The organism is Nitrospira sp. KM1 (genome assembly GCF_011405515.1).
Classification (GTDB): Bacteria; Nitrospirota; Nitrospiria; order Nitrospirales; family Nitrospiraceae; genus Nitrospira_C.
The window spans coordinates 1,728,748-1,786,418 of record NZ_AP022671.1; the positions used below are offsets into that span (position 1 = coordinate 1,728,748).

46 protein-coding genes and 1 pseudogene (1 of these 47 running past the window's edge) are annotated in these 57,671 nt (G+C 53.5%); 25 read left to right on the forward strand and 22 right to left on the reverse strand.

Going from position 1 to position 57,671, the window contains the following annotated elements; all coding sequences use genetic code 11:
• The 7 genes from W02_RS07890 to W02_RS07920 form a co-directional block, all read right to left on the reverse strand.
• Positions 1–1,920 carry the 5' portion of an O-antigen ligase family protein gene (locus W02_RS07890; RefSeq protein WP_173046477.1) on the reverse strand. 96 nt of this gene lie to the left of the window's left edge, so only the first 1,920 of its 2,016 coding nucleotides appear in the window; the start codon lies at positions 1,918–1,920; the stop codon falls past the left edge of the window.
• A 262-nt stretch (positions 1,921–2,182) separates the two neighbouring features.
• Entirely contained in the window at positions 2,183–2,707 is a 525-nt protein-coding gene (locus tag W02_RS22065; protein ID WP_370467967.1) for a type IV pilin protein, read from the reverse strand.
• Between the two features lie 419 nt (positions 2,708–3,126).
• On the reverse strand, positions 3,127–4,878 hold the full coding sequence (locus W02_RS07900) for a tetratricopeptide repeat protein (RefSeq protein WP_173046479.1): 1,752 nt from the start codon (positions 4,876–4,878) through the stop codon (positions 3,127–3,129).
• A gap of 148 nt (positions 4,879–5,026) precedes the next feature.
• Positions 5,027–6,382 carry a replicative DNA helicase gene (dnaB, locus tag W02_RS07905; RefSeq protein ID WP_173046481.1) on the reverse strand — a complete coding sequence of 452 codons (1,356 nt, stop codon included), beginning with the start codon at positions 6,380–6,382 and terminating at the stop codon, positions 5,027–5,029.
• Positions 6,379–7,788 (reverse strand): ATP phosphoribosyltransferase regulatory subunit, encoded by a 1,410-nt coding sequence (gene hisZ / locus W02_RS07910; protein ID WP_173046483.1) that lies wholly within the window; start codon positions 7,786–7,788, stop codon positions 6,379–6,381. The genes dnaB and hisZ overlap by 4 nt, the downstream gene beginning before the upstream one ends.
• A 29-nt stretch (positions 7,789–7,817) precedes the next feature.
• Positions 7,818–9,401 (reverse strand): phosphoglycerate dehydrogenase, encoded by a 1,584-nt coding sequence (gene serA / locus W02_RS07915; RefSeq protein ID WP_173046485.1) that lies wholly within the window; start codon positions 9,399–9,401, stop codon positions 7,818–7,820.
• Positions 9,402–9,409: 8 nt separating this feature from the next.
• Positions 9,410–10,552: an alanine--glyoxylate aminotransferase family protein gene (locus tag W02_RS07920; protein WP_173046487.1), complete on the reverse strand. Its 1,143-nt coding sequence runs from the start codon at positions 10,550–10,552 to the stop codon at positions 9,410–9,412.
• 265 nt (positions 10,553–10,817) lie between these two features.
• On the opposite strand from W02_RS07920, the gene W02_RS07925 reads away from it, so the two are divergent.
• A complete protein-coding gene (locus W02_RS07925; RefSeq protein WP_173046489.1) occupies positions 10,818–12,194 on the forward strand; it encodes a lytic transglycosylase domain-containing protein in 1,377 nt (458 codons plus the stop codon).
• Positions 12,195–12,306: 112 nt separating this feature from the next.
• Here the strand turns inward: W02_RS07925 and W02_RS07930 are convergent, their stop codons facing one another.
• A complete protein-coding gene (locus W02_RS07930) occupies positions 12,307–13,122 on the reverse strand; it encodes a tetratricopeptide repeat protein (RefSeq protein ID WP_173046491.1) in 816 nt (271 codons plus the stop codon).
• A gap of 128 nt (positions 13,123–13,250) precedes the next feature.
• On the opposite strand from W02_RS07930, the gene bioF reads away from it, so the two are divergent.
• From bioF to W02_RS07945, 3 genes are all read left to right on the forward strand, one after another.
• A complete protein-coding gene (gene bioF, locus W02_RS07935; RefSeq protein WP_173046493.1) occupies positions 13,251–14,417 on the forward strand; it encodes an 8-amino-7-oxononanoate synthase in 1,167 nt (388 codons plus the stop codon).
• A 122-nt stretch (positions 14,418–14,539) separates the two neighbouring features.
• On the forward strand, positions 14,540–15,598 hold the full coding sequence (locus W02_RS07940; protein WP_173046494.1) for a type IV pilus twitching motility protein PilT: 1,059 nt from the start codon (positions 14,540–14,542) through the stop codon (positions 15,596–15,598).
• 33 nt (positions 15,599–15,631) lie between these two features.
• On the forward strand, positions 15,632–16,810 hold the full coding sequence (locus W02_RS07945; protein WP_173046495.1) for a PilT/PilU family type 4a pilus ATPase: 1,179 nt from the start codon (positions 15,632–15,634) through the stop codon (positions 16,808–16,810).
• 36 nt (positions 16,811–16,846) lie between these two features.
• Here the strand turns inward: W02_RS07945 and W02_RS07950 are convergent, their stop codons facing one another.
• The 4 genes from W02_RS07950 to W02_RS07965 form a co-directional block, all read right to left on the reverse strand.
• Positions 16,847–17,320, reverse strand: a complete 474-nt coding sequence (locus tag W02_RS07950) for a c-type cytochrome (RefSeq protein ID WP_173046497.1) — start codon at positions 17,318–17,320, stop codon at positions 16,847–16,849.
• A gap of 105 nt (positions 17,321–17,425) precedes the next feature.
• The gene (locus tag W02_RS07955) at positions 17,426–18,298 is read right to left on the reverse strand and encodes a formylglycine-generating enzyme family protein (protein ID WP_232068684.1); all 873 of its coding nucleotides are present in this window, start codon (positions 18,296–18,298) and stop codon (positions 17,426–17,428) included.
• Positions 18,299–18,534: 236 nt separating this feature from the next.
• Positions 18,535–19,149 (reverse strand): c-type cytochrome, encoded by a 615-nt coding sequence (locus W02_RS07960; RefSeq protein ID WP_197742177.1) that lies wholly within the window; start codon positions 19,147–19,149, stop codon positions 18,535–18,537.
• Complete coding sequence (locus W02_RS07965; RefSeq protein ID WP_173046500.1) at positions 19,146–20,408, reverse strand: sulfite oxidase; 1,263 nt, start codon at positions 20,406–20,408, stop codon at positions 19,146–19,148. The genes W02_RS07960 and W02_RS07965 overlap by 4 nt, the downstream gene beginning before the upstream one ends.
• 292 nt (positions 20,409–20,700) lie before the next feature.
• Here W02_RS07965 and W02_RS07970 point away from each other — a divergent pair, with 292 nt between their 5' ends.
• The 4 genes from W02_RS07970 to W02_RS07985 all read left to right on the forward strand — a co-directional run bounded on the left by W02_RS07970 (position 20,701) and on the right by W02_RS07985 (position 26,678).
• The gene (locus W02_RS07970) at positions 20,701–21,354 is read left to right on the forward strand and encodes a hemerythrin domain-containing protein (RefSeq protein ID WP_173046502.1); all 654 of its coding nucleotides are present in this window, start codon (positions 20,701–20,703) and stop codon (positions 21,352–21,354) included.
• A 289-nt stretch (positions 21,355–21,643) separates the two neighbouring features.
• A complete protein-coding gene (locus W02_RS07975; RefSeq protein WP_173046504.1) occupies positions 21,644–24,226 on the forward strand; it encodes a sigma 54-interacting transcriptional regulator in 2,583 nt (860 codons plus the stop codon).
• A 238-nt stretch (positions 24,227–24,464) separates the two neighbouring features.
• The gene (locus W02_RS07980; protein ID WP_173046506.1) at positions 24,465–25,169 is read left to right on the forward strand and encodes a DUF3313 domain-containing protein; all 705 of its coding nucleotides are present in this window, start codon (positions 24,465–24,467) and stop codon (positions 25,167–25,169) included.
• A 264-nt stretch (positions 25,170–25,433) separates the two neighbouring features.
• Positions 25,434–26,678: an ABC transporter substrate-binding protein gene (locus W02_RS07985; RefSeq protein ID WP_173046508.1), complete on the forward strand. Its 1,245-nt coding sequence runs from the start codon at positions 25,434–25,436 to the stop codon at positions 26,676–26,678.
• 210 nt (positions 26,679–26,888) lie between these two features.
• On the opposite strand, the gene W02_RS07990 is transcribed toward W02_RS07985, so the two are convergent.
• On the reverse strand, positions 26,889–27,434 hold the full coding sequence (locus W02_RS07990; protein WP_173046510.1) for a hypothetical protein: 546 nt from the start codon (positions 27,432–27,434) through the stop codon (positions 26,889–26,891).
• Positions 27,435–27,724: 290 nt separating this feature from the next.
• On the opposite strand from W02_RS07990, the pseudogene W02_RS22070 reads away from it, so the two are divergent.
• A pseudogene (locus W02_RS22070) lies at positions 27,725–27,889 on the forward strand (pirin-like C-terminal cupin domain-containing protein); the annotation flags it as partial.
• Positions 27,890–28,276: 387 nt separating this feature from the next.
• Here the strand turns inward: W02_RS22070 and W02_RS22075 are convergent.
• Positions 28,277–28,615: a response regulator gene (locus W02_RS22075; RefSeq protein WP_370467978.1), complete on the reverse strand. Its 339-nt coding sequence runs from the start codon at positions 28,613–28,615 to the stop codon at positions 28,277–28,279.
• Between W02_RS22075 and W02_RS21530 the strand changes: the two genes are divergently transcribed.
• From W02_RS21530 to W02_RS08035, 7 genes are all read left to right on the forward strand, one after another.
• Positions 28,532–28,741 carry a hypothetical protein gene (locus tag W02_RS21530; RefSeq protein ID WP_232068685.1) on the forward strand — a complete coding sequence of 70 codons (210 nt, stop codon included), beginning with the start codon at positions 28,532–28,534 and terminating at the stop codon, positions 28,739–28,741. The two genes, W02_RS22075 and W02_RS21530, sit on opposite strands and share 84 nt — an antisense overlap.
• A 1,209-nt stretch (positions 28,742–29,950) precedes the next feature.
• The gene (locus tag W02_RS08010; protein WP_173046514.1) at positions 29,951–30,412 is read left to right on the forward strand and encodes a response regulator; all 462 of its coding nucleotides are present in this window, start codon (positions 29,951–29,953) and stop codon (positions 30,410–30,412) included.
• Between the two features lie 74 nt (positions 30,413–30,486).
• Positions 30,487–30,954 (forward strand): hypothetical protein, encoded by a 468-nt coding sequence (locus W02_RS08015; RefSeq protein ID WP_173046516.1) that lies wholly within the window; start codon positions 30,487–30,489, stop codon positions 30,952–30,954.
• Positions 30,955–33,299: 2,345 nt separating this feature from the next.
• Complete coding sequence (locus W02_RS08020; RefSeq protein WP_173046518.1) at positions 33,300–35,846, forward strand: PAS domain S-box protein; 2,547 nt, start codon at positions 33,300–33,302, stop codon at positions 35,844–35,846.
• A 7-nt stretch (positions 35,847–35,853) separates the two neighbouring features.
• Entirely contained in the window at positions 35,854–36,504 is a 651-nt protein-coding gene (locus tag W02_RS08025) for a response regulator transcription factor (RefSeq protein ID WP_173046520.1), read from the forward strand.
• A gap of 120 nt (positions 36,505–36,624) precedes the next feature.
• Positions 36,625–36,996, forward strand: a complete 372-nt coding sequence (locus tag W02_RS08030) for a response regulator (RefSeq protein WP_173046522.1) — start codon at positions 36,625–36,627, stop codon at positions 36,994–36,996.
• The gene (locus W02_RS08035) at positions 36,993–37,418 is read left to right on the forward strand and encodes a response regulator (RefSeq protein WP_173046524.1); all 426 of its coding nucleotides are present in this window, start codon (positions 36,993–36,995) and stop codon (positions 37,416–37,418) included. The genes W02_RS08030 and W02_RS08035 overlap by 4 nt, the downstream gene beginning before the upstream one ends.
• Positions 37,419–38,034: 616 nt before the next feature.
• Here the strand turns inward: W02_RS08035 and W02_RS08040 are convergent.
• On the reverse strand, positions 38,035–41,130 hold the full coding sequence (locus tag W02_RS08040) for an efflux RND transporter permease subunit (protein ID WP_173046526.1): 3,096 nt from the start codon (positions 41,128–41,130) through the stop codon (positions 38,035–38,037).
• Positions 41,131–41,135: 5 nt separating this feature from the next.
• Entirely contained in the window at positions 41,136–42,308 is a 1,173-nt protein-coding gene (locus W02_RS08045; protein WP_255458576.1) for an efflux RND transporter periplasmic adaptor subunit, read from the reverse strand.
• A gap of 1,049 nt (positions 42,309–43,357) precedes the next feature.
• Here W02_RS08045 and W02_RS08050 point away from each other — a divergent pair.
• From W02_RS08050 to W02_RS08065, 4 genes are all read left to right on the forward strand, one after another.
• Positions 43,358–43,660 (forward strand): hypothetical protein, encoded by a 303-nt coding sequence (locus W02_RS08050; RefSeq protein WP_173046530.1) that lies wholly within the window; start codon positions 43,358–43,360, stop codon positions 43,658–43,660.
• 69 nt (positions 43,661–43,729) lie between these two features.
• Positions 43,730–43,924 carry a hypothetical protein gene (locus W02_RS08055; RefSeq protein ID WP_173046532.1) on the forward strand — a complete coding sequence of 65 codons (195 nt, stop codon included), beginning with the start codon at positions 43,730–43,732 and terminating at the stop codon, positions 43,922–43,924.
• Between the two features lie 278 nt (positions 43,925–44,202).
• On the forward strand, positions 44,203–44,709 hold the full coding sequence (locus W02_RS08060) for an orotate phosphoribosyltransferase (protein ID WP_197742180.1): 507 nt from the start codon (positions 44,203–44,205) through the stop codon (positions 44,707–44,709).
• A 72-nt stretch (positions 44,710–44,781) separates the two neighbouring features.
• A complete protein-coding gene (locus W02_RS08065) occupies positions 44,782–45,018 on the forward strand; it encodes a hypothetical protein (protein WP_173046534.1) in 237 nt (78 codons plus the stop codon).
• Positions 45,019–45,152: 134 nt separating this feature from the next.
• Here the strand turns inward: W02_RS08065 and W02_RS08070 are convergent, their stop codons facing one another.
• From W02_RS08070 to W02_RS08080, 3 genes are all read right to left on the reverse strand, one after another.
• Positions 45,153–45,641, reverse strand: a complete 489-nt coding sequence (locus tag W02_RS08070) for a GNAT family N-acetyltransferase (RefSeq protein WP_173046536.1) — start codon at positions 45,639–45,641, stop codon at positions 45,153–45,155.
• Between the two features lie 47 nt (positions 45,642–45,688).
• The gene (locus W02_RS08075; RefSeq protein WP_173046538.1) at positions 45,689–45,949 is read right to left on the reverse strand and encodes a hypothetical protein; all 261 of its coding nucleotides are present in this window, start codon (positions 45,947–45,949) and stop codon (positions 45,689–45,691) included.
• 438 nt (positions 45,950–46,387) lie between these two features.
• Complete coding sequence (locus tag W02_RS08080; protein ID WP_173046540.1) at positions 46,388–47,044, reverse strand: HAD family hydrolase; 657 nt, start codon at positions 47,042–47,044, stop codon at positions 46,388–46,390.
• A gap of 184 nt (positions 47,045–47,228) precedes the next feature.
• On the opposite strand from W02_RS08080, the gene W02_RS08085 reads away from it, so the two are divergent.
• Positions 47,229–48,395: an AGE family epimerase/isomerase gene (locus W02_RS08085; protein ID WP_173046542.1), complete on the forward strand. Its 1,167-nt coding sequence runs from the start codon at positions 47,229–47,231 to the stop codon at positions 48,393–48,395.
• 506 nt (positions 48,396–48,901) lie between these two features.
• Here the strand turns inward: W02_RS08085 and W02_RS08090 are convergent.
• Positions 48,902–49,246 (reverse strand): hypothetical protein, encoded by a 345-nt coding sequence (locus W02_RS08090; RefSeq protein WP_173046544.1) that lies wholly within the window; start codon positions 49,244–49,246, stop codon positions 48,902–48,904.
• Positions 49,247–49,966: 720 nt separating this feature from the next.
• Between W02_RS08090 and W02_RS08095 the strand changes: the two genes are divergently transcribed.
• Both W02_RS08095 and W02_RS08100 read left to right on the forward strand, forming a co-directional pair.
• Positions 49,967–50,137 (forward strand): hypothetical protein, encoded by a 171-nt coding sequence (locus tag W02_RS08095; protein ID WP_173046546.1) that lies wholly within the window; start codon positions 49,967–49,969, stop codon positions 50,135–50,137.
• A gap of 226 nt (positions 50,138–50,363) precedes the next feature.
• Positions 50,364–50,828 (forward strand): response regulator, encoded by a 465-nt coding sequence (locus W02_RS08100; protein ID WP_173046548.1) that lies wholly within the window; start codon positions 50,364–50,366, stop codon positions 50,826–50,828.
• Between the two features lie 236 nt (positions 50,829–51,064).
• Here W02_RS08100 and W02_RS08105 read toward each other — a convergent pair whose 3' ends face one another.
• Positions 51,065–51,631 (reverse strand): hypothetical protein, encoded by a 567-nt coding sequence (locus tag W02_RS08105; RefSeq protein ID WP_173046550.1) that lies wholly within the window; start codon positions 51,629–51,631, stop codon positions 51,065–51,067.
• 874 nt (positions 51,632–52,505) lie between these two features.
• The gene (locus W02_RS22080; protein WP_173046552.1) at positions 52,506–53,057 is read right to left on the reverse strand and encodes a GNAT family N-acetyltransferase; all 552 of its coding nucleotides are present in this window, start codon (positions 53,055–53,057) and stop codon (positions 52,506–52,508) included.
• Positions 53,058–53,522: 465 nt separating this feature from the next.
• On the opposite strand from W02_RS22080, the gene W02_RS08115 reads away from it, so the two are divergent.
• Both W02_RS08115 and W02_RS08120 read left to right on the forward strand, forming a co-directional pair.
• Positions 53,523–55,265 carry a PAS domain-containing sensor histidine kinase gene (locus W02_RS08115; protein ID WP_173046554.1) on the forward strand — a complete coding sequence of 581 codons (1,743 nt, stop codon included), beginning with the start codon at positions 53,523–53,525 and terminating at the stop codon, positions 55,263–55,265.
• A gap of 6 nt (positions 55,266–55,271) precedes the next feature.
• Positions 55,272–56,675: a sigma-54 dependent transcriptional regulator gene (locus W02_RS08120; RefSeq protein ID WP_173046556.1), complete on the forward strand. Its 1,404-nt coding sequence runs from the start codon at positions 55,272–55,274 to the stop codon at positions 56,673–56,675.
• Positions 56,676–57,671: the final 996 nt, after the last annotated feature.

Below are 57,671 nucleotides of genomic sequence, written 5' to 3' on the forward strand. Positions count from 1 at the left end.
CTGCCGTTTAATCGAGAGAATTCTTTCGTAGTGTAATCTCGCGTCTTGTTGGTCTCCGGATTCCAGAGAGAGCTCGGTCAACAGCACTCTCGCGGGCAGGAAATTAGGTTCCATCATGATGCCCTTTTCAAGCCATTGTCTGCCTTCCTGAATCCTTCCTTGCGCAACACGGATTCGTCCAAGCTCCAGGCAATTGAAGGGTGAAAATGGATCTGCCAGTGCTGCCTGTTCGAAACTCTCTTCCGCTTGCCTCCGCAAGGCTACCCGATGCTGTTCGTAAGTCCTCTGGGCCGCGAGCAGCATATATATGGTGCCTAGTCGATAGGGGAACCGTCCGTCTAGAGGATTGAGGGCGCTTGCCACAATTTCCTCATCCATTGCCTTGAGTAGCCACTGAGGGTCGTTCGATTGACGAAACAACTGCGTTGACGTGCGGGCAATGGCGTCGTGATAGGCCGTCGTCCCGGGATCGATGAGTGAGGCACGCTCAAACCATTTCAACGCATCCTCGTCGTTTCCCGAGGCAGCAACCTGCTCTCCTTTGCCATGTAAATAGAATCCTGTCACCGGCTGGAATACTAGAATAGCCAAGACGACTGCACACACGGTCAGTCCGGCAACATGCAGGCGGTTAGGCACGAGGGTGATCTGCCAGCGCGACTCCAACTCTTCATTCTTCCTCATGCATGGGAGGAGTGCGATTCCTCCGCAGACCACAAGGATGACAACCAGCGCAGGCTCGTGAAACACGGAATCCACAAGACCATGCACAAGAATGGCTATAACCGACCCAGATGCTCCGAGGAAAAGCGCCCGCTCATTTGCAGTCAAACAATCCCGAATGTTACGTCGAACGGCTTGCCACCAGGACCAGAGCCCTACCAGAAATAGGCCGAGACCAATGATCCCCAGTTCAACTCCGATCTGAAGGTATTCATTGTGGGCGGACTCAGCTCTCTTTTCGTACCATACAATGTTTTGTTCTATCGGGAACCGATATTGAAACGACGTATATTTGAACATCCCTAAGCCATATCCGAACGGCTGATCAATCAGACGCTCGATTGAACTTTTCCAGATGTCCACCCGGCTATAGGCATACGGGTCAGAGCTTGCCGCCGAGATGAATCTTTCCTTGAGAGGATTTGGAAATAGGACTAGCCCGAGAAGAAGTACGGCCAACGGAACCAGACTGACTCTTCCGAACCTGGCGAATCCAATATAGACAGCGACGGCGATAAATGCCGCGAGGACCCCGCGCGATTGAGCCGCCATGAACGCACCGCACGTAACCACGACGACGGACCAAAGCAAAACGCGTTTCCACCAATGCATTTCGTCGGCAGGGCGAAATAATACTTGAACGAGCGCCCATGCAAAGATGGCGACTTCATAGCTCGCAAAGAAGTTCGGATTGAAGAATGTTCCCTTGGCTCTCACTTCATCCAACCACATATATTGCGCCAAGCCCAAAACACCTTCCCAGAGACCCATAGCCATCAACAGCATGATGAGAAACTGAGCTTGGCGAATATCCTGAACCCCCTCGAGGACTGCTCCCAGGAGCACCATGTACATCAGCAGGGTGAGAAGTCCCTGTGTTCCGGCGTTCTTATAAGGAGCCCACCACAGGGAAAGAGCAGCCCATAGAAAATATAGGGCGCTGAACACATAGAGCCTGTGACGCCGCAGACCGACAGTTCCCGTTTTGATTTGACGAAAGAGCCAAATAAGCAGGCTTCCGAATAGGACCATTCGCATCACACAATTCGGCGCATGCGTCGTCCCGCCATCGATCAATGGCGAGAAGACAATGAGGCCTCCAAGAAGCACTCCTGAGGCATCCCAGGACAGCAGATACCGCTTCAAAGTCGTGACTGCACCAGCATGTGACAAAAAACGCGAAGGTGTCGCTGTCATGTCAATCTTGACAGCATCAGGTCTTTCCGAGTGCTGGATCATCGATATTCCGGTTCAAACCAATTCGGTGTGACTAGAGCGTGTTGAGACAGCTCGATTGTTAATTAAATAAGTCTGGAGGCCAAGAAGTACCGTAAAAGTTGCCCTGTATCCTCAAGGCATTCCGTTCGTCCACTGCAGAAACGGCAAGAGGGAGGCGAATCTTTTTAGATTCCCTCCCTCTCACTACAGCGGTGCTGTTCACCGCCTTAGCCCATCGTATTTAGGTCGTTGCTGAGACGTCGTTCTTGTCGTTGGTCAACGCCCTCTGGTCGTTCATGTGCCACTCGTCACAGGCCACGTCACCATCGACGTTCCCGATCGCTCCGGCCGTAAACCCAGTTGGGCTTGCCGCAACAGTCGCACCCGTAGCTGGAGCACTACCTGTGTTACACGAACCAGCCACTACAGCAGGCGCTCCAGGGAATGGCGTTGGGGTTCCAGGACCAGGGCCACCAGTAGTTAGGTCAACTGCATACCAGAAAGAGTAACGAGGATTCCCTGATGGTGTGTACCCGATCATCCCGATGGCAGGAGGGGCATAGGTTTGCGGAGCCGTTTCAGCCTGATAAGCCACGGCTGAAGTAAAAATCGCCCCGAGCGCGACCTTTGCCTCTGCCTGCTTCGATTTCGCCTGGTAGGCAATAAAGTTCGGGATGGCGATCGCCGCCAAGATGCCGATGATCGCCACGACGATCATCAACTCGATCAGGGTAAAACCCTTTTGACCTTTCAACTGCTTACACATTGCTGCTCCTCCTTGTTGATGGTTCACTGACTGACACATTGTTTTCGTGCACACAGCGCTTTCACGGGTGCCGATTTCGTCTTGCCAGGCGAGGTAATAGCAGGTTCGATGCCTGGATCAGTGAACGGATCACGAATATCATAAAGTCTCCTATTACAATCACTTATGAAGTCGAATGGATGCAGGCCGGTTAGTCTTACTCTTCTAATCGATTCCAACTTTCGCCAAGACTTGCCAATATTTGTCTCAGCAACTCGGCGGTTCCCGCTGATGTCAACGGCGCGGGGCAATCAGTGGAATTGAAGGTCTACGGTAATGATTAGGACGGCTTGCACGGGGATGACGAGGTGCAGAGGGCGTGGGCGGAATTTCAAACTATTTGGAAGCGGCCTGCTATGAATGGAGTGGAGGAAGAGAACCTACTGAGACTGATGTTGTATCTGGCCCGATACGCGACGCTTAGCTTGTTGGATACGGTCTTCACTCACTGGATCACTCATCCCTTGTTCGCGAAAGCGATCCATCAGTTTAGTATTGGCTGGATCGAGCTCAAGCGCATGCAACCATGCCTCACGGGCATCATGGAACTTCTGTTGCTTGGCATATATATCGCCGAGATGTTCATAGATGACTGGATCATCACCGACAAGCGCAACAGCCCGCTTGATCTCCGTTAATGCTTCACTGAGCAAACCGGATTTGAAAAAAGCCCACCCGAGGCTATCCACGTAATAGCCATTTTCAGGCTTCAGGGCAACCGCCTGCTTGGTCAGCGAAATCGCCTGGTCAATTTTCACACCGCGCTCCGCATAGCTATATCCAAGGTAATTCAGCGCATCAGCATGGTGAGGGTCGAGCTTGATCGCCGCTTCCATCGAACGAACGACATCGTCAAACCGATTCAGCTTGTCGTACGCTGTCCCCAAATTGAAATGTAAATCGGCGCTCTTGGGATTATTTTTTATGCCCTCTTCAAATGCCTCGGCTGATTTTTCGTACTGTTCCTTTTGCAGATAGGTCAATCCCAAGACTATATGCGACTCCGGCTGTTTTGGATTCAAGGCAATCGCACGATTCAGATGCTCGATGGCCTCTGGAAACTGCTTGAGCCGGTAATACAGCACTCCAAGATGAATATGGCCATCCACAAAAGTCGGTTCGAGTTGCACGTTGAATGTATACGTTTCAATGGCCTTCTTTGTATCTTTTGACTCCTCATACAGGTAACCGAGATAGTCTCGAATCTTAAGTTCTGCCGGGCGAACCTTCAGGATTTGCTGGAGCCGGTCAATGGCTTTGGGATACTCCTTCTGCTCGCCATAAATCAACGCCACCCGAAGCTGCGCATCGAGATCGGATGGATCATCGGCCAATATGGCATCCAGCTCGGTCATTGCTCCGTTATAGTCCTTGCTTTCGACATAGAGACGGATGAGATGGTGCCTGATATCTCGGTTCTGCGGATTGATGGTCTGCAGATACTTCTTTAACACCGTGATGGCCCGGTCGCGTTCCTGTCTGGATTCGTAGACTGAAACGAGGGCCAGATATCCTGGTTCAAATGATGGATTCACGACAATGGATCGCTCGAAGCTTGCCATGGCCTCTTCCTGCTTCGATGCCTCGAGCAAAACTCGCCCAAAGTGATAGTGTCCGATGGCCGAATCCGGAGCTCTTTCAAGACCTGCTCGCATCGCGTCTTCCGCTTCGGGAATGCGTTTGAGATTCAGGAGGAGGAGTCCTTTCGCAAAGTACGCATCTGCCGTCGCCGGATCCTGTTCAATCGCTTTGTTCAGCAGAGCGATGGCTCGATCCCCCTGTCCGGCCCCAGAGAAGATTCCGGCCATTTGGATGAGAGAAGTCGTATCCTGCCCCATCCCCTCAGAGGCTTCTTCAGCAAAGCGCAGCGCGTTCGACATGTCCCCCAACGAAAAATAGAGTCCGGCGAGTCGAGCCTTGACCGATTGAGACGTGGGATCGGTTTTCAGCGCCGCCTGATATTCTTTCAAGGCTCGGTCCGTATCCTGAGCCAACTCAGCCTGATATCCCATCATGAAATGATAGGCAGCCGCCGCATCGAGCGGGCGCTGTGCCGGCGACGCTTTCTGAGCAGGTGCCACAGCGGCCGGAGTCGAGGGTTTGGGTGACGTGCCGCAGGCACCGAGTAGCATTGGGACCAGGAAAGGGATGACGGCAAAGGGGGCAGGCCTGTATCGCCGCGGACGATGCGCCTGCGTGTCCGGGAGAATCGAACAGGACGAAGTATAAGGAAGGCGGTACGGTGACACTCAGAGATTATACGGGGCGATACGGGCAGGGTCAAACGACTTCGCGATCGGCCAGGCTCTCAAATTTCGCAAATCGGTCATGGAAAAATAGCTCTTTCTTTCCAATCGGACCGTTACGATGTTTGCTGACGAGAATATCGGCAATGCCTTTGCGTTCTGAATTTTGATCGTATACCTCCTCTCGATAGATAAACATCACGACGTCAGCGTCTTGCTCGATGGCTCCGCTTTCTCGGAGATCCGCCAGCATTGGAATAGGCGGCTTCCGCGCTTCGACGGCTCTACTTAACTGTGAGAGCGCCACGACCGGGACATTCAGTTCCTTCGCCAGCGCCTTGAGTGAACGCGAAATATCGGAAATTTCTTGCTGGCGTGATTCAGCATCGCTGCGCCCCTGCATCAATTGGAGATAATCGACGATCAACAGATCCAACCCTCGCTCGGCTTTCAGCCGACGCGCTTTTCCCCGCATCTGCTGGACCGTAATCCCGCCTGTATCATCTATATAAATAGGAGCCTGCTCCAGCCGGCCGGCCGCTTCAGCCAGACGCCACCAGTCCTCTTTTTGCAACTTCCCGGTTCGAAGTGCGTGCGAGTCTACGCGCGCCTCTGAACTCAGCATGCGGAGCACAATCTGAGGTTTCGACATTTCCAGGCTGAAGATACCGACGGACGTGCCCGCATGCAGGGCGGCGTGAGCGGCCATGCCTAATACGAGGCTGGTTTTGCCCATGCTTGGGCGACCGGCAATGACCACGAGATCGGAGGGTTGCAGCCCGGCCGTAATGTCATCGAGATCGTAGAATCCAGTCGGCACACCGGTGACGTGCTCCTTCCGCTTTGAAAGCTTGTCAACCAGATCGAGACTTTCCTTGATGATGTGATTGATCGGGCTGAAGGATCGATCGAGCTTTCCCTGCGCGATGCTGAAGACGGAACGCTCGGCATAGTCCAACAGCTCATCGATCGGAGCCGTTCCCTCATAGCCGCGCGTGAGAACCTCCGTCGAGGTGTGGATCAATTCGCGGAGCAGTGCTTTATCCCGTACGATCTTGCTGTGATAGCGGATATTGGCGGAGCTCGGAACGATCTGGACAAGTTCGGCCAAATACGCCGCCCCGCCGACCACTTCCAATTCTCCCAGTGATTTGAGCCGCTCGGTCAACGTGATCTGATCGATCACCTCCCCGGATTCCGACAGCTCGACCATAGCATGATAAATTTTCTTGTGCGCCGTGCGGTAAAAGTTTTCCTCGGAAATCAACTCCATGGCCTTGGCCATGGCCTGATTATCGAGCAAGACGGCGCCCAATACCGATTGCTCGGCTTCCAGATTTTGTGGCGGCAGTTTCGGCTGGGACAAATCGACGTTCGGCATCGACTTCATGACCCGTTCCGTCGAAAATGGGACGATCGATCTGCGGCTGCCTTTATCAGCTCCGTCAATGCCATCCTCTTCACATCAGGCGAGTGTGTCGACCTCCGTCGCGTGGAAGAGCGGACCGGCGATAGGTGCAGGGTCACAACACTATCCTGATCCACCCCCGGAACTCCTGTCACGACTACAGTTCCCGCACGCTGGGTCAATCCCGCCGAACGGGCTTGTTCAATGAATGTGCGCCGGTTCCCTGAAATCATGTGCACGACCACCCGATGCTGATGATTCCGCAACCGATCCGCGATGTCATGGATGCGGCCTGAGAACTGGGACGGCCCTGCCACCAAGTACTCGACGCGAGCACATTCCTCCGCTTCCAAAGGAAATTTCAATGCCCGAAAGAGTCTATCGACATCCAGCGCGAAGCCGGTGGACGGCAGCGGCCTGCCGAAGCGACCAATGAGATGATCGTAACGGCCTCCGCCGCCTAATTCGGCTCCAATGCCTGCGGTGAAAATGTCGAAGACAATCCCATCGTAGTAGTCGAACCCGCGAAATTCGCCGAGGTCCAGGAGCAAGAACTCGCGATGACCAACCGCGCACAACGATTCATGGACTTCAGCCAGACGATCCAACGAGAGCAGTAATTCCCGATCGCCGCCGGACAGCACTCTGCCCCGTTGAAGGACCTCTTTGAGTCCGGTGAGTTCCGGCGCTTCTCGAATCGCCCTCGCAACTGACCGGCCAATCCGTTCGCCGGCAAGAATTTCCTCCAAACGAGGAAGGTCCTTTCTTGCCGCAGCCTGCTCCGCCGCCTTTTGACCGCGCAGCGACAGTCCTGATTTCATGAGCAGCCGCTTGAGAAAACCGACATGTCCCAGGGAGATCGTAAAGTCGGAAAGACCAATGGTCTTGAGACATTCAATCAAAAGACTGATCACTTCGTGATCGCCGGCGACATCCGAAATTCCAACCAGCTCCGCCCCGATCTGAAAAATTTCTCTTCCTCTGCCGGCATGTTCCGGTTCATAGCGAAAGACGGAGGTACGGTAAGAGAGCCGCTGCGGGAGAGTCGTCCCCGTCAACCCCATCGCCATCGTTCGAGCGACCTGCGCCGTAGCATCCGGCCGCAAGAGCAGCGTTCTACCTGTGGTGCGGTCAACGAACTGGTAGCAGGTCTCCAGGAGTTCGGCCTCTAAACCCGGAGCCAAGACATCGAGATATTCAAATGTCGGAAGAATGATCTCATCGTATCCCCATCGCGCGATCTGGTCGATCAACCGTGTTTCTAAGCGACGCACCTGTTGCGCCGCATGGGGAAGGATCGTGGCGACTCCGACGGGAACAAGGGATCGCTCACGAAATGAGGCAGAGTGCCCCGACAAGGGGCCGGACTTCGAAGGAGCAGGCACCATAGACAACCGACGACTGGAGGACGATTGAATCAGGATAAGGCTGCGACTTTTACAGAGAGAATGTCCTTGCTCGACGTGATGGCGTTGAGAACGGCGCTCGGAAACGATTGATCCGATCCGATGATCAAGAGCGCGTTTCCTCCTCGCTTTTCCAGTGCGCATTGCATCCGAACAATGTTGATGTTGTTGTCGCCCAGAACTTTTCCGACCATGCCGATGACGCCCGGACGATCGATATTGTGAATGAACAGCATATGGCCTTCAGGGACGACTTCCACCTTGAAGCGGTCGATTTCAACGACACGCGGATCTTTCTTATGGTAGAGGGTCCCAGCCACTTGATGCGACTGTTTCCCGGCATCGACCCGTACCCGGATCAGGCTCATGAAATCGCCGGCATCGGAGCTTCGCACCTCTTTGACCTCGATTCCACGTTCTTTGGCGACGATTGGAGCATTCACATAATTGACAGGCGCTTCCATGATGGGTGTCAGGAGTCCCTTGAGTACGGCAATGGTCAAAGGAGAGACTGACAACGCTGCCACCTCTCCGCTGTATTCGACCGTCAGGTGTTCGATGCCGCCTTCGCATAGTTGAGCCTGCAGCTTTCCGAGTTGTTCGGCCAGGGAAAGATACGGCTGAAGTCGTGGCAGCAACTCAGGGGGCACGGACGGAATATTCACGGCCCCACGGGCGATCCCTTTCGTAAAATAATCGACGATCTGCTCGGCAATGCCCACAGCGACATTTTCCTGCGCTTCGGTGGTCTGCGCGCCGATGTGAGGGGTGCAAATAAAATTGTCGAGCGTCAACAATGGATTGTCGGCTTTGACGGGTTCTTCTTCAAAGACATCGAATGCCGCCGCTCCGACATGTTTGGTTTTCAATGCTTCAAACAAGTCCCCTTCATGAATAATTCCCCCACGGGCACAGTTGACGATCATCACCCCTGATTTCATCGACGCGATGGTTTTCGCATTGATGATGCCCTTCGTCTCCGGGGTCAATGGCGTGTGAACCGAAATGATGTCGGCCCGGCGAAACAATTCGGCCAACTCCGTCATTTCGACTCCCATTTTTTCAGCCCGATCCGTCGCGAGATACGGATCATAGGCAATCACCTTCATCCCGATCCCCTGGGCCAACTTCGTCAGATGACTACCGATCTGACCCACCCCGACGATGCCGAGCACTTTGTTGTAGAGCTCGACGCCCATAAACTTGTCTTTTTCCCATTTTCCGGCTCTCACGGAGGCGGTGGCTTGGGGAATACGACGACTCATGGCGCAGATCATGGACATCGTATGTTCGGCGGTTGTCACCGTATTGCCGCCAGGGGTGTTCATCACCACAATCCCCCGGCGTGTAGCGGCCGGTGTATCGACATTGTCCAGTCCCGACCCAGCGCGTCCAACCACTTTTAGCTTGGGTGCGGCGGCAATGAGTTCTTCGGTGACCTTCGTCCCGGAACGCACGATCAACCCGTCGGCATCCTTAATCTCCCTGAACAATTCATCCTTAGGCATCTTGGACTTCACGATGACCGTGAAGCCCGCCCGTTCCAGATGCTCGACGCCTTGCTTGGAGAGACTGTCGCTGACAAGGATTTTCATAGACCCACCTATTTCGCCATGAGGATTTCTTGGGCCTTGGCAACGCCGCTGCCGAGTTTAATGGGATGCCCGAGACCTTTAATGACCATCTCGGTCGCCGCCATAGCCACAATCACATCAAACCGGTCCATGTATCCCATATGTGAGAGCCGGAAGATCTTGCCCTTGAGATGATCCTGCCCACCCGCTGCGGTGATGCCGTACTGCGTGCGCAGATTCTTGTAAATCGCCTGCCCATCGACACCTTCCGGAGCGGAGATGGCTGTCAGCGCGTCACTAGGCGACTCCTTGGGGAAGAGTGCCAATCCGGCAGCCTGCATACCCTCTCTCATCGCCTTGGCCAGATTGGCCTGCCGGTTGAAGACCGCGCTCAACCCCTCAGCCTTCAACATCTTTAACACTTCCTGCAAACCGATGATGAGCGAGACAGCGGGGGTATAGGCCGTCTGGTTCTTCTGTTGATTGTCCCGTTCTCTCTTGAAGTTGAAATAAAACGAGGTGTTCTTGGCCTTGTCCGCCAACTGCCAAGCCTTCTCGCTGACACTGACAAATGCGAGCCCAGGCGGCAGCATCAGAGCCTTCTGAGATCCTGTAACGACGACATCGATTCCCCATTCATCGGTCTTGATATCGAAGACTCCGAGCGCCGTAATGGCATCTACAACCAGAATGGTTTCACCATGGGCCTTCACGATCTTTGCGAGCGCCTGCACATCATGGGCAACGCCGGTAGAGGTTTCGCTTGCCTGAACGTAGACCGCCTTAATGGCCGGATCTTTCTTGAGCGCGTCGGAGACTGCCTGCGGGTCGACTGCCCGCCCCCATTCGACTTTCAGTTCGGTAACCTGAGCGCCGAATGCCTTACACAATTTCCCCCAGCGTTCTCCGAATTTGCCCCCGTTGACGGTCAATGCCTTATCGCCCGGAGACAGGAAGTTGGAAACGGCACCTTCCATCCCGCCTGTTCCTGAGGATGCCAGCATCAGAACATCGCTTTGCGTTTGGAACAACCATTTGAGCCCGTCTCTGACTTCCGCAAAGAGCTTATCGAACTCCGGTGCGCGATGATGGATCATCGGGCGTGCCATGGCCAGCAGCACTTCCGGCGGGACAGGCGTCGGACCAGGAGCCAACAAATACCGCTTGATCATTGACGATTCCTCCTCCGCATGGATGCATCGAACGGGGCCGGTTGAAAGGACGGACGATAGCATTGCCCTCAGAACAGTGTCAAGGCGATGCGCCCATAGTTCCTTGTAATTTCTCGCACTTGAGAAATTGTTTCCTTCATAAATTTTCTGCGTCTTGGTCGGATGCAGCTCCTTTCGTACGCTTGGCCAATCAAGCAGCACGCCCATAAACCTGCCGCAAATTCTTGACAAGGAAGGTCTTCATCGATAGTCTAACCTTCATACCATGATCCGCACGACTGCCCAGACCATTCCATCCATCGTGTTTCGCTCATTCGGTTTCGTATTTTGCGCATGGCTCGCGTTTGGTATCGACGCACCCCCTGCGTTCGGTGAGGCTGAGCCCAGCGTCGGAGCGGGACGAGAGGCGCTGTCATCTGTTCCGGGAACGGAAGACCAAAATGCAGATCCGGCGGATGAACCGGACGCCAATCTGGAACCCGTTGAAGCCGAGGCCGCGAGCGATGAACCGTCTGTCGCATCAGAGAACACTATCGTTCCGCATGTGGAAGATCTCCTGCACAACAATCCAACGCGAAGCCCTTCCACCGCTCGATTCTCCGATACCTTGGATCCACCGGCCGAAGTCGGGCTCGTGTGGAAAGAGGCTAGCCAAGATGCTGAGATTCCGGAATATAACGTTCCGATCGTCATGGATTCTTCCGTTCAATCTCATATGCGGTACTTCAATACATCGATCCGGAACCGGTTCGAGCAATGGCTCGTACGTCTGAGCCGATATCGGCCTTTAGTCGATACGATCTTTGCGGAATTTCATTTGCCCAGCGACTTGGTCTATCTGTCTTTGGTGGAGAGCGGCTTCAACCCATACGCATACTCGCGGGCCAAAGCGACCGGCCCTTGGCAATTCATGAAAGGCACTGCCAAGGTCTACGGTCTCCGTGTGGATTCCTACGTAGATGAGCGGCGCGATCCCATTAAATCGACGATTGCCGCCGCCCGATACCTGAGAGACCTCTATGACATGTTCGGCACCTGGCCGCTGGCAATGGCCGCCTATAATGCGGGCGAGGGTAAAGTCATGCGCGCTCTCCATAAAGCCCAAGCTGAAAGCTTTACCGACATTTCCAAAACCCGCTTAATCCGGAGAGAGACCAAGGAATACGTTCCCCGCTTCATGGCCGCCACCATTATTGCCAAAAATCCCGACAGATATGGATTCCCCCAGGAACCGACCGAGATACACGAGTTCGATGAAGTGGTCGTCAATCGGCCCATGCATTTCCATGCCATCGCCAATGCAACGGGAATCCGGTTTGATGTCCTTCGGTTGTTGAATCCTGAACTCAGGCGGGACGCAACTCCTCCTGGTGGCGAGTCATACCATCTCAAGGTTCCGGTGGGTACGAAAGCGCGGGTCGAGCAACTCCTTGCGCGCATTCCCAGCCATAAATTTCCGGCTATAGCATCAAAACCATCCGCCCCCGTGGCAGCGACTTCCCGTTGGTACAAGGTGCGGGTTGGAGATACTCTCGAAAAGTTGTCGAAACGTTTCCGTATCCCGCTCAAAACCCTCATGTCCAAGAACAGTCTGACGGGAAATGTCATCCGTCCCGGAGAACTGCTCGTCATCAGTCGGTAGATCGGGTCTTCTCTGCCGCCATTTGCTGGCTTCCGAGGCGATCGGCATTCAGCACATCCGCATGCACCGACCACGCAGTCGTGCACTCACGATTCAGTTCCGCAGGCAGCGTTCAGGGTTTTTTGGTGCCGGATTCAGACGCCGGTCGGGTTTTTTTCTTCGAGGAAGGCGCGGTAGACGAAGCCGGAGGAACAGTCGCCGGAGCGGGTGGCTCGGGAGCTTTTTTCGTATCCAGAATTTTGGTCCGGAACGTCGCTTCGCTGGTATAGGGAGAATTCGGGTACGATTTGATCAATTCCTGATAATGAGCCAGCGCTCCCTCCGGTCTGGACTGAGACTCTTCCAATCTGGCCAGTTCGAACAATGCCTGGTCTTTGTTGAGCGCACCCGGTGTCTCGATAATGCCTGTGAGTGATTTCACCGCCTGATCGCGGTCGCCCTTGAGGAGGTACGCATAGGCCAACCGCTGCTGGATCAGGCCAACCAGAGAGGGATGGGATCCGTACAGAAGTAGGAAGCGCTGATATGCTTCGATTCCACCTGCTAAGTCATTGGCCTGCACTAAAGCATTTGCCAGATGAAACTGTGCGAGAGGAGCAGCAGGGGTTCTCGGATACTGTGTCACGATTTGACGATACTGCTCAATAGCCTGTTTGAGCGCGCTGTCCGCTTTTTGAGCGTCACTCACCGATCGGTTCATGAACAATCGAGTGGCCTCGCGCTCAAGACCCTCCGCCTTTTTGGCAGCTTCGTGATCAGACCAGAATATCCCGCCGACGATACCCGCGGCGAGGACGAAGACCACCATTGCCACTAACAGTGGTTTACGGTACTCCTGCAGGCGGAACAGCGCATGCTCCAACCCACTGATCAGATGCGCCTCATCGACTTGAAGCGTTTTTGTAGGAACCTTAATGCGATACGACATGGAACGATTAGGCCTTTGAACCTCGGCCCATTCCTCTTTATACCATCGCGCCTTATACTAATGTCCCAACGATTTTGTCAATGAGACGGCGCCAGCTGAACGCGAGCGCCTTTCATAGCGAGAACTGTATGGGCAAGGTTGAGGAGTATTTAACGAAAGTCGAAGAGCAATTCCGCAGGCGGCGGATCTCGGTTCTGTCTCCTGGCGCCGGGCCGACGGTCGAGATCTCGGGGAAGCCCGTTATCTCGATGGCCTCAAACGATTATCTCGGTCTCATGCGTCACCCGGAGACGATCGCCGCGGCGGTGGATGCCACGCAGCGCTTTGGAGCAGGCGCAGGAGCGTCTCGCCTTGTGACAGGATCGCTTCCTCCGCACATGGAAATGGAACAAGCGCTTGCACGCTTCAAAGGCACGGCGGCCGCCCTGAGCTTTAGTTCGGGTTATCTGGCCAATGTTGGAATCATCCCCGCACTTATCGGCCGTGGAGGCCTGATTTTGGCCGACCGGCTTTGCCACGCCAGTTTGATCGATGGATGCCGTCTCAGCGGAGCAGATTTCCGGATTTACCGACACGGCGATATCGAACATCTGACCATGCTTCTTTCACGGAACACGTCGCAACGGAACACACTGATCGTGACCGACGGCGTCTTCAGCATGGACGGTGATCTCGCGCCGCTTCCGGAACTGATGTCGTTGGCCATGACATACGGTGCCGAACTGTACATCGACGACGCGCATGGTACGGGTGTCATGGGAACTCACGGACGAGGCACGGTGGAACATTTCGGGCTCGAATCGGCTCTTCCCTTCCACATGGGCACTTTGAGCAAAGCGCTTGGAAGCAGCGGTGGCTATGTGGCCGGGCAGGATTCTTCCATTCAATATTTCCTGAATGCGAGCCGCTCTTTTGCATTTACGACCGCGCCGACGCCAGGGTCCGCAGCAGCGGTCACTGCCGCTCTGGCCGTAATCATGCGTGAGCCGGAGCGGCGCGCCAGACTCTGGCAGAATCGCGCGCATCTGCACGACGGACTTCGCGGGCTTGGCTTTCGTCTGACGTCCAGTATGAGTCCGATCATTCCCATTCTCATCGGAAATGCGGAGACGGCTCTCGCCTTTTCCGCCAAGTTGTTGGACTTCGGGGTATTCGCGCCTGCTATTCGCCCGCCGACCGTCCCGGAATCCACAAGCAGAATCAGAGTGACTGTCACTTCAGAACATTCGATTGCACAAATCGACGAAGCCCTGCACGCCTTCAAACAGACAGGCCGCATGACGCGTGTCCTGTAACGGCTCCGCCGCGAGATGTTCCTGCAATTTCGTTGCATTTCCCGAACGATCTGGCATCATGGCGACCATACGATCTTTATTAGGTTTGCGATCATCTCTTTCCAGAACGAGGAGTCGGTTTCATGGACATATCAAAACTGCTGACGTTCTCAGCGAAGGAAGGGGCATCGGATTGTCACATCAGTGCCGGCGAACCTCCGATGATCCGCTTACACGGAGATCTCAAAAAGCTCGACCACCCTCCTCTCACGGCGGAAGAGACGCACGCGCTGATTTACGACATGATGAATGATGCGCAGCGAAAGGTATTCGAAGAAAAGCGCGAGTGCGATTTTTCCTTCGAACTGGGAGATATTGCCAGGTTCCGTGTCAATGTGTTCGTGCAGAACCGCGGATTAGGCGCCGTGTTTCGGAACATCCCCACGGAAATCATCCCGATGGAGAAACTCGGCATGCCGCCGATCCTGCGCCAGTTGTGCGACAAGGAAAAGGGATTGATTCTAGTCACGGGGCCAACCGGATCGGGTAAATCCACAACCCTGGCCTCGATGGTGGACTATCTGAACAATACCTTCGAAGGGCACATCATCACCATCGAAGACCCCATCGAGTTCGTGCACAAATCAAAAAAATGTCTCGTCAACCAGCGTGAACTGGGCGTGCACACCTTGTCGTTTGCCAATGCCCTACGATCGGCACTCCGCGAAGATCCCGACATTGTGCTCGTGGGAGAAATGCGGGACCTGGAAACCATTCAGTTGGCGCTCACAGCGGCCGAAACTGGGCACCTGGTGTTCGGTACCCTTCATACGTCCAGTGCGCCCAAAACCATCGACCGCATCATCGACGCGTTCTCCCCCGCACAACAGGCCCAGATCCGAGCGCAGCTGTCCGAAGCGCTGGAAGCCGTCATCACGCAGACGTTGCTCAAGAAAAAAACGGGGGGTCGTGTCGCGGCGCTCGAACTGATGGTCGCCACAACCGCCATCCGCAACCTCATCAGGGAAGCCAAACTGCACCAGATCCCCGGCATCATGCAGGCCAGCCAGAAAGATGGCATGCAGACCATGGATATGGCTTTAGTCGACCTTGCGACGCGAGGCATCGTCACCAAAGGCGAAGCCCAGTCGCGCAGCATGAACCCCAATTTGTTCGGCGGCGCCGCGGTCGGCGTCGCCTAAGCCCTTTCGCCGAATACACTTCACGGGAGACCCATGGACGTTCGTACGCTCCTCAAAGTGATGGTTGATCAAGAAGCTTCGGACATGTATCTGACGGTTGAAGCCCCTCCGACTTATCGAGTCCACGGTTCAACCAAACCCGCAAACATGCCCCCGTTTACCAACGAACAGCTGGAAGCTCTGGCTCTCGCGCTCATGCGCGGCCAGCAACGTGGGGAATTCGAAGAAAAAATGGAGATGAATCTCGCCCTGTACTACAAGGAGCTGGGGCGATTCCGCGTCAATATCTTCAGGCAACGCGGCAACGTGGGACTGGTCTTTCGCCATATCAAAGCCGAGATTCAGACCGTCGACGAACTGCGGCTCCCGCCGATTATTCGAGACATCGCCATGACCAAACGTGGCTTGGTGCTGGTGGTCGGAGCAACGGGGTCCGGCAAATCGACTACCCTCGCGGCCATGATCGATCATCGCAACGACGTGCATCCCGGCCACATCGTCACAGTCGAAGACCCCATCGAGTTCGTGCACAACCACAAGAAGTCGCTCATCACGCAACGGGAAGTCGGCTTTGACACCCTGTCCTTTCAAAACGCGCTCAAAAATACACTCCGTCAGGCGCCTGATGTCATTCTGATCGGAGAAATCAGAGACACGGAAACGATGGAAGCGGCGATTACCTTCGCCGAAACCGGCCATCTCTGCATCGGCACGTTGCACTCGAATAATGCGAACCAAGCCATTGAGCGTATCATGAACTTCTTCCCCGTCGAGCGGCACGCGCAGATCTACCTGCAACTCTCGTTGAATCTCAGAGCGATTGTGTCACAGCGGCTGGTCCCGTCCGTAGACGGAAAACGCGTCCCTGCACTCGAAATCATGATGGATACGCCGCGTATTAAGGATCTCGTCAAGAAAGCGGAGATCGATATTCTCAAAGAAGCCATGGAACAGGGAATCGAAGAAGGCTGTCAAACGTTCGACTACGTGCTGTTGCAGCTTTACAAAGAAGGGAAGATCTCTCTCGAGCAGGCGTTGATCAATGCGGATAGCGCAAACAACCTTCGACTGAAGATCAAATTGGAGGGATTGAAGGGCGATGACGCGATCAATGCCCTCCTCGACAAGGGTCCGCAGGCCAGCGGGGAAAGCGCGTTTAAGATTCAGGGCGGTCTGCAGGGAAACGTCGCGCCGATCCGCAAGCGTCCTTAACTCGGGGCTGTTTCTCCACCGCGTCTCCGCCGCACATCAATTGCTTTTCTGTTTTTCCAGATAAGACGCAATTCTCTCCAACGCGAGCGCGCTCAGCTTCTCTCCGTACCAGACAGGCATTGTATTCGCCGGATAGCCCGCCACCACATACGCGCCGGGATCCACTACTGATTCCACAATATAATCATGAGGGGTCTTAGCACGCCCGCGATATGCGGGATCATTCAATCGCTGTACCGCTGTTGTCCCGAGCATGAGCGGCGGCCCTACCCGGCCGATGGCTGCCTCGACGCCGGGAATCGTATGGCAAACGACACATCCGGCTCGCACAAACATCTCACCGATCGGTTCATCGCCGCTGACCAAAGGGATCAATTCCGGAAGCAGCGCCGTGGGAACAGGTCCAACAGGCATATCGACCAGCCAACCGTTTTTCATCGAAAGGAATGCCCAAAGGAACCCAATGGCGATAGCCGCAATGATGAGAACGGTCACCCCACGTTCAGACATGACCAGAGCAAGGTATGTGGAATGGCGACATAACGGACAGGAGCTGAGGGCGTGGGATAGATGCCGTGGTCACGGCGAGTGGAGAGCTGATGAGACTGTGGGGGTTCACTGCTTCTGGTTCATCGCGCAGCGAAACCCGATCGTCCTGTCTTCAAACTCCGGCTCTGCGGAAAATCGAGCGGTCACACGAAGAGCAGCCGGTAAATCCGACCAGGAGCCACCTCGCAGAACGCGTTTCTCGCCGTTTTCAGGTCCGCGAGGATTTGATTCCGGAGCTTTCTGATAATATTCACGGTCATACCAATCACTCACCCATTCGGAAGCGTTGCCGGCCATATGCGTCAAGCCGAAAGGGCTCTTGCCGCCCTCTTTCAGGCCATGTCGAACGCTCATCCCTTCCAGGCCCGCGGTCACGGGCACCAATGTGACCGCTTCACTGACCCATAGGCCCCGATTGTAATTCGCAATATCCACAAACGGCTGCATGTGTCCCCACGGAAACCGACGCCCATCCGTCCCCCTCGCTGCCTTCTCCCATTCGGCTTCGGTTGGGAGACGCTTTTCAACCCATTGGCAGTACGCAGCGGCATCTGACCATTTCATCCCGATGGCCGGCCTGTCGCCAACCGTCGTGGCCGCTTCGTCATCCCAGGTGGAAGGCGAATCATGTTTACCGGACTCAAGAAACTTTCGATACAAACTGAGTGTCACCTCGTATTGGTCGATATAGTAGGAGTCCAAGGTCACACGGTGTTCAGGGCGCTCATTCGGAAGTCCGTCATTGCTTCCCATCATGAAAGGTCCTGCCGGAATGAGGACCATGGGAGCGCCATCCTTGCCTTTTATCACATCAACTGTCACCCCCTGCCTGCTGACCGCCTGATCAGCCTTTCCTGGTTCCGATGGACCGGCACCCAACATCAACATGGCGACCGCAGTTGCCATAAGAGACCAGTAGGAGGCAGGCGCCTTCTGCATAGATACCTCCGATATGCTCTATCTGCCCAAATAAAAATGAATCATGAATGCGCTCAGTCTACTCAGACTTATGGTTAAGATCAATCGACCGGATGTGAGTGATCTCGGATACGGTGCGGGGCACGGAAGGGTCATCTGACTCCAAAGGCGTCGGGCGGATGGTCATTCAAGGCAAAGGCTTACAATCTTTCCACCAATCTCGTTCGGCACAGGGTTCCTGAAGGATTGATGGACGCTCATTTCGTCAGTAACCACGCATATACATCTGCAATGTCCTGATGGGTTAGAACCGAGCTCCAGCCCGGCATCGGCCCACGCCCATGTAACACGGTCTCCCAAAATAAGTCTTCGTACTTAAGAATGGGATTCTTGGCCAGTGTGGGTCCAACGCCCCCACCGCCTTGTGCACCATGACAAGCCTGGCAATTATGCTCGAACACATGTGCGCCTCTAGCGGCCACGCCAGGCAGATTTTCCTCGCGCATGGTGTCCGGCATGGGCAGCTCAGATTGGCCGCTTCCTTCAAACAATGGCGGAAGTCGTAGTGGCGCTGATCGGTGATAGCGGGCGGAGAGGTATCGGACGAGCAGACCCATCTCGTCATCGTTCATTTCGGCCCCCCATTGTTTCATTTTTTGGACCGTGGCCGCCCAACGATCTTCCGACAACCGTTGTTGCGAAATAAGATCGGGGCTGTGGCACACTGAACACCGCGCCATGATGAGCGCTTCCGCGCGGGGAGCCAGCGCGGCACTGATCGCGCCCTGATCGTCCTCCTGGGCGACGGTGACAGCGGTCCACGCGCCAAGACCTATTACAAGGCAGAGAATGACGCCGTTCCTTTGGCTCATCGTGCTGATCTCATTCCGGAATTTGACACAACCGTCACCATGACGCGATCCCATCCGTTCCACATGAACCCTCCAGGGTTCCAGGCAGTGACAGCAGGTTGCATGGCGCCCATCTCATCCGTCGCGCGGCAGCGGACCGGAAACGTACCGGCAGTGGAAGCCTTCCACACGTATTGCCATTGTCGCCATGCATACGGACGGTCATCGCCTACGAATCGCGCACTGTTCCAAGTTAGTCCGTCGTCCATCGACACTTCGACCTTCACGGGCCTCTCTTCGCCGCTCCATGCCACCCCTTGAATCGTGACCGGTCCGATTGGAATGGTATCGCCCTCTCCCGGTGAGCAGATGAGTGATTTGACTGTCATGGCTTCGACCGGCGTCATGGCTTCACCGCCGGGTGATGCACCGGGTTCCAACGGCCGCAACGGCATCCGATAGGCCGTTTGCATGTAATAGCCTTCGGCCTCTTCCTCTTGTACGGTGATATGCGTGAGCCACTTCGTCCAGGAGTCCGCCATCCAGCCCGGCGTGATGACACGCAAGGGCGCACCGTGCAGCACGGGCAAAGGCCGACCGTTCATCTCATACGCCACAAGGGTGTCCGGATGAAGCGCCTTCGCCAACGGAATACTTCTGAGAAACAGCGGCACCGAGGATAGCGGAGGGCGGTCGGCTCCGAGAAATTGAACATGCCGCGCACGTGGGTCCACTCCTGCCTCCGTCAACAGGTCGCGAAGCCGTACGCCGGTCCATTCCGCATTACCCACTGCGCCACGCTCCCACTGCACACCGGTGACTTTTGGATGATGAAACGCCCTCCCGTTCCCGCTGCATTGCAGCACCGCGGTCACGGTCGCCGGCTGCATCCGTCGGAGATCGTCCAACGCAATAGTCTGCGGCTTATCGACCGCCCCGGCAACGCGCAATGTCCAGGTCGCTTCGGCGATGGACTCGAGCATCGGCGGACCGAAGTGGCTTCGTACGAAGAATCGATGATTCGGCGTTAAGTACGCGACGAGCTCGCGGACAGGCGTTTCGGCATCAAATGGCCTAGTGACTCGCGTGATCAACGGCCCTTCGCGGTGACGCCCAGCGTCCAAGCCGGCCGCTTGCACAGCCAAGCGGGAACGAAGTGTTTCCCCGAGTGCCGTTCCGAGCAACCCTTGCACCATCCGGCCAAACCACACGCGCCGTGAAATTGCCATCCCGTACTGCCCCCCTTTGATAGCCGGCTTATGCCGGCCGACTATGATCATTCATCATCTCGAGATAGACCGCAAGGCACTCCATTTCACGATCGGCGCAAACATTCGATTTTCCAATTTGTCCGATAAACGCATTCACCGGGACAACTTGTCTCAAAACCAAAATTCTATCAAGCCGCGCTGAATCGATGAGCTTCAATTTTTCACGTGCTTTTCATTTTTTCCGTGACTGGTACTTTGTTTGCACGAAGGCAAATCAATCGGGCGAAACAATTCCAAATCTTTGAATGAGATACGTCGAGCAAGACTTGCAAATCATACCGAGAAACCAAGGAGGCCTATCATGTCGCCACGTGCCGCGCGAAAGCACGGAACTCACAAGAACCCCACGACCACACAGAAGCGAAAAAATCGTACCCCAAAGAGTTCCGGCAAAAGACAGAGCATGCCGATGTCCTTATCCAAAGGCAGTGGCGCGATCAGAGCGATTCAAACCGTCGGCACGATCGTGGGAAGACTCATGGGGACCGGCGGAGGTCAGAAATCGAATGTTTTCTCCATTCTCGAGAACGAACATCGGAAACTGGAAAAGCTCTTCTCGGAATTTGAGAAAGCCGATACCAAAAGAAGATCAGGGATAGCCCACGAAGCACTCACGACATTGGAGATCCATACGGCTGTCGAAGAAGAAATCGTCTATCCGGCGATAAATCGGACCATCAAAGACGAGGGCATGATTGACGAGGCGCGTGAAGAGCACCATGTCGTGAAGTTTTTGATTCATGAACTTCATAAGATGAGTCCGGGCAGCAAAGCTTACGCACCGAAGTTCAAGGTCTTGGGCGAGCTTGTGCAGCACCACGCCAAAGAAGAAGAACGAGAAATGTTTCCTGAAGCTGAAAGTCACGGCATCGATTCTCAATCCTTGGCCAAGCAAGTCATCGCGAGACAGGCCAGACTGGAACAAAAATATGGGAAACGCACAAAGGCGGCATAGCCAATAGACCGGAAGGCCATTCGCGTTACAGAACGGATGGCCTCGCTTCTCGGCAATGTTGCCTCTTATGGTCTCAAGCACCTGCATTATCGATCCGCTGTCCTGCTTAACGCGCGTTCCCCCTTGCCTGTCATCTGTCCCTTATGTGGTCCATCCTCTTCTGGTGGCCTGCTCCTCCACTGGTATCGACTCTTCATCCGGTCAGTGCATAGGATCAAGGCTGCGTGTCCATACTTGAGCCGACCATCGATGTAAGCGCATACTGAGGGCCCCTTTGGAGCTTACGGGCATGACTCAGGGTAAAGCCTTGGTCAATCAGCACGCCGCACTCCTCGAATTCGCCAAGTCGATCGCAGCCCACCAGAACATATCTGAACTGTTCCAAGACCTGGCCAACAAACTGCCTTCCATCACAGGATGTTCGGCTATTGAAATAGCGCTTCATGACCCCGAACGGAACACGATGCGTGTGCATAGTTTGGTGAGTTTCGAGCCGGTAAGTCTTGTGGAACATGAGTATCCAGTCGAAGATGTTCCTGGCGGTTGGGTCTGGAAGCATCAGGGACCCTTCATCTGCCACAACGTGGCACTAGAGACGCAATTCCCCAAGATGGTGCCGAAGGTCCAACGGGCAGGAGTTCAGTCCTTCTGCACAGTTCCTCTTACAACCGATCGCCGGCGGTTGGGAGCCATGGTTATAGCCGGCATGGTCGTAAATCACTATGAACAGTCGGAAGTCGATTTTCTGCAGCAGGTCGCCAAACACGTCGCCATTGCGGTCGAGGGCGCTCTTCATTGCACAAGCGCAGCCTCGGCGCAGGAAGCGATGGCGCGAGAGCGCGACCGCCTAAGGGTCTTGCTCGAGATCAACAATGCCGTCGTGTCGCACCTCGATCTGCGGAAGCTCTTAGAAGAAATTTCCAACTGTCTGAGGCGCGTCATCCCACACGATGTTGCGGCACTTGCCCTCTATGATCCCGAAAGCTGCCAGTTGCTTGCTCATGTGCTGGACTTTCCCGGCAAACAGGATTTCGCCGGCCAAGGGACGCCGATTCCGTGGGAAGGAACTCCGGAGGGTCTGGCCTTTACGACTCGTCAAACCGTATTGATCAGGAAGCTGGACATCACGGAGTTTGACGCGGATATCGTCAAGCGAGCGGCGGCGGAAGGCCTCAGGTCCGGTTGTGCCGTTCCTCTCATCGCACGTGGCTTGCCACTTGGCACCTTGAGCGTGATCAGCTTACGGGAAGGCGCGTTCGACGACGAGGATGCGGATCTTCTCGGTCGTATCGGCGTACAGGTCGCAATCGCGGTGGAAAACGCGTTGAACTACGCGAGGGCGCGCGCGGCCGAAGGCCGGTTCATGAAAGAGCGCGATCGCCTGCGCTTGCTCATGGATGTGACGGGCAACCTCACGTCGAACCTCCAGTTGCACGATCTGCTGCACGCGACAGTGGCGGGCGTCAGACGGGTGATGCAATGCGACATTGTCACCGTACATTTGCCGAACGCCGAAGGTACGCACCTTCGGACCTATGCCTTGGATTTCCCCGATCGGCAATGGCTCGCGGAAGACGCATTGTGGGAACCAGTTGAAGGCACGCTCCACGGGATGGTGTTCCAATCCGCCAAACCGTATGTCGCGGCTCGTCTCGATCCCACGCGATTTCCCACGGAGGCCGCCTTCCTCGCCACCATCGACATAGTCGGCGGCTGTATCGTCCCGCTCATACATCGGGGCCGCGTCCTGGGTAATCTCGGCCTGGGGAGGAAACAGGAGGTACCCTACACCGAGGAGGAGGTCGATTTCCTCATGCAGTTCGGCATTCAACTGGCCATTGCCATTGACAACGCCTTAACGTACGGCCAAGTCACTGGATTGAAGGACAAGCTCACACAAGAAAAACTCTACCTCGAAGACGAAATCCGCATTGAGCACAATTTCGAAGAAATTATCGGTGATAGTTCCGTCTTGCAGCACGCGCTCAGACAGGTCGAGATCGTCGCGCCGACCGATAGCACGGTTCTGATTCTTGGCGAGACCGGTACAGGGAAGGAACTCATCGCCCGAGCCATCCACAACCGCAGCCAGCGGCGCGAACGGACGTTCGTGAAGATGAATTGCGCGGCCATTCCCACCGGATTACTCGAGAGCGAGTTATTTGGCCATGAACGAGGAGCATTCACCGGCGCGATCGCGACCAAAGTCGGCCGGTTCGAGCTGGCAAACGGTGGGACCCTGTTTCTCGACGAGGTTGGAGATATTCCTCTCGAACTCCAGTCGAAACTGCTACGGGTGCTTCAGGAACAAGAGTTCGAACGCTTGGGCGGCACAAAAACGATCCGGGTTAACGTCCGTCTGGTCGCGGCGACCAATCGGAATCTTGGGCAGATGGTGGCGGAGAAGGACTTTCGCAGCGACTTGTATTATCGTTTGAATGTCTTTCCGCTCTCGATCCCTCCGCTTCGTGAGCGCCGTGAAGATATCCCGACGCTGGTTCGTTATTTTGTTCAGCAATTTGCCCGCCGCATGAACAAGCGGATTGAGACCATTCCCGCAGCGGCGATCACGGCATTGTCTCGATATAGTTGGCCGGGCAATGTCCGTGAACTCGAAAACCTGGTTGAACGGGCGGTCATCCTCTCGCAGGGCTCCGTACTCGCCGTCCCATTGACCGAGCTAGAATCCGTAGCGGACGGCGCACAGCCTCATGCAACCTTGGAAAATACGGAACGGGAACACATTCTGAAGATTCTCAAAGCGACCAAATGGGTCCTCAGTGGACCAACAGGAGCCGCAGCCCAACTCGGTATGAAGCGAACCACCCTTCAGTCGAAGATGCAACGACTCAGGATCACCCGCCCCATCTAATGCCGATCCTCTCGGCAATTGCCGACATGCCGTCGAACGGTTGCCGACAGAGGAACCCCGTGCAATAGCCTCGCTCCATCCTGTTTTGCCAATTCCCCGTTCTAACAATCACTTGTGTCCGATGACTCGCCGAATGTTTAACCGGCACGCTCTGTGCCATACGTGACAGCGACATCGCAAGCGCATCACTCAACTACAACCAGTTCCATGCGACGGTGGAACAGCAAGGAGAATCATCATGATACGCATTCAGACCACAATTTTGATCGTACTGCTGAGCTTTGCCGGAGGTTGTTCCTCGACTTACGAAGCGAAGCATGTCCAGCCATCAGGCTTTCTCAAGGCCTATCACGCCCAACTCAATGCCCGTTCGGTCGGCAGCGGGATCCGTGACTACAAGAACCCTGATGTCGATTGGTCAAGCTACCGCAAAGTCATCCTGAGGCCCGTGCACATCTGGGAAGGGTTTTCATCACAATTACCCCAGGACCAGCGCGAAGAACTCCAGAAGTTGGCTGACTCCCTGCACGATACGCTCTATCTCAAGCTCTTCCGGGACTTTGAAGTGGTGGAGCAACCAGCACCGGACACTATGCTCATCCAGGTCGCCATCACTCACGCGGAAAAATCATGGGTTGCTCCGGCGTTGTTGTCCAAAGTAAGTCTGGAACTCCAGGTGTTGAATACGATCTGGACGTATTTCAGCGGAAAGCCTGCATTCGCAGGAGAGGTCACGGTCGAGTTTACGGCGCAGGATTCACAAACGGGAGCCCTGCTCGTCGCGGGAGCTGACCGGCGTGTCGGGGGACAGAACCTCTTCGACAGGGAGGTGCTCAACTCCTGGGGCGATGCCAAGAACAGTTTACACTTTTGGTCAGACTTGTCCGCCTATCGCTTCTGTCGGCTCCAGAGTCGGGCGGGCTGTGTAGAGCCAAAGGCCTGACGAACAGTTAGAGACGCGACAACGAACGTCATTTTCAAAGTCATCACATTCGCTCTAGCAGCCGTAAGGTTCTGACGCTCGAATCCTGGCTCCAGTTCCCTGGAGCCAGGATTCGAGCCTTTACCAGCATAGTCGAAGAGACTGATCCCTGCCAAACTCGCTCCTCCCCTCCCCAGGAGACAAGTACAAGACAACGGGCGCCAAATTGGATTAGGATGCTCGCCGAAATCCGGGCTGGGCCTACTCATCAAAGGAGGCATGAGCATGCGAACCATTTCGCGCAGAAGGTTTTTGCAACTTTCGGCTCTGACTGGCAGCACCCTGCTCATGGGTGATCTGGCCAACCGCATAATTGGGTCAACCCGGAATCAACAATTGGCACATGCGGCTGAGCCCATCAAGATCGGGATTATTGATCCCCTTACCGGCCCATACAAGACCTCCTCGATTCATGATGTGCATGGTGCGAACGTCGCTGTCGATCTTTTCAACAAACGTGGCGGTGTCATAGGGCGCCCGGTTGTCATTCTGGAGGGAGATGATGCGTCGAATCCCGAGCAGGCAGTCCAAGTCGCGACAAAGTTCATCAAGGAAGATCGGGTCGATGCACTGATGGGGACATTCAACGGAGAATGCGCGCTAGCGGTCAGTGCGTTGGCACAGAAAGAAAACAAATTATTCATGGTGACCGGCGCGTCTATTCCTGAATTGTCCGGAAGCTCCTGTAACTTACAGACCTTCGTGTTCATGCCGAATGCTCCGATGATGGCGAATGCGGTCGCTCCCTACCTCGTAAAAGCCTATGGGACTCGCTGGTCTATGATTACCGCCGATAATATGGATGGTAAGGCGATGGCCCAGGCCATGAGCACAGCCTCCCAGGCTCACAACGTTGAACTCGTCGGAGAGATCATGATGCCGTTCGGCTCAACGGATTTTTCTTCTGTATTGGAAGAAGCCAAGAAAAAAGAGCCCACGGCAATCATTCTGAATATATATGGCTGGGACCTCGTGCATGCGCTCAGGGGCTATACGAAGCTGGGCCTCGCGAAGGACAAGATCGGCGTCGGAGGAATGCTCGGCGGTGAACAGATTGGCCGGCCTCTTGGATATGCCAACAATGCCGGCATCTGGGGACTCATTTGGGATCCCAAAATACAAACTGAAGGATCAAAACGATTCATTCAGGCAGTCATCGATAAGTATAACCATACGCCGACCTCCAGATGTTATTTGGGCTATGCGGCCATGACACAAATTCTTGAGGCAATGGAGCGTGCTGGGAGCACCGACACACCGGCTTTGATCAAGACGTTGGCTGGACATGAGTTTGATGGCCTCAAAACAGGAAAGTCCGTTTTTCAAGCATCAAACCACCAACATGTCCAAGACGTGCTGGTAGGCGAAGCCTATGGGAAAGAACTGGGTCTTGGTCACTACAAGATCCTCGCAACAGCAGCGGGAGAGAGCGCCCTCGGCACACATGCCGATACATCCTGCAAATTGTGATTACCGGCCGTTTGATAGCTTCCTACTGCGTTGTCATCCCCCGACAGGCCGCTCGCACTCGGAAATACCATCCGGCGGCCTTCGACATCAGACGGAAATCGTGTCCTGCCGCTGGCACCAGGGTGATGATGAGCAATTGCTGCTTCCACCGGATTTTGCATGTCTTCGTCCTCTGCATAGACCGGCAATCCCGCGATGGCGGTATGTGTATCAGGACACCTTTGCCAGAAAGGCCTGGATGTATCCTGAAGGCACAAAAAATATCGACTCTACAGCTTTACCTCTGACTTTGAGTGTAACCCCACTCGCCTTGTGATGCTCGAGGTATTCACGGCTGATCTCGGCACTGATGGTTTCTATATGAGAACAGATGGCGCCACCGCAGCCGTCGGGGTTTCTGGCTATCACCGTCGTCGATAGAGGGCTTCCGTCGTCATCATAGATCTGTGAATATAACCGCCATCCCGAGGTGCCTTGAATCAAATCCGTGTCATAGCGATCCGAAATATAGATCTGATAGGTACTGATGCCGGCACCCTTGACGGCACGTAACTGTACGGTGTCTTCCTTGGGTTCCAAGGCGCAATTGGGGCCAATGAAAGAAGTAACTTGCTTGATATCGTCGTACTTGACCGCGATGTTTCGAGAAATTTCTGCTTGATCGTACCAATTGATTGGATGGCTGCAGCTCGTTGCCACCAATAGACAACCCGTAAGCATTGACGAGTGCCACATCTGCCGGAGTATACGGCTCATTGCGGAATATCCTGACGAAGCGAACGGCTACCCTCTCTCATTGTTCGTTCAGCTGTTTGCAGGCGATGAACCTGACAACCATCGTCTGATCGAACATCGCTCGCCATCCTAGGGATCTGTCGGCCAACCATAATGAGACCTTCCATACGACTCCTCATAGCTGAAATGCAAATCTCACGACATGAATAATATGACCATACGGCACTGGATCGCCAGTGGTCTTATTCATACACCTTATGTCCATACGTCATTTGACGGTTTTCACCCTTCTGAACCGGTTAGAACTGGGAATGTACTTGGTTCCTGGCAATCCGCTGGGCGAGCCGGTCGCTCGGTACGGTCCCTTTGTGATGAATACCGAGGCAGAGATCGGGCAGATTACAGGAACTGCAGTCAGGCAAACAGATGCGCCGTCCAACTCACGAGCGCGTACTCTACAAGAGATAATTCAATGAAGGAAGGAAGAACCATGACAACACAAGTTACGATTAACGATCCGGCTAAGGCGAAGACATCTTTCGAGGCAAGGATGGCGTTTACCACCGGCCTGTGGAACTCGAACGGATGATGAAAGCACAGGGCCACATTCCGGGTGCGATCAATCTGCCCAAGGATCGTTGGCAGACCTTAAAAGACCTGTGCAAGGACAGATAAATGTCCTGTACTGCTATTCCCAAGTCCGTCATCTCGCTGCAACGGCAGCCATGGAGTCTTCGGAGAAAGGCTATCCTGTTATGGAATTGGACGGTGGCAGTGGTGGAGGGATGACGATTTTACCGTCGAAAAGTAATATGTTCTCCGAATCGAGGAGCCGGACCGCTCCTGGCCGGTCATAGGATGGTCTAGCCTCTGGCCGGTCCTCGTCCCAGAGGACTCACAGCCACAGGTGACTCAGTTTTTGAGCGAGAGAACTTGAAGACTTCTCTGTCTTCCTTGTCATCACGAGGAACTGCCGCTATTGCATTGAACACTGCCTCTCTGAGTTGATCCCCTGTTGTCGTAGGTTTATGCAACCCTGCTTGAGCGCCGTTCTTCACAGCAAGTTCGGTCAGCATTCGGTTCGGGAGTCTGGTGAGAACGATGACAGGAACAGTCGGATGACGAGCCACAGGAACCAGCTCAACGAGTACTTCAAATCCGCTCATATCAGGAAGATCCAGTTCAAGGACTACACAGTCGATTCGGTGGGCGTAGAAACATTCGAGGCCGGTCTTCCCTCTGTCGGTCATGAGCAGGAAATACTCAGGTACAAGACGGTCAGCATAGTACTCTCGATCATTGAGAGTGCCGTCAATGATCAGTACTGATTTCCTGTCATAGTTTCCGGTGGATGATAATTCAGCAGGAGCGAAAGGTGAGGAGTACGCCATGGATGACCTCCTGCGTTATATGGGAAGATGCCGTAGTCTGCTCCGGGAGGGAGCAGCTGGTCAAGAGACCGAAAAGCCAAGCTAGAAGCCGATTCGCTGGTCAGCCAGATCAGGCTTGACCGGGCCGGAATACTATCGATCTGGCTTCTCTCCTACGTGGAGCACAATCCATTCAAATGCCAACCTTTCATCAAGTTTCTCTGCGGACAATGTGACCCCTTCGATCCGTGCTACACGAAGCGCTTCGAATACTTTTGTGCATTTGGTATTAACTTGGAATTTCCATTTCTTGTCACCACGCCATTGGGGTTGGAGTCAGCCGCGTTCGATAAACGGCTTCGCATCGTCCGGTCGCGCTACCCGGCGGAATCGGTACACTCGATGGACAAGGGCTCCACGTCGGTCAAGCGTCGGCCGATTTGTCATTTCGCCGGACCAACAATGGTGTGAACGTTGAAGTCATACACGTTGTCTGGGATTCGGATGGCCAAATTGAAAAGGGGAAATAAAATATGCGCATGCCTGCATAACACCCGTGATGCAACCTTTTGTGAGACTTTTTGTTCTGTAAAGACAACTCGTCTCTGAGCAGTTGAACGGCATATCCTTCCATCCTTTCAGATCGTGCGGATTTCCATCGAGCGCGGTGAGCGGCCTCGCTCGCTTTCGCACTGTTTGTATGCTCATTTCGGGACCATATCTTTTTCTGCCCGCCTCCGATCTTCAATGGCCAAGGGCTGTGTGGATCTTCACCACAGACACATTGTTGCCTCTCGCGTTCAATGCAAGCGGGCGAGAAGGCACTCCTACTCGCCGCATCGGCACAACCGATGCAACGGTTTGCTCCAACCATTGTTGTTGGGAAGAAAGGAGAAGGTGTACGAATCCGCAGACTCGCTTGGGCGCACGAAATGAATTGTACGCGGCTATCGATTGAACATGGGCTCCATGCAGGCTGCGCGTAGGAGACCAAGACCGGGGACAAGATGGTCAAATTTCTAACGACGATCATCGTTATTCAGATGTCCGGCAGGCGGGAGAGGGTTGCGGAGGATACCGAGAAGGTCACCAATATACGACAGGGTCGCATCAATCTGGTCGAATACTCATCAGGGTAGATCAGCGCGGCCCATGGAGGGATGGGTTATGGATCAGGACGGCTACGATCTTTCAGTCCTCATTGTCGATGCGAGTCACTCGGACCGGCTGGAATACACGTCCCGACTCAATACGTCACGGTCCCGCTACCGGATCGCCGAAGCAATCGACGGGAAATCCGGGTTGGAGACACTCCGCAAGGCGCACTTCGATTGCGTCATCATGGATCTCACTTTACCTGATATGTCGGGGTTTGAATTATTGCTCAATATTCTTCCCGATCCTCAGCAACCCAAGGTCGCTGTTATCGTACTGACCGGGCTTGGGAATCGCGCTTTCCATGACGTAGCCATCATGAATGGGGCACAGGCCTGCCTCATAAAATCAGAGACGTCTGTCGAGATGTTGGATCAATTCATTCGTGAAGCCGTGGACAAGGTACCCTCCTCTTTACGGAGCATGACGTGGGAAGATGCGGCTGCAAACGACAGACCCTCGATTCCGACCTAGGAGAAATTTGCTCGACGGATTGTCAACTCCAATGGTTCGCTCGGAGCAACACATTGCAGAGAAAGGAGAACGGTATGCTGTCTTCTCCAAAACACTATTGGACAGGTCTTGTCATCATGCTCACCCTCGTTAATGTGGGATGCAGCGGCACTAAGGCATCCACCAAACCGGGTATGGTTCACACGGTCAATGTGGGGCAGCAAATAGATCCTCTCCAAATGAATGCCGCGAAAGGCGACGAAATTCGATGGGTCAACAACACAACTCAACCGATCTCTGTGATTTTTCCCAAAGCCGAACTGCTACGCACGTCCTGTAGAACCGGCTTCGCAGGCAGCGATCAAACCGTGCTCTCTGCGGTACTTCCCCCGGATTCGAGTGCCAGTCTCTGCTTTTCACAGCCGGGCAAGTATGATTATCAGGTTCGGCTGAATGAAAATTCGCCTGGCGCGCGCATGGATCGCACTGCCAGCGTCTGGGTAGGAGGTAGCGGCCATCGCAACCCCGGCCCCGTTGAACAATTTGAGAACATTGCTCCTTAGTAAATGTCATACAGTATCGGCAATGAACCGACCGCGGACTCATTGCCGATGCTGTCGATTGATTTAGCCTGTGGCCCACGGCGTAGTTGCGAGTCAATTCTAAGGCGTCGGAAATTGGAGGTCTGCGATTCTATTGGGATTACAAGGCCATGAAATCCCCGGAAGTGTTTGTGGTGTCATTCCCGCCGTCCGATTTTCTAGAGTTGGGATTCAATCTTACTGAGGTGAGGTTTTTTCCACCAATACAGCAAAGAAGGAGAATGCCTAGCTGCTTGCCGCAAGACGGATCAGCTCGAAGGTACCTGCTGTATTCGAAACAAAGGGAAGCCTCATTGCTGCCAACCATCGGAAGATACGGGGGATTGTTGTGGTTAAGGTTAGGAATGTGTGGCAAACTTCATAAACCATTTCGAGATTTCCAGGTTGCATACGTTATTTGGAGGAACTGGATAGTATTTTCGATAAATACCTGATCCATTACGTCTATATTTCCTTTGGGATTGTCTTCCATCCACTTCCTCAGTTCTAAGGCATCTTTTCGCAAATCAGTAAGAACGTTATTCAAGTTATGCATGCTGCCCGTTCTCCTGTCGTAAGAGGATAACTCCCAGGGCAAGGCTCTCTAGAACGCTATGGTGAAAGAATGGGAGTTACAGAGAAGCGAGGCTAACGGGCGGATGGAACATCGTGTATGTCGGAACAAAGTGGTACATGACAGTGATCTCTATGGAACCGAAGAGGGATTTCAGCCAAGGCAACAGAGAGACGGCAGCTGCGATAATTGTATAGCCCAGCATGACTGAAGCCTGGAAGTCATCTTCCGAATCGGCAAAATTGAATAAGGTGCCAGGCACACCGAGTAGCTGAAAGCAGATTGCGAGACATAGAACGAAAATGCCACACCACGAAAGAGACGTAATGTGTCTTTTTTCTCTTGGCACCATTGCTCAAACAGTAATACTCGAAACAACGGATAAGTCAAGGAGAGTTTGCAGGAGCTGCTTCACTGCTTCATCGTTCACCAATATTCGTCCCGTCTCTCCGCTTCACGTGCTCAGCATTGCAGTCTTGTGCCTGGAGAGCTCTGTATAACATCTCCCCAAGCTGCTGATCCGAGCGACCCCCGCCAGAATTGGCAGAGCTTCATGCCGAATGGCTTGGTGTGATGATTTCGAAATCGATCGGTCAAGTAGCTATTCGAGTCCGACATGAACAGTTTGTACGGCAAGAGCGCGTGGGTATCAACGGTTGTGGGCATGCGGGCATCTCAACAATGCAGATTGGATGCACACTCTGACTAGCTCGGTGACCCCACAATCTCATCAGGACCGTTTCGGAAGAAGGAGTCTGGAGAGAGTCTTGCTGAGGCCCCAGGAGAGGGTGGGATATGTGAGCGACGGATGTGAAGCGGTAGGCGGCGGGGACCCTAATAGGCCGGGGTAGTTACCGCTTGATGCCAAGGGGGGATTCCTGCCGTGACATGGGGAAATTTGTTGAACGATTCGATAGAAACCGATATCAACGAGCCGTCTACGACACATGCGGACCGCTACGGCTCTAGGCATCCATGAGCAGACCAACACACGGCTACCCCAAGACGATCATCGTTCTGACGTTCACTCTCACCGTAAGATTCAGCCTACATGGTGATGGCGCTTTTCCGACTCAGCTTCGACGGCCATAGTCCATGTAATCAGCCCGATGAGTCCACCCATGACAAACACGCCAAGTAATCCAATCATGTGGTACCTCCTTGTTTCTCCATTCACCTCTGATCCATGCAATCTAAAGTCCTATTTGACCGCTTCCTTAAGCATTGAATTCTTCAGAGGTATCCGTTGCTCTTATCGCAGGAGGGTGGTGGACGAAGGAGACATACTGGGCTTCGAGGACAGTCTGTCTGTAGGGTACCGAATGATACGCACCGATGAAGCAAGGTATAGCCTGGGTGAGATCAAGGTTGGTCGGTGGGGTCTATCCGTATCGTCCAAAGATAAGCCAATGACGATGTTTCAAAGATGCTTCGATTTGATCATTTGGTGGCCACGTACCCATTCGTGAGAGGGATACTAGTATCGATTACGACGACCTCCGGTTGGTTGGCAGAGGTCAACCGCTCCTGATGACCTTCTCCCCCGTCCTAGAGTTTCTCCGGCACTTCTATGTCGCGATATCCTAAAGGAGGCTTCGCACACAATGCCGGAGCTTGGCGCTGCCATCGACTAAAAGGACACGTATAGATTTCAGCCCGTCTTTACTATTTGGAGTAATCCTAGACTTGACACTTACCCCTACCCACTCTACCCTCTGACCGCACTGAAAACTTTTCTCCCCGACATGTAGCCATGAACATGTCTCTCTACCTGATCGCCTGGATTGCCATCCTTCTAGCGTTCTATACGTGTCTGCTTTTAGGCGAGCTACTTTTCGGTCAGATAATACGGGAGTATGCGGTGGTCGCGGTCCTAACGATGTCTGCGGTCGCCTTGATACTGATCCTCGTACTAAACAAGGTGCGTATCCCGACGCGAATCCGGGCCATCCAGGCCCGTCCCCGTGCGAACCAACAATCGTCAGAAGACGCGCTATCAGGAGATCATGAGCGCTTGAGCAGCGCATTTCAGCATGCGACGATCGGAATGGCCTTAGTTGGAGTGGATGGACAATGGCTCAAAGTCAATGCTGCCTTGCGCAAGATAGTCGGATATACAGAAGCTGAATTACTCTCCACCACCTTTCAAGCGATCACACACCCCGATGATCTTGATGCCGATCTCGCGTTTGTTCGTCAAATGCTAAACGGTGAAATTTGCTCGTACCAGTTGGAGAAGCGGTACTTTCACAAACAGGGTCATCTCGTGTGGATCCTGCTCAGTGTGTCGCTGGTCCATGACTCGAAAGGGCGGGCTCGATACTTCATCTCACAAATTCAAGATATTACGGCGCGCAAACATAGTGAAATCGCGCTCCGAGAAAGCGAGCGACATTATCAAGCCTTCATGGATAATAGCCCATCCTTGGCCTTTATGAAGGATTCCCAGGGCCGCTATCTGTATGTGAACAAGCGGATGGAAGAACATTTCCAGAAGCCGGCGGAACTATGGATTGGAAAGACAGATCATGATTTGTGGTCGGCGGAAGTTGCAGAGCAATTTTGCAGGCATGATCGAGAGTGCCTGACTGCCCTAACGGTGATCGATCGTATCGAGACAACGCCGGACGTCCATCTTGGAGTACGAGAATGGGCGGTATGCAAGTTTCCCATTCAAGACGCATCCGGGCAGATTTATCTCGGCGGCGTCGCTGTAGACATCACTGAAAGAAAGCAAGCAGCGAAAGCACTCTTCGACAGCGAATCGCGTTTACAAGCGATTATGGCTAACACACCGAACATGGTGTTTCTCAAAGACATTGGCGGACGCTATCTCCTGATCAACCGTCAGTTTGAGAAAACGTTCCATGTGACCGCAGCCGAGGTGGCAGGCAAGACCGATGAGGAAATCTTTTCTGCCGACCAGGCTGCCGCGTTTCAAGCAAACGACCGACAGGTGCTTGAGATGGGGAAGGCCATGCCGTTCGAAGAGGTGGCGCTTCACGACGATGGCCCCCATACAAGCGTGGTGTACAAGTTTCCATTGCATGCCATGGATGGAGCACTCTATGGCATCGGTGGGATTACTGCGGACATTACCGAGCGGAAACGCGTCGAGAATGAACTACTGGCTGTTAAGGAGGATCTCGCCAACGAACTGATGGCAATGAGTCGCCTGCATGAGTTTAGTACACGGTTGGTAACCACTACTGCGCTTCAGCCCCTGCTCCAGGAGGTCCTCACTGCAACCATGTCATTACAAGACGCTCATTTCGGGAATGTCCAGCTCTACAACCCTCAAAGCCGTGCTTTAGAAATCGTGGCACAACACGGGTTCCAACAGGACTTCCTTCAACACTTTGCCAGCGTTCACGAAGACTGCTCGGCATGCGGGAGGGCTTTGCATCGGATGCAACGGGTTATTATCGAAGATGTCCTTACCGACCCGGACTTCGAACCTCACCGGCCGATCGCTCTGTCAGCGGGATTTCGTGCTGTTCAGAGTACTCCGCTCTTTAGCCGAAATGGCGAACTCCTGGGAGTCATTTCCACACATTTTCGCCATGTGCATCGCCCCTCGGATCGAGAACTCAGAATCACCGATCTGTACGCCAGGCAGGCAGCCGAAATGATTGAACGTAAAAGGGCTGAGGAAACCCTGCGAAGCAGTGAGGGCCGACTACGTCATGCACTCGAGGCGCGAGAACAGTTGTCCCAAGACCTCCATGACCATGTGATTCAGTCGATTTATGCAATTGGAATGACATTGGAGACTTGCCGCTATCTTATCGATCAAGATCCGGCCGGCGCGTCACAACGAGCTCAGAGGGCGATTGACGGTCTCAATGATGTGATCCGGCAGTTGCGTAACTATATTGAATGGGGGCGCCTGACGACCATTCCCGCTAAGCGGTTCCACGAAGCTTTCGATGAAGTGATCCTAGCGATGAAGCCGGAACAGCCTCTGAATATACGGCAAACCATCGATTTATCAATTTCGGCGCTCCTGACCGAGGACGAAACCATGCATGTCCTGCATATTCTGCGCGAGGCCTTAAGCAATACGGTGCGTCATGCGAAAGCGAAGACGGTGGATGTCGTATTGCAGCAAGAAGTCGGCGGCCTTCGTTTTGAAGTGAAGGATGACGGGGTCGGTTTTGATCCCGCATCTGTCCAGAGCCACGGATGGGGATTGCGCAATATTGCATCACGAGCCGGCAAATTGCACGCGGAGCTCAAAATCATTGCAGCGCAGGGGGTGGGAACACAGCTCATCCTTCATATTCCAACGATACGGTAATGACATCGTGACATTGCCTCGCATCCGATTGTTCCTCGTCGATGACCATGAAGTGGTGCGGTTAGGGTTGCGTGAGCTGTTCAATCGCAGCGAGCACATCATCGTCATCGGTGACTGTGCAACAGCCTCTCAAGCGATTACAGATGCCGTCACCCTCAAGCCGGACGTCGTGCTGATGGATCTTCGTCTGCAGGAAGGCAGTGGTGTTGAAGCCTGCCGAGAAATCCGGGATGCCTGCAGGAACACACGAGTCCTGTTTTTCACCTCTTTCGGCGACGAAGAGGCGGTGCTATCGACGACTTTAGCCGGCGCAAGCGGTTATCTCATGAAACATATTGACGGGAGCGTCCTCATTGATGCGGTCGAACGCGTTGCAAGGGGGCATTCGATTATCGATCCGAGGATCTCAGAGACGATACTCACGCGAATAAAATCGCTTGGATCGGAGCGGACTGAGGATGCCATCGAGTCACTCTCTCCGCAAGAACTCCGCATCCTTCCCTTACTTGCCGAAGGAAGAACCAATAAAGAGATTGCCATTGCGCTCGGTCTAAGCGACACGACGGTGAAAAGTTATCTCCACAGGATGTTTCAAAAACTTCACGTTTCCCGGAGATCGCAAGCCGCGGTCTTATTTTCTAAGACCACTAGAATGTAGTGACAAGGGCCCTCGGCCTACCTCCAAAAAACATCCGGCATACCTCCGATCGGAGGTACCGGATTTCTTCCGTTTCGCTACACTTAAGACATGTCTGAATGCGCAGGGGGTCGAGTCCCCATGACCTGCATCCTCGTCATAGACGACGATATACAAACAAGGACATGGATGAGACGTGTGTTGGAAGCAGCAGGGTATGCCGTCACAGAAGCCAGCAATGGCCACATGGCTCTTCAGCGCCTTGAGACTGCGCCGAGTGATTTGCTGATCCTCGATATTTTCATGCCAGAAAAGGATGGATTGGAACTGCTCCGTCGGCTGCGCAGTCAGCATTCGACCGCGAGGGTCATCGCGATTTCAGGAGGCGGGGACCTCGAAGATACGAGTTATCTTGCCGTGGCGGCACGGCTGGGAGCACACCAGATACTTGAAAAGCCATTTGATAGTGCGACGCTGCTTCGCAGCGTAACGCAACAGTTAACGAATAGATGAGCAGCCAGGTACGTGTGACGACATATTCAGAAAGCATTCGCGTGCTAATCATTGATCCGTATGAGAGCGATCGGCTGTATTGGCATCGGCAACTCACGCAGTTTTCAGGTAGCTATCGAGTGATGGAGGCTGAGAGCGGCGGAATCGGCCTTCAGCGTCTTAAAGACCATGAGTTCGATTGCATCCTTCTTGAACTTGATCTGCCGGACATGACGGCTCTGGAGGTTTTGACCCATATCAGCGCTCACCTCGAAGGGCATCTTGGAGTGGTGGTTTTTACTCGGCACATGTTTTTGTCCTTGGCTGACCTTGCCTTGCGAACTGGTGCGCAGTTGAGCTTGTTCAAGTTAGTCACATCTATAGAAGACGTGGATCGGGCCATTCGAATGGCGATGAGGCCACGCGTTGAAGAGTCGATCTAAGACAATTGATTTATCAGTTGTAATTCTAATCACGGATAGTGTGATCGTTTGCAATCCGCAGAATATTTGACCATGGCATTCACTGTTGAACATTGTGGAGGGGTACATTAGAGCACTCAATATCATGGCTAAGAATAACAATGGAGATTTCAAGGCGCTCGGTGGATTTTATCAGTAATGTGACCGCCCGCGTCGCACGGGCAAACCCTCTTGCACGATCGTTTAATTTCGCGCGACGCGATTCTTCTATGGAAGAGAATCCGGTCATCGTGACCCAAGCAACGGATGTCTGGTACCGGCGAGACAATGGACTAATTCATTCGTCAGCGCGAAGACAACATGTGCGTCCGAATCCGCTCGCGAAAGGGTCGTCGCCCTTTGATCGACGGTGCACGCCTTACCATCTTCACGAACGAACTGCCTGCACGAATAATCTCGACGCTATTTGATAAGAAAGCTGCCCACAGTTGGAACGAGGCCGCTGCCAGTAGGCCAGCAAGCGAGATCTTAAGGGCCGCAATGCCTCGTTGCATGGTCAGCAAAACTGGGTCCACTGTGCCGTGGGTGTGAGTGTGTGCCCGTGAACAAATTATTTTGCATGATGATGCTCCAAACCTCATACATCTGGAGACGAAAAGGAGTCGGCAGAAAGTTGAGGGCGACAGAATCTACGATAGAGTGCGGGAATGACCAATAAGGTTAATGCCGTGGAAGTAGCCACCCCCCCAATGACGACCGTTGCCAACGGGCGTTGCACTTCGGCCCCCATGCTAGTTGCGAAGGCCATCGGAAGAAAGCCAAAGCCGGCCACTAACGCCGTCATCAGAACAGGGCGTACCCTGTCCATGGCCCCTTGATTGATTGCCGTTTCGGTTGAAGTGCCTTGGGCCTCAAGGTTTCGAATGTGACTGACGAGCACAACCCCATTGAGGACAGCGATGCCAAATAATGCGATGAACCCGATTGCAGCTGAAATGCTCAGTGGAAGCCCTCTGATCCAAAGCGCGAGCACTCCGCCGGATAAGGCAAGCGGGACGTTGAAGAAGATAAGCCATGCAGGACGAATGCTGCCAAATACGACCGAGAGCATGCTCAGGATCAGCAGAAGAGTCAGCGGGATAACAATCAGCAGTCTGGATGACGCCTCCTGTAAATGCTGATATTGCCCTCCCCATCTCACGTAATAGTTAACCGGCAGCGAGATTGACCGAGACACCTCCCGCTGGGCTTCCATCACAAAGCTCCCAAGGTCTCGTCCTCGGACATTGCATTCAACGAGGATCCGTCGCTGAACATCTTGGCGGCTTATTTGCGCCGGACCGGTATCTGCTTGGATTTCTGCCACGCGTGATAATGGGACAAGCTCTCCGTGCATAGTCGGAATCAGCAGCCCACCCAGCCGTTTTGGATCAGCGGAAATATGCTCACTCAAGCGGACGACGAGATCGAATCGCCGAACTCCCTGGATAACAGTCCCGACGACATGGCCCGTGCGAGACGTTTCAACGACGGTCAGCACGTCCTCAGCGGTGAGCCCATAGCGCGCGATTTGATCGCGATCAACGATTACGCGTAAAAGGGGAAGACCGGAAATTTGTTCGACTCGCACATCGGCGGCCCCACGAATGCGCTCGATGACTTGTGCAATGGCATCGGCTCTCTGACGCAAGATGTCCAGATCGTCGCCGAACAGCTTAATAGCGAGATCGGATCGAGATCCGGCAATCAGCTCGTTAAAGCGCATTTCGATTGGCTGGGTGAACCCCAGACCGACGCCCGGAACTGTTTCTCTGATCGCCGCCTGCATCTTGGCGATGAGTTCATCACGTGTCTGAGCTGATTGCCAGTACCGCATGGGCTGGAGAATGGCAAATACATCGGACAGCTCGATGCCCATGACGTCGGTGGCGACTTCAGGACTGCCTGTCCTGGTGACCACGTTCACCACCTCTGGAAATGTCCTGAGCACCCTCTCAATTGCGATCGAGGTGGCAACCGATTCACTCAGCGAGACGCTCGGCAGTCTCCAAACATTGATGGCAAAGTCCCCCTCGTCTAGTCTGGGTACGAATTCAACGCCGAGCGTGGAGGCTATGCCAACACTGACCAGAAAGACGAAGGCGCTTCCGGCGACAAGTTTAGCCGGATGCTTCATCGCCCGGGTGAGGAGTGGTGTGTAGACGCGTCGCACGAGACGGGTCATATATGTCTCTCCGTCTCTGTGAGTTGGTCGTACGCTCCACAAGGCGAGGACAGGTGTCACAGCAACGGCGACGATGACAGAGCCCGCTAAGGCGAAAATGACGGTCAATGCCATCGGTCTGAACAGTTTTCCTTCAATCCCGGTCAATGCCAGGATTGGTAGATAGACGGCAATAATAATGCCGACCGCGAAGACCATGGGTCGTAGGACTTCCCGTCCCGCCGCCTCAATTTCCATTTTGCGACCGTAGGCTGACTCGGGTTTCGCTAGGGTCATCCGGCGTAAGATATTGTCGATCATCACGACCGACCCATCGACGAGAAGACCAAAATCAATCGCACCGAGACTCATCAGATTTCCTGAAAATCCCGTGGCCACCATACCGGTAAAAGCGAAGAGCATGGAAAGAGGTATGGCGGACGCGACAATCAAACCAGCGGCGAGATTTCCCAAGAACAAGAAGAGCACCGCAACGACGAGCAGTCCCCCTTCGAGCAGATTGTTTCGGACCGTGCGAATGACCTGATCGACAAACCGTGTACGGTCATAATACGGAGTAATTGACACGCCGGCCGGCAGAGTCGCCTGAATTTCCTGGACCCGAATTTTTACACGCTCCACAATTTGTTGAGCATTTTCTCCCGCGAGCATTTGGACCATACCGATGACGGTTTCGCCATCACCAAGTGCCGTCGCTGCCCCGATTCGTAATGCAGGCCCTTCTTTGACCTGTGCCACATCGCGAATCAAGATGGGGACACCGTTGGCTCCATGTGCAACGATAATGCGCCCCAGATCGGTAGCAGTTTGAGCCAACGCTTCTCCGCGTATGAGGACTTGTTCGCGTTCATGCTCGATGTACCCGCCTCCAACAAGCGCGTTGTTGCGTTCTAGCGCGTTGAACACCTGTGGCAAGCTGACTTTGTAGGAAAGAAGTTTGGCCGGTTCAACGATGACGTGATACTGTTGCTCTTCGCCTCCCCAAATGTTGACTTCGACGACGCCGGGAATGGTCCGGAGGCGCATGCCGATGTCCCACTCCAGCATCGTGCGAAGAACCATGGGACTATAGCCGGCCCCCTTTAGGGTAAATTGGTAGACCTCGCCAAGCCCCGTGGTGAGCGGGCCGATGAGGGGCTTGCCATATTCAGGAGGCACTCGCGCGCGTGTGAGGCGTTCAGTCACAAGTTGCCGTGCACGATAGATATCCGCATGGTCTTCAAAGATTGCGGTGACGGCGGATAGGCCATAGCGCGAGACGGAACGGAGTTCGTGGAGGCCCGGCAAGCCCGCGAGTGAGGCTTCGATTGGAAATGTCACCAACTGTTCTATTTCGACAGGCCCCAGAGCAGGGGATCGGGTAAGCACCTGTACCTGAACAGGGGTTAAGTCTGGCATCGCATCAATGGTCAGATGCGCAAACGACCATAGCCCTGTCGTAATGACTAGGAGCATGCAGACAAGGGTAAAAAACCGGTAGCGGAGCGAAAGGAGAAATAAGGAGTCCATTGTCCTTACTCCCCCGATCCAATGTGCTCTTTGAGCAGAACACTTTTGAGATCAAACACCCCTTGTGTCACGACTTGATCCCCGGCCGTGAGACCCTTACTAATTTCTATCCAACCGTCACCTTCACGGCCCGTGTCTACCACTACGAAATGATAGTTTGCCCCTTCCTGTACAAAGACCCCTCGACTCTTATCGATGGACGCCAGCGCAGAAACAGGAACGGCCAGGGTTGGGGAGCCTTTGACTGCTAGCTTGACCTCGACGAACTCATGCGGCTTCAGGCGCTCATTCAAATTGGACACTTCAAACCGTACCTTCACGGTGCGAGTTTGTTCATCGGCCACGGGAGACAAATACGTGAGGGGTGCAACAACGGATTCTCCACCCTTGGGTATGATCGTGGCCTGATCTCCTTCTTTGAATTGGCGTGCCTGCTCGATGGGCAGATTGGCGAACACCCATACTCGGTCGGTGTTCACAATCTCAAACAATTCGTTTCCTGGGGCGACCCCCTGTCCCCGTACGACATTTTGTTCAATGACCGTCCCCTGAATCGGCGACTTGATAATGTATTTGTGTCCCTCTTGGTGACTGCCATGCTCGAGCTCCCTCAATTCCTGGGATGACATTCCCATATTTATGAGTTTTTCACGCACGTGCTGATGCCGTGCGGTCGACTCCAGGAAGACGCCGCGATGTTCGACGAGCTGGCGCTCAGAGACGATTCTCTCTTTCCAGAGGTTCTCTGTCCGTCTGTACGTGCTGGCTGCGACATCGGCCTGGGCTTTTGTCACCAAATATTCTTGGACAAGCTCGTCCAGTCTCAGACTTTCTATCTCCAAGAGCGGTTGGCCAGCTCGAACCCGATCCCCTAATTGCACATGAATAATTTGGACTTGGCCTTCAATGCGTGAAGAAATTTTCGCGACATGTTTGAGATCAAGTGCGATTTCACCCGGAGCCGTCATGGATTGTGCAACTTTCTGCAAGGAGGCCGGTTCCGTCTTAATGCGGTCAAGCACGGCCCCGGGCGCTTGAATCTGTCGAAAAATCCCTACTCGATCCGTCGGACGAGAACTGTCATGAGAGGGAGTTGCCGTGGACTCCGCTCCACGCTCATTACAGGAGCTTACGGACAGAGAAAGGGCGAAAGCCAACGTAATAGTGCTTCTTCTCATTAGTGCCTCATGCCGTCATGACGACGATGCAACGCCTTAGCGCATCATTGAACCGAAATCCTCGACGGTCACCCATTCATGAATTAAAGCTGCAGCAATATGCTGTGCCGCAGGGGCCGGACATACCTGGCCTCATGTGAGCAATTCGCGGGTTACGAATTCAAATTACAGAGCACCAGGCGGAGCACGAAGAGGTAAGGCTTTGGAGAGATAGATCGATGTAGGGTGTTTGACGGGTGGAGACGAAGTTGCAGCAACGATCCGTTGCCGCAAAAGGGAAGAGGCGTCTACGGTTTCTGCCACAACGGTGGACGCAAAGACCGTTGGCCACTCTATCGAAGCAGTGAGAAGCGAAAAGCTAATTTCTTGCTGGCCAAAGAGGTGAGGAGCATGACCGTACGGATACCGGTCTGAGGAGGGATCGTCGATATCACTCGATGCATGCTCATGAGCAATGGGTTCATCGTCATGGTCGCTGGAAAACACACTATGAACAACCGCACCATGATCGTGGATAGTATCTCCCCCGTGGTGGTGCAACCCGGGATGGGCGTGCACCAAAGGGACAACCAATAGCCAGAGTATTGACCAGGCGAGAAGAATCAACCGAGATTTTGATATACGAACAATCATAGCATTCGTTTGGCTGATGAAAAGCTAGCATAGACGCCATGAGAGATCAATCAAGACGCCGGCACTGCATTGCCGCGTCAAAAAGGAGACCGCCTCCGGACAAGCCAGAGGCTTCCTCCCGAAGGCCGGCTATTGCGGCGTACTGCGCGCGGCATCCACGCCTTGGCTTGCGCCATGGCGCTGAATAACCCTCCTCGACATCCTTGACGCTGAATGCGGCCCCCCCTTGCGCCAAGTGAACTCCTCCTATTCCAAATCAAGACACATAGGTACTGAGCTGCCCTGGTTGTATTACGTAGTTCTATTTTCTACAATAGTCCGGGCGCTTGCATTTTTTGTCCGGTTGGGCCACAACCACGGTGCATGAGATCTTCAACCACGCCCTGTCGTTTCGTTGCTCATTTCAGAGACCGCCTATGATCGCACGCCATCGGAGCGGTACACGCGCGGATGTGGCGCCCTTCGCTCTCTACCTGATCGCATTCATCTGCGTCGTCGTATTCATGGACATGATCGGGGTCCCGATGTCTCTCTGGGATCTCACATGTCCGGACGATCTCTTTAGTCTGTCCATTCTGGAAGCCTTCGCCGTCGTCGCGGATACTCGTGTGCTCATTCCCTTCCTCTATCTTGTCGGTAGCGTGATGCTGATCAAACCCAGTTATCAACCGATTCCCTCACGTCCCCTATTTCATCCCCCTCTAGGTTTCTCCTCCTAGCCATCTAAGAGCGAAAGCGAGCCTTCTGGAGAGTGCGTATGGCCTCTCTCAAGCCACATCTATGGAGGTATGAAATTTATGGGGAGCATCAATGCGCAATTAGTCCATTTTGGAAGATGCATACGCGCCATCACCGAATGGCTGGATCTGAATCCGACTATGAACGCGGAAGATAAACTCATGCTCGAGAATTACATCCAGATTCTCCAACTGGCCTATGCGGGCTGGGGCAGACGACAGAGGGAAATGACACCGAGAAAATAGGAACCGCCATCGGACGCTATGAAGGTCGCGTCCTGCTCCGGCCGTATCTGCAGCAGTATCCGGATGCTGGCACGAGCCAGCCCCAAGCCTTATACCTCAAGGGCGCCACGATCACGCCCTTAATTCAGACTCATGCGCAAACGGGTGATCAAGCGTGGCGCACCAGCTCGTGACGGGAGAGCATGACCGGTCACGCTTAGCAAAGCGTAAACGAGGATGGAAATTTTATCTTCGTCCAAGCTATAAAGAGACCATGACGGATCACAGTCTCGCGTCAGATGTCAGCGCCATCGCTTCTCTGCGCGGGGAGTTTAGGCTTCGGTCTGGGCAAATCTCATCACAGTACTTTTGACAAGTATCAGTTTGAGGCCGATCCAAAGCTGCTTCGGCGGATCGCAAAGGAAATGATCATCCTATTGCCTCCAGAAAGCCAAGTTCTCGCTGGGTTGGAACTGGGTGGCGTGCCGATCGCAACAGCCATGTCACTGGAAACTGGAATGCCTGTTGTCTTTGTGCGGAAGAAAGCCAAAGACTATGGCACCTGCCAAGCCGTCGAGGGAGGGACTATTCGTGGCAAACGAGTGGTCTTGATCGAGGACGTTATTACTACTGGCGGAGCGGTCGTGGATGCAGCGAGACTTGTCCGAGAGGCGGGAGCAGAGATTATTGCGGTAGCCTGCGCTATTTGGCGTGGGCAAGGTGCGGCACGAATTGATGCATTGCCTGACATCCCTGTTTTTGCCGCGATGACAAAAGCGGATCTTACAAGAGGTGATAATAGCTAAGTTGCTTTCTTTCCGGCTGAACCTATACGGCTTCGCCGTACTCCACTGCTCCGGGATCAAGGCTATCTGGAGATGTTTCGTGAAGAGATTGCAACGGGGCAGCACCGGCGCCCGCAAAACTGGAACGTGCTCACGACCGCATTTGTTCACCATCCGACTGGTCTCGCCCAAGAACCGACGGACGTGGGCTTGCACCACATGGTCACCTTAGGAATCCCAGAGTCCGGCGTGGCTCGCGCCGGACTTCGAGCAGCACTGGCAGAAAGCGACAAAGCGCGAGATCCTCATGGAAATTGCGCGTCCGATTGAACATGACCCAGTGCGCAGTCCGCACATGGTGGCGGTAGCGTACAAGACTCAACAATCTTGGCCACAGGAGATTTACTCCCAAAGGGGGAAAAACTAGATGAAGAAGAAACCGGGTGGTCTCGTCCTGCTCGGGTTCAGAGATTCTTCTCCATGACGAAACAGGGCATCGTTCGCCCGGAGCTCAACGTGTGCATCTCCTGCCTCACAACGGCATATCCGTTGCGTTCGTAAAATGCCTTCGCGTTGACCGACGAATGCGTCCAAAGCCTCTTGCATCCGGCGTTCTTCGCGTCACTTTCCACGGCCCCGAGAAGTTTGGCTCCTAGCCCACGCCGCCCAAAGTCGGGATCCACATACACCGCACGCAGCTCGTTGGCTTGAGGGATGACTTCACTGAACCCCACGATTTTGCCAGACGCTTCGGCGACGTACATGACCTCGCCTTGGCCCTTACTTCCTACAAAACGCCCAACCATCTCGGGAGTAATCGGGAGGGAACCCCATTCCACAATGATGTCCTTAGAATAGAAAGGAGCGGCAGTGCCATGAATGGCTTTTCTATGTGCCTCGATAATCCCCTTGGCGTCCTGTTCTTCTGTTAGATTCGCACGTCTGATGTTCATGTCATCTTTTTGGCTTCGAGCAAACTGTCGCTGGATGGTTGAAGCCCTTACAAATCCATGAGTTTGCTCCCCTGGCTCGCAATGAGATGCTGAAAAGTCCCTTCCTGATCGCGCATATCGGCTCCCCTCGCATGACTGCACCGGGATGTATAGGCCACCGAGTATGCGAAGGCTGCCCCACACAATGCACGTTCGGGCCGCGTAAATTTTCTTCCAGCGGCTCCCTCGTAGTCTGAAACGAACTTTCTGGCCTCTTCGAGCGTCGGCGCCTGCACCGGATCATTGCGTCTCCAGTCGGCGCAGAACATATGGGCTGTCGTCCCGACAAGCGCTGGTTCCTGTTCCTTACAAAGGCTGTCCCAGTATCACTGCTGAGGTAGATCGTCTACTAGCACCCTGAGAGAGTCAAATTCTCGACCACCACGTTCGAGGGTGGCACTCTCTAACCGAACTACGAGGCCATATGCAGATTCTATTTTGCCGCAGTTAGTTCACTCTGTCCTTTTCTCCAAGTCGAGATACACAAATCTCTGCACCAGTTTCACGCGGGACTGAATCATTTGACATGAGCCCATCTCACGGCTAGGTTGTGCCGCCTGGAGTAATTGGGAATGCACGATATGGAAAGCACTCTATCCGAGAAACTGAAAGACTTCGACAGGGATATGGAGCAACTCCTGAAAGACTGGAATGCGCCAGGCGTCGGGGTGGATTGCGACGGAATCATCGGCTGCAGAGACGGCGCCTTAACTTGCAAGGAGGTTATTCAATCTGCGCATGTCGGCAAATACCAGATCAGCGCCGTGGTCTTTCAGACGTTCCTGATGGTTGGTATTACAATGCGTTCCGCCTGAGAAACCGAAGACCCTCATTCCCGCTGCTTTGGCGGCCTGCACACCCGGCACGCTATCTTCAATAACTACACACTGTTCCGGTGCATATCCCATTTTCCCGGCAGCGAGTAGAAACAGGTCGGGTGCCGGTTTGCCGCACTCAACCATGCTGGCGCTAAATAAATAGCGTGGGTCAAAATACTCTATGAGCCCGGTCGTGGTGAGTCCAAGCCGTATTTTATCAATGTTGCTGCTCGAGGCCACACATCGCGGAAGGCTCAATGCGGATAGGGTTTCCCTAATGCCATCGATCGGCTGAAGACTTGCGTGAAACTCCTTTAAGATGAGTTCCGTGACGCGCGCGGCATGATTCTCTGGCAAGAGAAAGCCGTATTCCTTTCGCATCAATTTAGAAGCTTCTTGTTCGGATATCCCCGTAAAGCGGTTTATGATCTCTTCCATGGTGATCGCGTACCCCAATCGAGCGAGTTCTTCTGCTTCGATTCTATTTGCGATGATTTCGCTGTCAATGAGGACACCGTCACAATCAAACAGTATGAGTTCACTCATGGGGCTGGTCGCATCGAGGAGTGACCGGGCTGTGCCCGGTGCATATACTCCGATTGTACACGAACACATGGGCTCCCGCCCCCACTATTGCCACCTCAATACGACCGTCTCGTCAAACGTTTGATGGCATGCCGACAGAAATGGTACTTATCCGTCCTCTGTGTTTAGAGGCTTGAGCACGCGCATGGATCAATCCAAAGACATTCTTGTCGAGAACATTGACTATTATTTACGCCGCATGCTTTCCATCTGTACCTCTCATGGCTGGGACAGACTTAATAAAGGTTTGCACGAAAGATTGACCGCCGACCATGTACCTCTTCAGTTTCAGTTCCGCCGACTGACGGTATGTGGGCGTCAGCTGTTTGTATTCAGTCATGCTGCGTGTGAAGGCCTACTGGCCGGCGATGCGAAGCAACATGCAGAATACATCTATCGTTACATGCGAGACTATTTTTGGGATCATACCCATGGCGGTTGGTACAACATGCTCGACGTTCATGGCAACGTATTCGATGACCGAAAGGATTTGTATAGCCACGCGTTTGCCCTGTTTGGTCTCGGCTACTACTATGAACAAAGTGGTGACTCGGGTGTCTTGGAGTTCCTCACCGCAACAGATCAAGTCATTCAAAACCATTTTGCCTTAGCCCGCGGGTGGTACGCATCAAGATGCTCGCGCGATTGGAGTCAGCCCGATTGCGTATTGCTTCAGAACCCACACATGCATCTCTTTGAGGGATATGTCGCCGCCTATCGAGCAACACAAAATGTCATATACAGGGAACGAGCCAATGACATTGCAAGGTTATTTCACGCTCGTATTTTCGAAACCGGTCACGGCGTGATCTTGGAGTATCGCACTGAGCAAGGATTGCCTGACCCGGTTCGAGGTTATATTGTGGAACCTGGCCACCATTTCGAATGGTGTTGGCTTCTTCAGACTGCGAATCAGACGCTCGGTGGTGAAGAAATCGCCATCGCTTCCCAGCTCTCCTTAGAATTGTTCGACTGGGGTTTCCGAAACGGTTGGGACCAAGATGAGGGTGGAATATTTGATGAAGTTGGATGGGATGGGACCGTCCTATCTGACACAAAACGCATTTGGCCGTTTACGGAGTATGTGAAGGCGAGAGCAGTGAGATTTCTCCAGACCGGGCATTCATCTGACCGCACTCACATGATTGCCGGTCTCGAGTTTCTGTTTCGCTGGTATTTAAAATCAGATGGAAGTTGGAACGAACGCCTGCGTAGAGACCTGTCCTGTTACGATTCGCAACTGCCCGCCACCACCTGCTACCACATTTTACTTTCACTTACAGAGGCACGCCGTGCCCTGCTTTTGACCTAGGAATACGAACACACCATGCCGACACGAACGCGTCTTCATCAAAGTACGCTCTATTACTATGAAACCCACGGCTCTCTGACCGTCAAGGGGCTCGTTCTACTTGATGTCCTTGTCATACTTACAAATACGGATAGAAACGGAGAGTCTTGGTCATCTTGTATTCGTAGTACGCCTGGCAGGAGTCATTGCGAGCTTTTAAGTTTCCCTTCACATGACTGGTCGCACCGGTAAGAAGAGGAGTCTGAGGAGAGATCTGATCGAAAAAGCCGCGTCCGGCCGGCAGGCAACTCCAAAGCATTTCGGTTACGGCGTTGTCTTCGCCGAAAAACTCTGCTCGCGGGATAAAGAACGTGTGAGACCAACTCAGTTCTGAATGGGACCACGCAAACTGCGAAATGGTCGTACGCGCCCCCGCCCGCATGCTGAAGCGGTGTTTGCGTACTGCCTATCCGGCGAGTACCATCAAAAGACGATCTCGTTTTCGCCAACTGCGTCGCATTGACTGATTAAATCAAACACAAACGAAGAATGGGCTCGCGAAGCGAGATGCTGATCGAAATGCTGCGCGGCTTGCCGTCTCCTTCATTATCGTTGTACAGAAAGCGATTGCCTGTTGTGCGGACGTACGATTGCGTGATGCCATTAGTTCCTGCCGCGGAGAAATACCCGATACTGATTTCGACAGGTTGCGTGACAGGCAAGTTCGGATCGGCCGTGATGAGCGTCGTCAAGCTCTTGCGTTTCAGTCGTAACGCATTACGGTTGGGAACCTGATTCGGCCAGAAATAGTTCCTGCTCCTATTGACTGAAGCCCAGAGTCTGATTCCTTGCTCGCTAGTCGTCTGTTGCATCCGTATGGTTCAATTTCTTTTCGTGCCATAGGTGAATTCACAACCACCCAGGGGAGCTCAGAATCTCAACCGCATATTCGTATCGCTTGGGGATGGCTCCAAGGAAGTGATCGAGCGTCGAGAGAAACTCAGCCGGAGCTATGCCAGTGCGCTGAAACTCGAAGATGAAGGATCCGGTGTGCTCCCGAAAGGCTGCATCGAACGGCGCAAGGAACCATGTCCTTCCTCAAATGCGTCGCCGCGAGCTCTTCCATGGCCTTCAACGAGGCAATACGCGGGCTGAAAGGATGTTCGATTACCCGAGAGACAAAACATCGTGTTGGCAGAGCAGCATTTCCCTTGCCAGAAATGCGGGGGATCCATCACCACTTCACAAGAGACTCCGCGAAACTCTGAGTATTCAAAGGCATGGGTTCTGCATAATCCCTGACACATCCTGCTAGGTCTCGGGTGATCTTATGACGCGATCCTCCTTCGACATTCTGCCTGTCTGCCTTCGTGAATATCAACGGAACCACTCCATAGGGAGAGCACTCACGTATTGTCGTTGTTGAGTGTGGACCGTCTTCCTTTTCAACTTGCACATCCCCAATCAGGCGCCGTGCCTAGGGGGCCGACATCCCCTCAGCTTTTGTGAATGCAATGGCGTTGTAACAAAGAGGGAATCCGTCTGTAACGCGCTGCCGGTACACTATCAGCGTCATGAGTGAGGAGGCGAATATGACGCGACACCATACCTGGGAAGACGAATTGGCGTATCGGCGCACCTTGTTTCCAGCGGCTCTGTTGGGCGATCAAGAGGCTCAAGTAGAACTGAAGAGAGAGTTTCATGTCCGGATCTCCAGCGGAACCAAGGAGCAGTCGCCGGGACGCGAGGAAGTTGCGTCATGAATGACTACCGACCCATTCTCTTGATTGAGCGAACAGTTCGCCACATCAAGCCGGTTCACTATCCTTTTCGGGGCTCTTGGACAAAATCCTTGCGGCGCGCACGGCGCCGGATGAAGCAGCTCAAGTGGATCAGAAAAGCAACACAACTCTCTCAGTATTCAGACAGGGAAGACCCATTCATTCGGAGGAATCCTTCATGACGAGATGGCGATCAAAGGAGGTCCCCATGTTGACGAAACACGAGTCTCATTCCATATCAGTCCTGCTCATTGATAGCCACCACAGGGAACGGCGATACTACGCGGACTGTCTCAAGGCGGCTTTTTCCGACTACCATATTGTTGAAGCAGCGACCGGTCAACGGGGAATTGAGCATTTTCAAAGTTCCCCCCAGACTGATTGTGTGGTAGTAGAACTCGATCTCCCGGATATGTCGGGCTATAAGGTGCTCATCGACCTTGTTCCTGTTGCCTCCTCACCCGCTATTCCAGTGATTATCCTCACAAGACTGACGAATCCGTTGCTGTTGGAGCTCGCGATGAAAACTGGTGCGCAAGCCGCGTTTCGAAAAGTCTCAACGTCCGGCGAAATAATCGACTCGGCGATACGGACCGCAGTAGCGGCAGTACCAAGACGGGTCAATTTTTCAGACTTGGGCCAGCGAATTTGCCGGTCTGCGACGTTCACCTGACGGGCACGGATCCTTTGGTCGTTTATGTCGTTTTGGTCGTACGCGTACAGCCTGAGAGAGGCCCCTCCCCTTTTGTCGTGAATGTCGTAACCCCGGTGGGGAGCAAGCTGGGTTCCTGACCACGACAGGGCTCCTATTATGAATGAATGTCAGTCGGGAAGGGAGGGGGAACCTATGGGAGCCGTGCCCTAGCGAGAATCCGGACTGAATATGGCTTCGTTGGTGCAGTGGAAGAATTAATAGGGCGTAAGCGAGAGCGACCCGGATCGATCTCGGAGCAGGCGGTTGAGGAGGGTGAGTACGGGCGTAGCCTTATCTAAATTGAGGGAACCCTGTGCGGCAGAGTGGCGTAACAATCTGAGCGCCTCCTTGGCATATTCTTTTCGTCTCGTGTGATCAGCTTTGTCCGCGGATTTCAACGATTGCTCGAGCAGGAACGTAATATCATGCACGTCACGTTGGGTCTGATCACTCTGTGGCTCGATCGCAGCCTGTTTCAACACATTCTCCATATCGTGGAGTCCCTCTTCACGAGCGGAGGAGACTTCCCCCATCGCATGGGGAGGACATACCAAGAGCACCATCATCACCACGCTAGTAAGCAGTATTTTGGCGATAATGCCGTCCACGTGGGCCTCAAACTCGTTCATAATCGGGGGATTGACTCGTTCCACGGGTGAATAGTCCTTCGTCTGATACTCAAGTTTCAGCATCTGTTGTGCGATCTCGTCTCCCAATGCCGCCGCCTGTAACAGAGTTCTACGAGATTCCCCGGACTCCTGGGGTGTGTCGCGGTGTTTCATGTAACCCCCATCTCTCAGCGATGATTAGCTATCCAGATCCTGCATTTCTCGTATCACGACCGGATTGCCAAGTTGTTAACTGCCGGTTTCCTTTCGGTGCAGCTCCGTCATCCTTGCTGACAAACCATTGGGCTGTGTTCGTCGATCGTGCTCCAGTTTCTCAGTACGACCTAAGATCTGAAGGCCACCTGTCACCTGGGAAATTACAGATCGGCTGGGTCGCCTGGCGGGACAACAGTAGTTTCTTGAACTCCGAAGGACGGAGCATCGATGTCTGCTGGTCGAATGACTCCACTTACCAGTAACAGCATGAGCGCCTTCTGCATGCGCTGGTGCCGTTCACGAAGCAGTCTTCGCCGTGTTATCGGCTCCCCCTCAACCGACGGCTGAACCGGCTGAGCTGAATGTACGGGCATCACCTATCGACCATTCTGCCAAATGGAGTCACTGTCTGCAGCTGGTCGGGCGACACACGTCGTGATGAACCTGACGACTGCTGACAAGTTAGCCCCTCATTCGCACATGATTCTTGTTCGCTCCGGCCGTGAAAGGTTCATTCATACTTACCAAAGTACTGGAGAGTCTCAAACTTCTTTCGTTTATTACACCTTGGCCCTTTTATCCATGTAACCTGCTGCGTGGATCCACAGCCTGCTCACTGGGCGATTTGGGAAAGAATCTCAGCGGGGAATACCGATGGTGGCAGTGACTGGCGTAGAGGTTTCTCTGGCCGATTATGTACGCCGAACAACCTCACCTGGTGAGAAGTTATATAAGCAATGGAAGGGTAAAAATATCAATGCTGACCGCTTAGTGTGGGGAAACCCCCTTACCTCACCGACTATTTAAAAGCCTCCTGACTCTCCTCCTGACTCTATTGTGAGCCGGGCGCCTTGACGGCTGCGTAGCAAAGACAATCACGCGGTGATTCGCTCATGCTGGGATGAACCAGCCACCTTCGGAGTCTGCCTTCCAATTGCATTCCTACACTCTCTAGTAAACGTGCAGATGCGATGTTATCCACGTCACAAACCGCCCAAATCCGATACACCTCGGGATGACTCATGGCCCACCGCACCAAGCCGCCGACAGCCTCGCCCATGAGACCTCGCCGCCAAAGTCGCGGCACCAGAACATAGCCAATGTCGACGGAGTGCTGCGTTACGCGCGCCTCGAGCATTCCCGCGAACGAGCCATCGCTCTTGAGCCACAGACTCCATGGAAACGCTAAGCGCTTCGTCCAAACATCCTCGCAACGGCGAAAAAACTCCTCGGTCTCTGCGACGCTACGGTGAGGCCGCCACATCATGTAACGCGAGACCTCCGGATTCGCTGTGTAACTCTCGAATGCGGAGGCAGCTTCGGCAACCGTGGCGGGCCGCAAGTAAAGTCGCTCCGTCTCCCAGTTGGCTGGAGGTTCAACCATGGTCGGTTAACACGATGCGGTGCTCAACTTCTCAAAATCCGTAAGACCGATTCGAACATATAGAAACAATAGAATCCTTTAAACGCTTGCCGACCAGGAAGATCCGACGTGTCCAGCTCCATGATCATGCTCTTCCATGCGGCATTGGGATCATGGATCGCCAGATTGTCTGTTTTGCCGTTCGGTCCTTCGAAGTAGCGCTTGCACGACTGCAGGATGCCAGCATCCCAAACCGTCCCCTTGCCATTGCCTCGCTCAATTCTCCTCGAGCACTCCTTCGCGAAGTGTCAGCTGAAGCCGCCCGTGAAGGCTTGTCTGGCTGCCTCTCAGTCGACTTTGCCCGTCGTGTCTGTCCAGGTCTCCTGCCCAAGTCCTCGCAGAATCCCGGAGGATATGCAGTCACCTCTCAACGTAGTGACTCGGTATGCGCCCATCTGGGAACCTGCCCAACTTGGATCGTTTCTTATGGATGCTCGGGCAGCCCATTCAGACACCGTTGTTTCCTCGCTCATTCAGCGGCAATCCGCGCTGATACTACCCGTCCAAACCAATAAGTTTGCGTTGACTGATCTGATGTTGAGGTATAAGACAACCTTGACATCTACGTTATCTATCCTCAAGCGTAATCGGACGCCAATGCGTTTATTTAATGCGATCGTTGCCTCCACGTTGCTTTCGGCCGTCTTGCTCGTCGCCTTGGCTCTGATCGCTGTAAAATTCGTGGATCGAATGATAATAGAAGAAGCCGCTGCGCGCCATCGACACGCCGAATTTCTATTGATCGCCAGCGTAGTGAGCAAAGCCATTAATGAGCCGGTGCAAATCGCAAATAGCGAACGCATGAAACCCATCCTTGAAGAGATACAACAATTGCGGGCAGGAATCCGTGGATTGGAAATCTTTCAACTCACGCCACATGGCCCTCGATCGCTCGTAAAAACCGGCGCTGACCTGGGAGGATTTATTTCTCAAGAAGAAATAGAATCTATTCGCAGCAACAATCTCGTTGCGCACTTCGACGATAGCGACACCGATAGGGCTTGGATCCTTACGGCTCCGATCCGCTCTAACGGAACGATCATTGGAGCTCTCCACGGAAGATTTTCTGTCTCGAAATACGATAGCTTGATCAAATCACAGGAAACAATCGCTAAACTGGTCGCCGTCGGAGCCGTTCTCATCACATCTTTGACAATGCTTCTGCTCGTCCGAGTCCATCTCCATCGTCCTCTCGCTCGTTTACTCAACGTCATGGAACAGGTCCGAGCTGGACGTGTTGATCTGCAGGCAGCAGTCACTGGTCCTTGGGAGGTTCGCCATCTGGCCGCCAACTTTAACCAGATGATGGCTCAACTTCGCACAGTCATCTCTGAGAGAGAAAACCTGCTTCATGAAATCCAATCGCTGAATGCAAGTCTTGAACACAAAGTATACGAAGCCGTTCAACAATTGGATAAAGAGAGGGACAGCGTGGCAGAGGCTAAATTGGCGGCTCAACGTAATGGCAATTTAGCCGCTCTGGGCGAAGTCTCGGCGATCATGGCTCATGAATTGGGAAATCCTCTCAATGCCATTTACGGACGGCTCCAATTAATAAAGGATAGAGACCTGCCGGAAGATAGCCTCCGGCACCTGGGGGTTATCAGGACACAGGTCTCACGCATGACAGACGTTATACAACACATCCTTAAATCAACCCACATCGACACAAATCCATCTGCTATCCAGATTAATGAAGTCATCCGGGAGGTGTTAGGCCTACTTCAGGAACCTGGCATCAAGATCGTGACTGAACTCTCACCCCACCTCCCTCTCATCGCGGCGAATAAAACTGTCTTACATGGAATGCTCTTGAATCTTGTCACGAATGCCGTACAAGCCATGGACCATGAAGGCCAGCTGAGACTGACTACCAGCATGGGCGAACAAGCGCCACTTGAGGGGGTCATCCTTGTCCAAGCAATGTCGGTCTCTCAGCCAATGGTGCGAATTACCGTTCAAGATTCTGGAATCGGCATTTCGCAGGATATGCTTACCAAGATTTGTGAACCGTTCTTCACCACTCGTCATGATCAGGGCGGGACTGGTCTTGGCTTAGCAATTTGTCGACGGGTCGTGGCAACCCTCGGTGGACAAATGACCATAGAGAGTTTGATCGGACAGGGCACCACCGTTACAGTGGATCTTCCCCATTTGCCGGAGGCATAGCGGACAATGGCATTGAGCGATACGCACATACTGGTAGTCGACGATGATGAGGAGAACAACGCGTTGCTTGCAGAGGCATTATCCCAACGGGGTTACAGGACGACAATGGCTTCAAATGGACATGAAGCTTGTCAGAAAGCTAAGCAGGAAAGATTTAGTTTGATCGTGTCGGACATCCAAATGGGGGCATTGTCGGGAATTGAACTGCTCAAGTGGCTTCGAACGAACTCCCCCGAAACTCCTGTTATTCTGCTGACCGCCTTTGGTTGTGTGGAGATTGCCATAAACGCAATGAAACACGGAGCGTTTGACTATTTGACCAAGCCGATTAATTTGGAAGAATTATTTTTGATCGTGACTCGAGCGCTTGAGCACGAGCGACTAGTTCGGGAAAACAATACGCGCAAGACGGCGTTGAGTCCGTCTCTCAACGTTAGCCAGCGCGTTCAATTTGGATCGATCGTTGCTCAGAGCCGATCCATGGTTGAGATATTCAAGACAATTGGAAAAGCCGCACCAACCAGAGCTTCGCTCCTCATTTATGGAGAGACGGGGACTGGGAAGGAACTGATCGCTCGATCTCTCCATGAGAACAGTGCACGATTCAAAATGCCTTTTATTGCGTTAAACTGTGCGGCCATACCGGATAACCTCTTAGAAAGTGAACTCTTCGGCCATGTCAAAGGAGCGTTCACTAATGCGCTGCACATGAGGCGCGGTCTATTGGAAGAGTCAAGTGGAGGCACCCTATTTCTGGATGAAATCAGTGACCTATCTCTTGCCAGTCAGGCCAAACTGTTACGAGTCTTACAGGAGGGAGAAATCAAACGTTTAGGCAGTAACTTCAATATCAAAGTCGATCTTCGGCTGGTCTCGGCATCCCAACTCAATTTGGCAGACTTAGTCAAACAGGGACGCTTTCGTGAGGACCTATTCTATCGTCTCAAAACCATTACCGTTACAGTTCCCCCTCTTCGAGAGCGCATAGACGATATCCCTTTGTTAGCCGATTTGTTTCTAGCTCGGTATGGATCAGCAAAGAACATTACAGGGTACACTCCTTCGGCTCTCTTGCGGCTTCAGCAATATCACTGGCCGGGAAACGTTCGAGAATTAGAACACGTCGTCGAAAGAGTGGTCACACTCGCCCCCGGTCCCATTATCTCTGAAGAGGATCTACCAGTTGAACTTCATGATAGCGTAACGCAGATGAAATCAATAGAACATCAACGGCCAGTTGCCTTTGCACGACGCAAAGCCGCCCATATCACTCGAGATGAGTTACTTGATACGTTGAAAAAAACCTTCGGCAATAAGGCTCATGCTTCGGAAGTCTTGGGAATCAGCCGTTGGGCTCTTAAGCGTTTGCTGGAGAAACACGCTCTAGAGGAACGTACTTCTTGGAAGTAATATCTCTACCACCATTTCACCACTAGATTTCTCTCTACCCCAGCAAACCGCACAATCACGCACTGTGCGTAATGTGATTCACACCTGCTTCGCACAAGAGCCAACCTACTCCACAGAAAAATTCTTGAGCTATAGAGGGGCTTTTGCTGGCACAAAATTTGGAATGCTTGAGCAATTTGTAATGCAAGTATTCCAAACCGTTTCTGAATATTCATGTGTTGAAGTTGTGTCTAATGAGCAGCTCCTTTGTTCACTTGATGCTGAAATTGCGAGGCCCTCGCAATGACATATCTTGTCTTCCTTCCATGTTTTCCTCGACAACTATTGAAGCCAAAGCCTGCTAACCATTCCTAGCGCTCGTTAATTCGAGAGAAACAGCAACAATCAATGGTTAAACATAGTCCTGTGTTAGCCGAGTTTGAGAAAAGCATCAAGGCTCTTGCGCAATTGCTCAACCGCGATCCAGATCTAGATGATGAGGATCGAGTTTCCATTGAAAATCATCTGCAGATCGTGCAAATGGCATATACCGTCTGGACCCATCGAAAAGCGTCACGAAGCAGAAACCCTCATGGATGATTCGAAGTGCCCACACTAAGATTGATCAGTATCTGTGAGGTAGTATGAAACTCACGAGTACGGTATCTCATACGGGCAGCGATTGATTGATGAGCAAAATACCCCAACATCATCCTGAAATAAGCGATCATGGCTTCATCGAGACCATCGTGCGTCGTATGTAACGGATCGAAGGTTGTTAGACAGGCTTTCATCGCGATCAGGTCCAAAGACAACGATCGAACTCCAGTGTTGTTGCAAAGAATTGAACCTCTCAAGTGGATCTGCCAGGAATGTGGGCACAAATGGCTCGATGAGCCGATCCAGTAGCATTCGGCCGTACCAATCATGTCAAAAGAAAATGGTCCTCATTGATGCACTGTAGCCCGAAGGCGGGTGTTGGTGCAGCTATTGAAGTGCCACGTTACTCAGAGACGG

What these genes read in the sequence shown, in the direction of transcription:
- serA (WP_173046485.1), bottom strand. Translation starts at nt 9,401, where the DNA reads ATGAAAATCCTTGTCAGCGACAGTCTCTCCAAGCAAGGCGTCGAGCAT.
- W02_RS22080 (WP_173046552.1), bottom strand. Translation starts at nt 53,057, where the DNA reads ATGGTTGAACCTCCAGCCAACTGGGAGACGGAGCGACTTTACTTGCGG.
- W02_RS07920 (WP_173046487.1), bottom strand. Translation starts at nt 10,552, where the DNA reads ATGATCAAGCGGTATTTGTTGGCTCCTGGTCCGACGCCTGTCCCGCCG.
- W02_RS08100 (WP_173046548.1), top strand. Translation starts at nt 50,364, where the DNA reads ATGTTGACGAAACACGAGTCTCATTCCATATCAGTCCTGCTCATTGAT.
- W02_RS08090 (WP_173046544.1), bottom strand. Translation starts at nt 49,246, where the DNA reads ATGCAACAGACGACTAGCGAGCAAGGAATCAGACTCTGGGCTTCAGTC.
- W02_RS08055 (WP_173046532.1), top strand. Translation starts at nt 43,730, where the DNA reads ATGAAATTTATGGGGAGCATCAATGCGCAATTAGTCCATTTTGGAAGA.
- W02_RS07965 (WP_173046500.1), bottom strand. Translation starts at nt 20,408, where the DNA reads ATGATCATAGTCGGCCGGCATAAGCCGGCTATCAAAGGGGGGCAGTAC.
- W02_RS07900 (WP_173046479.1), bottom strand. Translation starts at nt 4,878, where the DNA reads ATGCTACTCGGTGCCTGCGGCACGTCACCCAAACCCTCGACTCCGGCC.
- W02_RS07970 (WP_173046502.1), top strand. Translation starts at nt 20,701, where the DNA reads ATGTCGCCACGTGCCGCGCGAAAGCACGGAACTCACAAGAACCCCACG.
- W02_RS08080 (WP_173046540.1), bottom strand. Translation starts at nt 47,044, where the DNA reads ATGAGTGAACTCATACTGTTTGATTGTGACGGTGTCCTCATTGACAGC.
- W02_RS08085 (WP_173046542.1), top strand. Translation starts at nt 47,229, where the DNA reads ATGGATCAATCCAAAGACATTCTTGTCGAGAACATTGACTATTATTTA.
- W02_RS08040 (WP_173046526.1), bottom strand. Translation starts at nt 41,130, where the DNA reads ATGGACTCCTTATTTCTCCTTTCGCTCCGCTACCGGTTTTTTACCCTT.
- W02_RS08045 (WP_255458576.1), bottom strand. Translation starts at nt 42,308, where the DNA reads ATGAGAAGAAGCACTATTACGTTGGCTTTCGCCCTTTCTCTGTCCGTA.
- W02_RS07925 (WP_173046489.1), top strand. Translation starts at nt 10,818, where the DNA reads ATGATCCGCACGACTGCCCAGACCATTCCATCCATCGTGTTTCGCTCA.
- W02_RS08105 (WP_173046550.1), bottom strand. Translation starts at nt 51,631, where the DNA reads ATGAAACACCGCGACACACCCCAGGAGTCCGGGGAATCTCGTAGAACT.
- W02_RS08035 (WP_173046524.1), top strand. Translation starts at nt 36,993, where the DNA reads ATGAGCAGCCAGGTACGTGTGACGACATATTCAGAAAGCATTCGCGTG.
- bioF (WP_173046493.1), top strand. Translation starts at nt 13,251, where the DNA reads ATGGGCAAGGTTGAGGAGTATTTAACGAAAGTCGAAGAGCAATTCCGC.
- W02_RS07940 (WP_173046494.1), top strand. Translation starts at nt 14,540, where the DNA reads ATGGACATATCAAAACTGCTGACGTTCTCAGCGAAGGAAGGGGCATCG.
- W02_RS07930 (WP_173046491.1), bottom strand. Translation starts at nt 13,122, where the DNA reads ATGTCGTATCGCATTAAGGTTCCTACAAAAACGCTTCAAGTCGATGAG.
- W02_RS08030 (WP_173046522.1), top strand. Translation starts at nt 36,625, where the DNA reads ATGACCTGCATCCTCGTCATAGACGACGATATACAAACAAGGACATGG.
- W02_RS07975 (WP_173046504.1), top strand. Translation starts at nt 21,644, where the DNA reads ATGACTCAGGGTAAAGCCTTGGTCAATCAGCACGCCGCACTCCTCGAA.
- dnaB (WP_173046481.1), bottom strand. Translation starts at nt 6,382, where the DNA reads ATGAAGTCGATGCCGAACGTCGATTTGTCCCAGCCGAAACTGCCGCCA.
- W02_RS08070 (WP_173046536.1), bottom strand. Translation starts at nt 45,641, where the DNA reads ATGAACATCAGACGTGCGAATCTAACAGAAGAACAGGACGCCAAGGGG.
- hisZ (WP_173046483.1), bottom strand. Translation starts at nt 7,788, where the DNA reads ATGGTGCCTGCTCCTTCGAAGTCCGGCCCCTTGTCGGGGCACTCTGCC.
- W02_RS08065 (WP_173046534.1), top strand. Translation starts at nt 44,782, where the DNA reads ATGTTTCGTGAAGAGATTGCAACGGGGCAGCACCGGCGCCCGCAAAAC.
- W02_RS07985 (WP_173046508.1), top strand. Translation starts at nt 25,434, where the DNA reads ATGCGAACCATTTCGCGCAGAAGGTTTTTGCAACTTTCGGCTCTGACT.
- W02_RS08095 (WP_173046546.1), top strand. Translation starts at nt 49,967, where the DNA reads ATGACGCGACACCATACCTGGGAAGACGAATTGGCGTATCGGCGCACC.
- W02_RS08120 (WP_173046556.1), top strand. Translation starts at nt 55,272, where the DNA reads ATGGCATTGAGCGATACGCACATACTGGTAGTCGACGATGATGAGGAG.
- W02_RS08060 (WP_197742180.1), top strand. Translation starts at nt 44,203, where the DNA reads ATGTCAGCGCCATCGCTTCTCTGCGCGGGGAGTTTAGGCTTCGGTCTG.
- W02_RS08050 (WP_173046530.1), top strand. Translation starts at nt 43,358, where the DNA reads ATGATCGCACGCCATCGGAGCGGTACACGCGCGGATGTGGCGCCCTTC.
- W02_RS08010 (WP_173046514.1), top strand. Translation starts at nt 29,951, where the DNA reads ATGGATCAGGACGGCTACGATCTTTCAGTCCTCATTGTCGATGCGAGT.
- W02_RS08115 (WP_173046554.1), top strand. Translation starts at nt 53,523, where the DNA reads ATGGATGCTCGGGCAGCCCATTCAGACACCGTTGTTTCCTCGCTCATT.
- W02_RS07990 (WP_173046510.1), bottom strand. Translation starts at nt 27,434, where the DNA reads ATGAGCCGTATACTCCGGCAGATGTGGCACTCGTCAATGCTTACGGGT.
- W02_RS07945 (WP_173046495.1), top strand. Translation starts at nt 15,632, where the DNA reads ATGGACGTTCGTACGCTCCTCAAAGTGATGGTTGATCAAGAAGCTTCG.
- W02_RS21530 (WP_232068685.1), top strand. Translation starts at nt 28,532, where the DNA reads ATGACGAGCCACAGGAACCAGCTCAACGAGTACTTCAAATCCGCTCAT.
- W02_RS07960 (WP_197742177.1), bottom strand. Translation starts at nt 19,149, where the DNA reads ATGAGCCAAAGGAACGGCGTCATTCTCTGCCTTGTAATAGGTCTTGGC.
- W02_RS08075 (WP_173046538.1), bottom strand. Translation starts at nt 45,949, where the DNA reads ATGTTCTGCGCCGACTGGAGACGCAATGATCCGGTGCAGGCGCCGACG.
- W02_RS07955 (WP_232068684.1), bottom strand. Translation starts at nt 18,298, where the DNA reads ATGCAGAAGGCGCCTGCCTCCTACTGGTCTCTTATGGCAACTGCGGTC.
- W02_RS08015 (WP_173046516.1), top strand. Translation starts at nt 30,487, where the DNA reads ATGCTGTCTTCTCCAAAACACTATTGGACAGGTCTTGTCATCATGCTC.
- W02_RS22065 (WP_370467967.1), bottom strand. Translation starts at nt 2,707, where the DNA reads ATGTGTAAGCAGTTGAAAGGTCAAAAGGGTTTTACCCTGATCGAGTTG.
- W02_RS07950 (WP_173046497.1), bottom strand. Translation starts at nt 17,320, where the DNA reads ATGTCTGAACGTGGGGTGACCGTTCTCATCATTGCGGCTATCGCCATT.
- W02_RS08020 (WP_173046518.1), top strand. Translation starts at nt 33,300, where the DNA reads ATGAACATGTCTCTCTACCTGATCGCCTGGATTGCCATCCTTCTAGCG.
- W02_RS07980 (WP_173046506.1), top strand. Translation starts at nt 24,465, where the DNA reads ATGATACGCATTCAGACCACAATTTTGATCGTACTGCTGAGCTTTGCC.